We start from the raw sequence: 55,507 nt of genomic DNA, 5'->3' as shown, positions 1-55,507 counted from the left end.
GGTCCAGCCGCTGTGGAACTTCATCAACGCCTGCTTCTTCGAGTACGGCATCGCGGCGTACGACCTCGAGCTCGGCGCCAACATCAAGCGCAAGAAGACCAAGGACCCCGAGTTCAAGGCGCGCGTCAGCCAGGTGCTGAAGAAGATCCGCAAGCAGGCCACGAAGGACTACGTCGTGCACCCGGCGCTGTCGCTGCCCACGGGCTCGTTCCTGCCGACCCTGGCCGCGAACTTCACCGCCAACGTGGTCCGCAACCTGTGGAGCCACTCGATCATCATGTGCGGCCACTTCCCCGAGGGCGTCGAGACCTTCGAGAAGCGCTCGATCGAGGGCGAGACCCGCGGTGAGTGGTACGTCCGCCAGATGCTCGGCTCGGCCAACATCTCCGGCTCCAGGGCGATGCACATCATGAGCGGCAACCTGTCGCACCAGATCGAGCACCACCTCTTCCCGGACCTGCCGAGCAACCGGTACGCCGAGATCGCGCCGAAGGTGAAGGACCTCTTCGACAAGTACGACCTGAACTACCACGCCGCGCCGTTCCCGAAGCAGGTCGCGAGCGCCTGGCACAAGGTGGTCCGGCTGTCGCTGCCCAACGGCTGGCTGGCGACCACCAACGCCAAGAACGCCGTGCCGCAGCTGAAGATGCTCTACAAGATGACGACCGGCGGCCCCAAGCTCCGCCGTGCCGCCCAGGCCCGGCTCAACCAGCAGGCGCGCCGGGCCGAGGCCGCCTGACGCTCGTTGAGTTGGGCCTGATTCGGCCTCGAGCTGGGCTGGATTCTCTGAATCCGGCCCAGCTCGACGCTGATTTCGGCCCAACTCAACGGAACAGGTCCAGCAGGGCGCGCAGGTCGGGGAGCACCTCGTGGGCGCCGGCGTCGATGAGGTCGGTGGCCGACCAGGTGGTGGTCACCCCGACCACGCGTCCGACGCCCGCGGCGACCGCGGCGCGGATGCCTGCCGGGGAGTCCTCGGCGGCCAGGCAGGCCGGTGCGTCGACGCCGAGCCGCTCGCAGGCGAGCAGGAAGCCCGCCGGGTCGGGCTTGCCCTCGGCCACGTCGTGGGCGGTGACGACGACCTCGACGTGGTGGAGGACTCCCAGCCCCTCACCGACGGCCAGTGCGACCCACTCCGGGCGGGCCGAGGTGACGATCGCGACCTGGATGCCGGCGCCGGCGGCGGCCCGCACCAGCTCCGGCGCCCCCGGGACCGGCTCGGGCGTCGCGTCGTCCGGGATCTGGCCGCGCACCTCGGCGGCCAAGTCGCGGGGGTCGTGCTCGGCCCAGGGGCCGGGCTCGACGGCGAAGACGTCCTCGGCCCGGCGACCGGTGAAGATGCCCAGGTCCGGCACCTCCCAGCCGCGGTCGGCCAGGAACGCGTCGTACGCCGCACGGTGCACCGGCTCGGAGTCGACCAGGGTGCCGTCGAGGTCGAGCAGCAGGGCGGCCGGCCTCACGGGGTGACGGTGAAGAGCACGTCGCCGACCTTCGCGACGGCGTCCGCGGCGGGTGCCGGCACCGAGCCCTTGGGCCGGTCCATCGCCACCACGGGCACGACGGTCGAGATGCCCTCACCGCCGATGGTGGCCGGGTCCCAGCGCACCATCGGGTCGCCGGCGGCGACCGTGGACCCCTGCTCGGCCAGGACCTCGAAGCCCCGGCCCTCCAGGCGCACGGTGTTGATGCCGAGGTGGACCAGGACGCCGACCCCGTCGGCGCCGAGCACGACGAAGGCGTGCGGGTGCACCTTGACGACCTTGCCGGCGATCGGCGACACGACGGTCACCTCGCCCGGGTCGGGGTCGATCGCGACCCCGGGCCCGACCATCTCGGAGGCGAAGACCGGGTCGGGGACCTCCGACATCGGCACCAGCCGCCCCGGGCAGGGCACCAGCACCTCGACCGGGCCCCGTGGCTCGGATCCGGTCACATCAGGTCCTCGATGTCCTCGGCCAGGTTGTCGGCCTCGGGGCCGACGACGACCTGCACCACGTTTCCGGACTTCACCACGCCGTGGGCGCCGGCGGCCTTGAGGGCCTTCTCGTCCACGAGCGAGCCGTCGTTGACCTCGGTGCGCAGGCGGGTGATGCACGGCTCGATCTCGACGACGTTGCCGGCGCCGCCGAGTCCGGCGAGGATCTGCTCGGCCTTGCTGCTCATGGGTTCTCCTTGGGTTGGGGTGGGTCGGTGGCGGTCACCTTGGCCAGGCCACGGGGGTTGTCGGGGTCGAGCCCGAGCTCGCGCGCGAGCCCCTCGACGATCAGCTGGGCCGGGACGATCGCCCCCAGCGGTGCGAGCGCCTCGGGCAGCTCCGGGCCGGGCACGTGGACGGCGCAGGCGTCGGCGAACGCCGGGTCCCCGCCGATCCCGACCACGGTCGCGCCGCGGGCGGCGAGGTCGTCGGCGAGCTCGGCCATCGGGGCCAGCAGCGGGCCGTCCGGCGCGGCCACGAGCACCGCGGTCATGCCGCTCGTCACGACCGAGATCGGCCCGTGTCGCAGGTCGGCGTACGAGTAGCCCCGGACCGGGCGCAGGCAGGTCTCCTCCAGCTTGAGGGCCGTCTCGAGCGCGGTGCCCATCATCAGGCCACGCCCCGACACCACGGCGTACGCCGCGTCGCGCAGCGCCCCGACGGCCGCGTCGACGCCGTGCGGCTCGCGGACCAGCCGCTCCACCTCACCCGGGACCCGGGCCAGCTCGGCGTCGAGCACGGTCGGGTCGGGGGCCAGGGCGGTGCCGAGGACGGCCATCGCCACCAGCTGGGTGAGGTAGGTCTTGGTCGCCGGGACCGCGAGCTCCGGCCCGGCCCGGGTGACCAGGGCGAGGTCGGCGTACTCCGCCAGGGGTGAGCCCTCGACGTTGGTGATCGCCAGTGTCGCGGCGCCGTTGGCGCCGGCCCAGGACTGGGTGTCGACGATCTCGCTGGTCGCGCCGGACTGCGACACGCACACGACCAGCGCGTCGGAGAGGTCGAGACTCGCGCGGTAGTGGGTGGCGACGCTGGGGGAGAGCAGGCTGCCCAGCACCCCGGCGCGCGTCTCCAGCAGGTACCGCCCGTAGACCGCGGCGTTGTCGCTCGAGCCGCGCGCCGCGAACAGCACCCGGCGCCTGCCCTGGGCCAGCTCGCTCACCGCGCCGCGGAGCGGCAGCAGCGCGTCCAGGGTGCGCTGCACGGCGAGCGGCTGCTCGGCCACCTCGGCGGCCATCCGGCTGCCTGCGCCGCTGTCGCCCGATCTGTCCTGGGTCTTGACATCCATCGAAACCGTGACCATCCTCACAACTGGTACGGACCAGACCGTACCAGCGACACCGATAGTCGTCGAGAGGTCGAGTCCCTTGTCCCGTACCCGTCCCGCCCGGGTCATCACCGATGGCCCCCGGCCCAAGCACGCGCAGCTGAGCGACGTGCTGGCCGACCTCGCGGTGCACGAGCTGGGGCCCGACGTGGCGATCCCCTCCGAGCGCGAGCTGATGACGACGTACGACGTGTCGCGGGCCACGGTGCGCAAGGCGATCGACAGCCTGGTCGCCGACGGCCTGCTGCACCGGATCCACGGCAAGGGCACCTTCGTCGCCCGGCCCCGGCTGGAGAGCCGGCTCCATCTCGCGTCGTTCAGCCAGGACATGCGGCGCCGGGGGCTGACCCCCTCCACGCGGCTGCTCGACGTCGAGCTCGACGAGCCGCCGGCCGACGTCGCCAAGGCGCTCGACCTCAGCGCCGACGGCCGCGCCTGGCGGCTGGACCGGGTCCGGCTCGCCGACGGGCAGCCGATCGCGCTGGAGAACGGCTGGTACCCGCGCTCGCTCCTGCCCGGCCTCGACCGGCACGACCTGGGCGGCTCGCTCTACGAGCTGCTCGCCGACGTCTACGACCTGTCCATCGACAGCGCCGAGCAGACGCTGTGGGGAGAGACCGCCGACGCCGCGACGGCGCGCCGCCTGGACGCTCCGGTCAACACCCCGCTGCTCGTCTTCCGCCGCGTCTCGTACGCCGCGGGCCGCCCGCTGGAGTACGTCGTCTCGCGCTACCGCGGCGACCGCTACCAGCTCCACATGTCCCTGGGCCGGGACGACCTCGGCCCAGCCACTCAACAGAAGAAGCAGGGCACTTCCGAAGGGAACCGACAGTGACCACCACAGACGCGTCCGCGGACGCCACCCCCACCGAGGGGCGCAGGTTCAACCTCGCGCCCGTCCAGAAGTTCGGCCGGAGCCTGATGCTGCCGATCGCGAGCCTGCCGGCCGCGGCGCTGCTGCTCCGCCTCGGCGCGCCCGACCTGCTCGGCGCCGACGGCCTCGGCTGGGACCACGTGGCGGCGGTGCTCGGGGCTGCGGGCGGTGCGCTGTTCGCCAACCTGCCGCTGATCTTCGCGGTCGGCGTGGCCATCGGCATGGCGAAGAAGGCCGACGGGTCGACGGCGATGGCGGCCGTGGTGGGCTACCTGGTCTTCAAGGCCGTGGGTGACGCGATGAGCCCCGACATCGTGGACGGGTCCACGACCGACCAGGCCAAGCTGCTCACCGGGGGGATCAACTACGGCGTCCTCGGCGGCATCGTGATGGGCCTGATCGCGGCGTTCCTGTGGCAGAAGTACCACCGGATCAAGCTGCCGCCCTACCTCGCCTTCTTCGGTGGGCGCCGCTTCGTGCCGATCATCACCGCGTTCGTGGCGATCGTCGTGTCGGTGCTCATGAACTTCGTCTACCCGGCCTTCGACTCCGGCCTGACCAACCTCGGCACCTGGGTGACCAACAACGAGGTGGTCGGCGGCTTCGTCTACGGCACGCTCAACCGGCTGCTGATCCCGCTCGGCCTGCACCACATCCTCAACAACCCGCCGTGGTTCGTGTTCGGCAGCTACCACGGCCCGGACGGCGTGGTGCATGGCGACATCGCCCGCTTCCTCGCCGGCGACCCGACCGCGGGCGCGTTCATGACCGGCTTCTTCCCGATCATGATGTTCGCGCTGCCCGCCGCTGCGCTGGCGATCTGGCACGAGGCCCGGCCGAGCACAAGAAGGCCGTCGGCGGCATCATGCTCTCGGCCGCGCTGACGTCGTTCCTCACCGGCGTGACCGAGCCGCTGGAGTTCGCGTTCATGTTCGTGGCCTGGCCGCTCTACATCATCCACGCGGTGCTCACCGGCACCTCGCTGGCGCTGGTGAACGCGCTTGGCATCAAGGACGGCTTCGGCTTCTCCGCGGGCCTGTTCGACTTCGCGCTGAACTGGAACATCGCCACCAAGCCCGCGCTGCTCATCCTCATCGGCCTCGGCTACGCGGTCATCTACTACTTCCTCTTCCGCGCCGTCATCCGCAGGTGGAACCTGCGGACGCCGGGCCGCGAGGAGGAGGGCGCCGAGTCCGTCGCCGAGGCCGACACGAGCGTCTGAGGATGCTCCTGTCAGCTGGTCGGGTCGTCACCCCGGCGCGGGTCTTCGCGCCGGGGTGGCTCCAGGTCGAGGGGCAGCGGATCGCCGAGGTCGGTCCCGGGGCGCCGCCGCGTCCCGCCGACCTCGAGCTGCCCGCCGCCACGGTCGTGCCGGGGTTCGTCGACACCCACGTCCACGGGGGCGGGGGAGCGTCGTTCGACGGTGGCGACCCGGAGGCGTGCGCGACCGCGGTCCGCGCCCACCTCGCCCACGGCACGACCACGATGATGGCGAGCCTGGTGACGGCGAGCGCCGAGTCGTTGCGGGCGTCGGTGGGCCTGATCGCCGACCTCGCCGACGACCGGCTGCTCGCCGGCATCCATCTCGAGGGGCCGTGGCTGAGCAGGAGGTACGCCGGGGCGCACGACCCCGAGCTGCTCACCGACCCCAAGCCCGCCCACGTAGACGCCCTGCTCGAGGCGGGTCGCGGGCACGTCCGGATGGTGACGCTGGCGCCCGAGCTCACCGGGGCTCGACGCGATCCGGCAGCTCACCGCTGCCGGCGTCGTGGCCGCGATAGGGCACACCGACGCGACGTACGACGTGGCGCGCGCGGCGCTCGACGCGGGCGCCGGCGTCGGCACCCACCTCTTCAACGCGATGCGCGGCCTGCACCACCGCGAGCCTGGGCCGGTCGCCGCACTGCTCGAGCACCCGGACACCTACGTGGAGCTCGTGGCCGACGGTGTCCACGTGCACCCCGCCGCGCTGCGGCTCGCGGCCCGGGCCAAGCCGCACCTGACCGTGCTCGTCACCGACGCGATGGCGGCGGCTGCCGCGGCCGACGGGGACTACCACCTCGGCCGGCTCACGGTCACGGTCCGCGACGGCGTCGCCCGACTGGCCGACACCGGCGCCAACGCCGGCTCCACGCTGACCATGGCCGCGGCGGTGCGGTACGCCGTCCAGGTCGCCGGCCTGCCGATCGAGGACGTCGTCCGCGCGGCCACCGCCTCGCCCGCGACGCTGCTCGGCCTGGACCGGGTGGGCGCGCTGCGTCCCGGCTTCGACGCCGACCTCGTGGTCCTCGACGACGACCTCGTGGTGCAGCGGGTGCTGCGCAAGGGCGCGTGGGTGGCGGGCACCTGAGCGACCTGCACGGGTCAGTGCGGCAACGACGCCAGCCCGAGGACGGCGCCGTTGGGGAACTCCTCTCTCACGACGCCCACGTCGCGGACGTACCACAGCCGGATCTCGTTGCCGGGTGACAGTCGCGAGTCGACCTTGGTGAGCAGCGCGTCGTCCCAGCTGCCCGCGGGCCCGGACACCTCGGCGGCGACGTCGACGACGGTGGTGCGGTCCTCGGCGACGCCCGGCACCGACTGCTGCTCGTAGTCGTCGCCGACGCGGGGCCGGCCCGGCATCGCGACGCCGGCCCTGGCCCCGGACCGTCCCGCCTGCCACACGCCCCCGGACCCGCCGGCGCCGAGCACCCACACGTTCCCGTCCCGGTCCTGCGCGTAGAAGGTGCGGTCGGTCGCGACCACCCGACCGCGGGCGTCGGTGGTGGTGGCCTCGACGATCGTCGTGGTGACGCCGTCGACCGTGCGGGGCCGGTCAGCCACGGAGACGACGACGCGCACCGCGTCGGGAGTGCCGGAGATGCGGAAGGTGTGGGTGCTGCCGGGCGCCAGCCCCAGCCACGGGTTGTCGACACGGTCGACGAAGTCGGCCGGGTCGGGCGACGGGGTGGGGATGACCAGTGCGTCGACCCCCTTCGGCGGGTCGGCGGCGGGCGTCGAGCCACAGGCGGCGAGGCCGAGGCCGAGCACCCCGGTGAGGATCCCGACCAGCACACCTGTCGGTCTCGTCGGAGCGAGATCCGGGCGCACCCGGCCTACTCGTCCCCGGTGAGGTTGAACGCGCGCAGCCGGCGGCCGGTCAGCCAGACCCCGAGCACGATGACGACGGCGGTCGCGACCACGGCGTACCCTGCCCCCAGCTTGTCCACCAGGGACACCTGGGCGACCGGCTCGGCGATCGCGGCCGACCAGCGGCTGACGCTGAGCCACCGGACCCCGTCGAGCAGGCCGCCGAGCAGGCTCTCCCAGATCAGCAGGTAGATCAGGCCGACCACCACTGCGTGGCGGGTCAGCACCGAGAGCAGCGCGAAGAGGGCGCAGTAGGCGAGGCCGCCGGCGAGCGCGCCGAGGGCGAAGCCCAGCCCGAACCGCGGGTCACTGGTGCGCAGGAGCAGCCCGGCTGCCAGGACGGGGACGACGGCGAAGGCCACCACGCAGGCCGACGCGACGGCCAGCTTGCTCAGCACGATGGTGTAGCGCGAGATGGGCTTGGCCAGCAGGTAGGCGATCGACCCGTCGTCGATCTCCGGCGCCAGCAGACCGGTCGTCGCCAGGAGTGCGACGAGCGGCACGACCACGACCAGCCCGAGGCCGTAGAGGGTGTGCCGGGCGGCCATCTCGTCCTCGCCGACGAGCAGCCGCACCAGCAGCGCCAGCCCGAGCAGCACGACGGGCAGCACGAAGAGCAGCACCCCGCGCCGGCGGCCGAAGACGCTGTGCATGCCGATCCGGGCGACGGTCGTCGAGAAGGCGACGCTCATGCCGACACCAGGTAGGCGAAGACGCTCTCCAGCGACTCGTCGGTGGGCGTGACCTCGAGCAGCCGGATCGCGTGGTCGCGGGCCAGCCGCGGCAGCACCTCGCTGAAACGGCCGAAGTCGACGCCTCGATCTCGATGCCGCCCTCGGGCCGCAGCCGGCGCCCCGTACTGAGCCGTCGGCCAACAGAGTCGACGCCATCGTCCGGTCGTCGCTGGTGCGCAGGACGAAGCGGTTGGGCCGGTCGGTCATCAGCCGTCGGATGGCCCCGAAGTCGCCGGAGGCGGCGTGCCGGCCCGCGACGACCACCTCGATCTGGCGGGCCACCTGCTCGACCTCCTCGAGGATGTGGGAGCTGAACAGCACGGTGCGGCCCTCGGCACCCATGGTGCGCAGCAGCTCCATGAGGTGCATCCGCTGCCGCGGGTCCATGCCGTTGAAGGGCTCGTCGAGCAGCAGCACGCCGGGATCGTGGACCAGCGAGGACGCCATCTTGATCCGCTGTCGCATGCCCTTCGAGTACGTCGAGATGGTGCGGTCCTGCGCGTCGGTCATCTCGACCAGGGCGATCGACGCCTGCGCGGCCGCACCCGGGTCGGTCAGCCCGTGCAGCTCGGCGTTCGCGACCACGAACTGCCGCCCGGTGAGGTAGTCGAACAGCGCCTCGCGCTCGGGGACCAGGCCGATCTTCCGGTAGACCGACTCGTTGCGCCACAGGGGCTCGCCGTCCAGGGTGACCGTGCCGGTCGACGGCGCCAGGAAGCCGGACATCATCGCGATCAGGGTGGACTTGCCGGCGCCGTTCGGGCCGAGCAGCCCGGTCACGCCGGGCCCGATCGTCATCGAGACGTCGTTGACGGCGACGACGTTGCGGTACCACCGCGACACGTGCTCGAGCAGGATCGTGCTCATGCGGCCACCTTCCGGTAGCGGGCCAGCATCGCGCCGACCGAGCCGAGCACCACGAGCGCGGTGGTGGCCAGGTAGAGCGCGCCCTGGGCGGCCCCGGAGGGCGGCGTGGGGGTGGCCTCCGGCGCGTTGAAGAGGATCACCTGCACGCCGTTGACCAGCGTGTACGCGAGAACAGCCGGCCACCTGGCCGACCGTCTCGTGCCCGGAGTCGAACGAGATCCCCTGGATGGTGGCGACGACGGTGTAGCTGACCAGCAGCACCACGATCACCGCGGCCACGGCGAGGCCGCGGCGGATCGTCAGCGCCGAGACCAGGGCGGCCAGGCCGGACAGGCAGGCCGCCAGCAGCGCCGCCCCGACCAGCGCGCCCAGGATCCGCCCGGTCTCCCGGCCCAGCGGGAGCCCGGCGAGCAGGCCGCCGACGTACATCAGCAGCAGCGGGGCGGCGACCAGCACGAACGTCGCCGCGGTCAGCGACGCCAGCCGCACCAGGACGTACGTCGTGCGCCGCATCGGGCGAGCCAGGTAGAGCGTGATCGTGCGGAACCGCAGGTCACGGGAGACGAGCGCCGGCGCCTGCGAGGCGACGAAGACCGAGATCAGCAGCTGGGTCGTCAGCGGGTAGGTCGAGTAGGGGACGATCTGGTCGTCGAGGCCGAGGAGGGTCTTGGCCTGCACCAGGACGCCCACGAGGATGAGGGCCGGCAGCAGCATCAGGCCGAGCAGGATCATCGGCAGCACCTTGGAGCGCCCTGATCGGCCCAGCCCGTAGCAGTTGCGCAGCCCGGTCCCGAAGAACGCGCGGGCGACCGCCGGCTCGCCGAGGCGCGGCCCGGTGTAGGAGCGGTAGCCCAGGTCATGGATGACGCGCGGTGTGGACCGGCGGGTCCACCGTGGTCTGGGGTTCAGACGGGCTGGACACTGCCGGCTCCTCCCTCGCGGAAGACGTCCTCGATGCGGTGGTGCCGCTCCTGCATCCGGACCAGGCCGAGCCCGAGGTCGACGGTCAGGTCGCGTACGACGTCGCGCGTGGTCTCGTCGCGGACCTCCACCTCCACCATCCGGCCCTCGGCCGGCCGGCGACCAGGCCGGCGTCGACCAGGGCCTGCCCGAGCAGCCGGTCGGCGTCCGTGCGGCCCTGAACCTCGACCAGCAGGGTGCCGGTCGTGTGCAGGAACTCGGTCGTGGCCGAGGAGCGAAGCAGGCGTCCGCTGTCGAGCACGACGACGTGGTCGCTGACCCGCTCGAGCTCGCCGAGCAGGTGCGAGGTGACCAGCACGGCGATGCCGAACTCGGTGCCGATCCGGCGGACCAGCGCGAGCATGTCGTCGCGCGACGACGGGTCGAGGCCGTTGGTCGGCTCGTCCAGCAGCACCAGCCGTGGGTCGTGGACGAGCGCCTGGGCGAGCTTCGCGCGCTGCTTCATGCCGGTCGAGTAGCCGCCGATGGGCCGGTAGCGCTCCTCGGCCAGGCCGACGTGGCGCAGCACGTCGGAGGCGCGCTCGCGGGCCGCGGCGTACGGCAGCCCGGACATCTGCCCGAGGTGACGACCAGGTCGCTCGCCGACACGTCGGCGGCAGGCAGTCGTGCTCGGGCATGTAGCCCACCACCGCGCGGATCTCCCCGCCCTCGGTGCGACGTCGTGCCCCAGGACGGTCGCGCTGCCGCTGGTGGCCGGCAGCAGGCCGAGCAGGATCTTGATCAGCGTCGACTTGCCCGCGCCGTTGGCGCCGACAAGCCCGGTGACCCCGCCGCCGATGCTCACGTCGAGCCCGTCGAGGGCGGTGACGCGCGGGTACCGCATCGTCAGACCCGCCGTCTCGATGACCCCCACGTCACCAACGTAGCCGTGCGGTGGACGTGGTTCCCCTGCGACGCTCCGGGCACACCGGCCCGGGGACGCCACCCTGTCGGCGTAGCGTCGGACCGTGTTCGGGTCTGTTGCTGCCACCGCGGAAGAGGCCGGGCGGCACTGCCCGGTGACGACCTGGTGCCCGACGCGGACGTCGTGATGGACCGTGCCTTCACGCTGAATGCGACCGCGGACGACGTGTGGCCGTGGTTCGTGCAGCTCGGCAAGCGACGTGCGGGCTGGTACCTGCCGCGCGTCGTCGAGCGCCTGATCCCGCAGGGTCGGCGGGGGATCCGCCACCTCGACCCGGCGCTCCAGTCGCTCGCGGTCTCCGACGTCATCCCGGACTGGGGCGGCCGAGACGCGACGTTCACCGTCGCCCGGCTCGAGCCGCCGCACGTGCTCGTGCACACGTCGCGACGTGGACGGACCCTGCTGTCGTGGGCGATCGTGCTCCGCGACGTGCCCGACGGCACGCGCCTCCAGCTCCGGCTCCGGATGGCACCGGTGAAGCGTCCCTGGCTGGCCGCCACGTTCGGTGATCTCATCGACGCCGCGACGGTGGCCGGGCTGGCCGCCGGCCTGCGCGAGCGGGTCAGCCGAGAGCGGCGCTGACCACCTCGCGGGCCTCGTCCTGCACCTGGGCGAGATGGTCGGGGCCCTTGAACGACTCGGCGTAGATCTTGTAGACGTCCTCGGTGCCCGACGGGCGCGCGGCGAACCACGCCGACTCGGTGACCACCTTGAGCCCGCCGATCTTGGCGCCGTTCCCGGGCGCCTCGGTGAGCTTGGCGGTGATCTCCTCGCCCGCGAGCGAGGTCGCCTTGACGTCGTCCGGGGAGAGGGCGGCGAGCTTGGCCTTCTGCGCGCGGTCGGCCGGGGCGTCGATGCGGGCGTACGCCGGGTCGCCGTGCTCGGCGACCAGGGCGGCGTAGTGCTCGGACGGGGTCTTCCCGGTGGTCGCGAGGATCTCGGACGCCAGCAGGGCCAGCAGGATCCCGTCCTTGTCGGTGGTCCACGTGGAGCCGTCCGTTCGCAGGAACGACGCGCCCGCGGACTCCTCGCCCCCGAAGCCGAACGACCCGTCGATCAGCCCGGGCACGAACCACTTGAAGCCGACCGGCACCTCCACCATCGGCTTGCCGAGCGAGGCGGCGACCCGGTCGATCATCGAGGAGGAGACCAGCGTCTTGCCGATCCGGGCGGTGTCGGGCCAGCCGGGCGGGCGCCGCCGAAGAGGTAGCCGATCGCCACCGCGAGGAAGTGGTTGGGGTTCATCAGCCCCGCGTCCGGGGTCACGATGCCGTGCCGGTCGGAGTCGGCGTCGTTGCCGGTGGCGATGTCGTACTCGTCCTTGCGCCGGATCAGCGACGCCATCGCGTTGGGGAGGAGCAGTCCATCCGGATCTTGCCGTCCCAGTCGAGCGTCATGAAGCGCCACGTCGGGTCGACCAGCGGGTTCACCACCGTGAGGTCGAGCCCGTGCCGCTCGCCGATCTCGCCCCAGTAGGCGACGCTCGCGCCGCCGAGGGGGTCGGCCCCGATCCGCACGCCGGCGTTCCGGATGGCGTCGATGTCGAGGACGTTGGGCAGGTCGTCGACGTAGGTGCCGAGGAAGTCGTACGACGACGCGGCGGCGCGGGCGCGCGCGAAGGGGATCCGCTTCACGTCGGACAGCCCGCCCTTGATCAGCTCGTTGGCCCGCTTCGCGATCACCGAGGTGGCGTCGGTGTCGGCGGGGCCGCCGTGGGGCGGGTTGTACTTGAAGCCGCCGTCGCTCGGTGGGTTGTGCGACGGCGTCACGACGATGCCGTCGGCCAGCCCCCTTCCGCTGGTCGAGCCTGTCGAGACCCCCCGGTTGGCGCGCAGGATCGCGTGGGACACCGCCGGGGTGGGTGTGTAGCCGTCGCGGTCGTCGACCAGCACGGTCACGTCGTTGGCGGCCAGCACCTCCAGGGCGGTCGCCCACGCCGGCTCCGAGAGCCCGTGGGTGTCGCGCCCGATGAACAGCGGCCCGTCGTACCCCTGCTCGCGGCGGTAGTCGCAGATGGCCTGCGTGGTCGCGAGGATGTGCGTCTCGTTGAAGGCCGTCCGCAGCGACGAGCCCCGGTGCCCGCTGGTGCCGAACGCGACCTGCTGGTCGACGTCGTCGGGGTCGGGCACGCCGGTGTAGTACGCCGTCACCAGGTGGGAGACGTCGACGAGGTCCGAGGGTTCGGCGGGCTGTCCTGCGCGGGGGTCGGCCATGTGGTCATCATGCCGTCCCGGGCAACGAGCGTCACTGCCCTGCGATCGCGCACCGGGCGCCGGCGGGGAGCGAAGCGTCGGGGCAGTGCTTCCGCGTCAGCCAGCGATGTTGAAGAGGAAGTTGTCGTGCTCCCACGCGAGCTCCCGGCTCTCGGCGGCGCTCCGGTCGCGGTGGCTTCGGATCTCGCCGAGGACCGCGAGAAATTCAGTCGCCGAGAACTGGACCTCAGGGAGGTCGGGCCACCTCTCGTCGACCGGCTTGGCGGGCGGAGCCACCGCGTGGGCGAAGCCGGCGGCGGTGCGCAGGCGGAAGGAACCGTCGGCAGCCTGTTCGACGGCGAACCCGGGCGCGTGCTTGGTGGTGTGCCCGCGCTTGCAGGCGGGCCAGAGGTTGGCTGGCTCGGTGGCACCCCGAGGCCAGGGGACCCGATGGTCGTGCTCGGCCTCGGTGGCGGGCGCGTCACAGGCCGGCTCGAAGCAGGAGCTCCACTCGGCGACGACGTGCCGCCAGATGGGATCGGTGGGCCGGTAGGAGGTCGTCGAGAGCTCGACCATCCGGCCGGCCGGGTCGGTGAGCATGCGGTGCCAGGTGGCGTCCGGGTGGGAGGCGATGGCGCGAGCCAGGCCGGCAGGGACGACGGTGCCTCCGGCCAGCACGCCGGGGTCGTCGGCCAGGCCCATCACGGTCTGGACGGGCACGGTGAGGTTGACGATCGGCCGGGAGTACGACGGGGCCGGCACTCCCTCCTCCCTGCCGGTCAGCAGGTCGATCGCGAGGTCCGACTTCAGCTGGGCGATGGTCCGCTGGTCGCCCTCGCGGCGCCGCTGCCGTGCGGCGTGGGTCAGCCTGTGGTCGGCCAGCCGGACCTGGTCGACGGTGGCACTGATGCCCAGCTGGGCCATCCCGTCCGGCAGCTCGACCTTGCGCACGTGCCGGTCGGCGACCGCCTTGCGATGCAGCTCCTCGCTGTGGGCGGCGCGGAGCCGGTTGAGCTCGTAGGTGAGCTTGTTGCGCAGCTGCTTGGGCGTGCAGGTCACCAGGGGTGGAATCCCCGGCAGTCCGTGGGCGTCGGAGAGGTGTCGCTCGAGGAAGGCCTGCACCCGCCGGGCCAGGACGTGCAGCAGGACCGGGTCGTCGAGGGCGTGGCGGGCGTTGTCGGCGATCAGCCCCGCGCGGTAGCAGTCGAGCTGGCCGTTGCGGGACAGCTCCCAGACCTCGGGGAAGTACTGCTCGAGGAAGAGCGCGACGTTGAGCTCGTGGCGCACGCGCGACTCGCTCAGGCCCCACAGTGCCGAGACCTCGCTGACCGTCTGCGCGCGCGGGGTCAGCGTGAAGCTGGGCGAGATCTCGTGCCGGAGCCGGCAGTCGGCCTCCCGGCGGCGGTGGAACTCCACCAGCCGCGCCCACCGCTGCCAGCCCGCCCGGGCCTCGGCCACCCCGTCGGCCACGCCTCCGGCCAGCAGGTCGTGGTCGTCCATCTGCATCAGGTCTGCTTCCATCGCGACACCCCTCGAGAAAGGTCGACCCCTCGAGGAAGACGCTAGACGCGACCACCGACACCGCGGACCGCCGGGCACAGAGGCGGGAGAAGCCGCTGGCGTCATTCGGTGACGGTGTCGGCATGTCGGTGAGCGACCTTCCATGCGCCGTCCTCTCGTCGATACACCTGTGTGACGCGCAAGGTGTAGCTCCGCGGCTGCCCGTCCATGGAGGCCGACGTGTGCTCTCTGCCGGTTGTGTAGGCCATGTCGCCCACCACGTCGAAGGCCTGCAGTTCGAACCTGAAGGTCGAGCATTCGGAGAAACCGCTCTCCAGGAGCTGGAAGACGTCCTCCACCTCCTGCAGCCCACAGGCGTCGCGCAAGGCGCCCTGGATGCTCACCGGCTCGTTGCGAGACCAGAGTGCCCGGCGGGGATTCGCGTCGCCGTTGTGTAGAGCCACCTCCGCCTCGTACAACGCGGACTTGACCCATGCCAGGAAGTCGTCTCGATCGGTCATGCCCCGAGAATGCGCCTCAGCTGGGCCGTTTGCACCCCCGCGACAGCCACCCTTCGTCTGCTGGCGCTGCCAAGCGACCGCTCGTGCCGCCTAGCGCGCCTGGATCCAACCCAGCGCTCGGCGCGGCCATCGGGGCCGGTGCCAGGGGCGACCTTCGGCGGATGGTCGCGGCCCATCGTTGCAGGCCTGGGCGTCGCTCTGGGCTACGTCGTACTGATCCAGAAGCGGCGCTGATCGAACTTCGGTCCCGTCCAGGCACGGGCCGACACCACTGGTCGCGACACACGGGCCGACGACGTACCAACGGCATCCGCCGGACGTATCGGGAGTCCACGACTCCCAACGGTCCTCGCCGCGGCGTCAGCCGTGATGGTCGCGTGCTCGTGACAGCTCGGCTCGCCACCAAGCGCCGTTCTCGATCCGCTCGAGCTGGTCCATGACGAGGTCTCCGTTCGAGAACTCCTCGACCTCGGCACGGGTCAGCGGCCAGGGTGGGCCCTTCACCGCGGAGTCTTCCTCCCGGGTGGTCGCCAAGACCAGCAGCGTGCCTCCTGGTGCGACCAACGCTGCGATGTTCCGTACCGCGACCGAGTGCTGCTCAGGTGGCATCGACTGCACGGTGAGGCTCTCGACAACCAGGTCGAAGTTCCCCTGCCACTCGCGAGGAAGGTCCGTGACGTCGGCAACGAGGTAGTTCACCTCGCTGGCCGGATACCTACGCCGCGCGCCAGCAATCGCCGTCGGCGCGAAGTCGAACGCCGTGGTCCGAAATCCGAGCGACACGAGAAACTCGGCGTCAGCTCCGTAGCCACACCCGACCACCAGCGCCTCGCGGCCACCTCCCGCGAGGTTCCGCGCCTCAGCCCACTCCACGAGCTGGGGACGAGGGGCGCCATGGTCCCAGGGCGGCTTGGACCCACCCGCCTCCGCGCCCGCGTACATCGCCTCGAACATGCTCGATGGCTCGCTCGTCACGCCTCGAGACTACCGACCACGGTGCATCGCGGAACCCGTCGAGACCACCGGAGGGCGGCGAGCCTCAGGCTCCCACGATGCGGAACTCGTTGCCGTCCGGGTCGGCGAGCTCGACGCCCTCGTCGACGTCCGCGAGGCGGGCCGCCCCCAGCGACGTCAGCCTCGCGATCTCGGAGTCGAGGTCGTCTGCTGCCAGGTCGAACCGTTGGCGGTTGCGCACCCGCTTGGGAGCCACAGGCGGCCCGCCCCACGCCAGCTTGGTGCCGCCGGCCGGTGACTGGATCGCGGTCTCCTCGCCCTGGTCCCACACCAGCGGCCACTCGAGAACCTGCTGCCAGAAGACCCCGACCGCTCGAGAACCGTCGCAGGCGACCTCGCCGAGTGGACCGCAGCCGGCGAGGAAGCCGTTGCCGGCCTCGATGATGCAGAACTCGTTGTCCTCCGGATCGCTCAGCACGACGTGTCCCTCCTCGGGCAGCTGGCCGACATCGAGGTGGCATCCGCCGATGCTCAGGGCCTTCTCGACAGTGGCCCGCTGCCCCTCCGGAGAGGCGCTGGTGAGGTGCAGGTGCAGTCGGCCGAGCCCGACCTTCTGGGTGGACGCCGCCACGAAGCGCAGCCCGACCTGTCTCTCGTCCCCCCGGAGCAGCACGCCGTCGTCCTCGTCGACGACCTCTCGTCCGAGCAGCTCGGCCCAGAACCGGGCCACCGCTGTCGGCTCCTGAGCGTCGAAGGCCACTGCTACGAGACGTGTGGGCACCTTCTGCACGCTAGACGCGACTCGGCGCGCCGGGCACCTGGTTTCTCGCGTGCAGCTCGCACATGGCGTTGCTCATTCGCGGTCGGCCGATCGTCCCGTTGGTCTGCAGCTATCGCTGCAGAGCAATCCACGCTTGGAACCCGCCGACGAGGTCCGTCGCTCGCGTGAGGCCAAGACGCTGCAGGGTGTGCGCGGCGAGGCTGGAGCTGAAGCCCTCGTTGCAGACGAGCACGACTCGCCTCTCCGGGTCGTCGGCGATCGGCAGGCGATACGGACTGGACGGATCCAGGCGCCACTCGAGGACGTTGCGATCGATGACCACTGCGCCAGGAAGGTCACCGTCTCGTTGACGCTGCTCGACCGGCCGGATGTCGACCACGAGGGCGCCGGCCGCCACCTCACGCTCCAGGGCAGCCGGCTCGACGCGTTCGAGCCCGACGCGGCACTCGTGCAGCAAGCGGTCGATCGCGGAGCCATCCGTCTCGGTCATCACGCACAACCTACGGACCCGGCCGAGGTGCGCACTGTGCGCGGGCACCTGGCTGCGGAGCCCGGAGGTCCGCGAGCCGCACCCTGGCACCCGGACAGTCCTGGCGATGGTTCATACTACGAACGTGTCAGGCTCGTCAGAGGCTGGCTACGCGGACGTGGTGTAGTTGCAGCACGCTTCCCTTCCAGGGAAGGAGTCGAGGTTCAAATCCTCGCGTCCGCTCCAGTTGCCGAAGTCGGAGCCCAGCAGCATCCCGGCCGTGAGCAGGCAATGTCGTTCCCTCTACGACCCGCGGTCTTGGACGTTCAGGTGAGCGCCGCGTCTGACCCGTCTGCCATCACAACCCGTCGGTCAGGTCGGAGAAGGCACCGGTGAGGACCGAGGGCCAAAGAAGCGCCGGCACGACGACCACGATGATGGCGAACACTGCGAGCCCGAGCCACGGCCGCCCCTTCCACACATGGAGGATCCCGCCACCGAGTACGGCTCCCGGGACGACGAACGGGACGGTGTCGGGCAACTGGTAGGCACACCAGGCGACGGCGGCACCGTAGAGGAGCAGCCCGGATATCCGGACCTGCAGTGCTCTGATGACCGTGCTGGCACGGGACGCAGGGGTCGTGCTGGCGTGCCGCAGGACATCACTCATGGGCAGGTGGCAGGAGAGACATCCTGACGACCTCAGTGACACCTCGCCCCTGCAGAGCGGACATACCAGAGCTTGCGTCACCGAGACCCTCGCATTCGTGGTTGCGGGTGGCGTCCGGACGCGCCCCCCGGACAAACCTCGGTGATGCGGCACCCACTCTTGAGGGCCGACCATCCAGGCCTCCGGCGATCCCCGGCCATTGGCGGACCCTCATGTTCCGAGCGCGTGGATACGCAGAAAGCGCCGATTCCCAACCCGCGCCGGACCTGGACCGCTCGGCCGCGCGCGAGCGCCGCTCGGCTACGCCGCGATCGGCCTCACTCGCCCGTCAGTTGATGATCTCGCCGCGTTCGTCCGCGCGAACCACCGCGAGCCGGTCGCGCCAGGCACGGAGTGCTCCGGGGGTCTGCCGCGTCCAGTCAGTCACCTCGCCGACGATCCTGAGTGGCTCTGCGCTGCGGTAGGACCGGGTGGGATTCCCGGGGAACTTCTTGTCGGTCACGTTCGGGTCGTTCTCGAAGGCGCCCGTCGGCTCGACGACGTACACGCGCGGAGCACCCTCGCCCACCGCAAGCTCCGCGGCGAGCCCGGCACCGTCACGCAGTGCGGTGAAGTAGATGTGGTTCATCACCACTTCCGGCCGGTAGTTCGACCGGAAGCCAGCGGTCAGGAGATCTCCCACTCGCAGGTCGGCCTTCGTGCCGTGGAAGAACGGCCCCACGTCGAGCGCGTCACTCACCGGCACGACCCACGCAACGGAAGCATGGTCTTCGGCCCGCGCAGGAGCGCGACCGACGAGGGACTCATCCCGACTCCGACACGCGCGTCAGGTTCAGCTCGGCCCGACGGTGCAGGACTGCGCGCTCGCTCTCGTTCCTGGTGCGCGCTGCCGCCTCGTTGAACGCCTCGCTCGCCCGTACGTGGAGCCCGGCCCGCTCGAGCAGGTCTCCACGCACGCTCGGCACGAGTGGCGAGTCGCCGAGCTCACCCGCATCCAGCTCGTCGAGCACGGCGAGGCCCGCATCCGGGCCGAACGCCCGCCCGTGCGCGACGGCCCGGTTCACCTCGACGACGGGTCCCGGCGCGGCATCGGCCAGGACGTCGTAGAGTGCCGCGATCCGGCGCCAGTTGGTGTCCTCGGCACGCTCCGCACGGGCGTGCTGGGCGGCGATCAAGGCCTGCAGGAAGTACTTCCCGACCGGCTTCCCGCGCGCGGCAAGCAGCTCGGCCTGCTGCAGGGCGGCCAGCCCGCGCCGGATCAGCAGCTGGTCCCACCGGCTCCGGTCCTGCGCCTCCAGCAGGACGGCCACGCCGTGCTCGTCGAGCCGGGCGGTCATCCGCGAGCCCTGGATCTCCAGCAGCGCCTGCAGCCCCAGCACCTCGGGCTCGTCCGGAGCGAGTTCGGCGAGCATGCGCGCGAGGCGCATGGCCTCGTTCGCCAGGTCGGGGCGCATCCAGCTGTCGCCGGCGGTGGCGGTGTAGCCCTCGTTGAAGATCAGGTAGATCACGGCCATGACGTCGTCGAGGCGCTGCGTCCGCTCCGCGCCGGTGGGCAGCTCGAACTCGGCGTGTGCCGCAGACAGCGTCTTCTTCGCTCGCGAGATGCGCTGCCCCATCGTGGCCTCGCTGGCCAGGAACCCACGGGCGATCTCGGCGGTGGTGAGCCCTCCCACCAGGCGCAGCGTCAGCGCTGCCCGGGACTCGGCGGTCAAGGAAGGGTGGCAGGTCAGGAAGATGAGCCGCAGGACGTCGTCCTCGATGTGGTCGACCTGGGCGTCGAGGTCGGGCATCTCCACCTCCTCTCCCTCGCTGGCGCGCTCGAGCTCCGCGACCTTGCGGCGCAGGTTCTCGACGCGCCGGAAGTGGTCGATGCCCCGCCGCTTCGCGGTGGTCATCAGCCACGCGGCCGGGTTCGCCGGTACGCCGGTGGCGGGCCACTGCTCGAGCGCGGCCACGAGCGCGTCCTGCGCGAGGTCCTCGGCGAGGTCCACGTCACGGGTCATCCGGGTGAGTGCGCCGACGAGGCGGGCCGACTCGGCCCGCCACGCGGCGACGATGGCCCCGGTGGGGTCATCCGTACTCGTCTCTGCCGGCACGCGGCCAGCGTAGTGAGACCGTCGAGCCTCGATCCACCAGAGGCTCGAGGCTCACTCGCCGGGCGCCTCCGGGCCCTCGGAGATCTGGCGCAGGGTCGCGACGACGGTGACCTCCGGCCAGTGCTTGGCGTGCAGCTCGGCGAACTCCCGCTGGTCGGCCACGGCCTCCTCGAGGGTGTCGTACTTCATGAGGGCCCAGCCGCCGACGACCTCCTTGGCCTCGGCGTACGGTCCGTCGACCCGGGTGACCTCGCCCTTGCGGACCACGAAGTTCACGGCGTCCTCGGTGCCGTAGAGCCCGCCCCCGTCGAGGAACACGCCCTTGGCGGCCTGCTCACCGATGTAGACGTCCATCGCGTCGAAGAGCGACTGCGGCGGGGTGCCGATGCCCTCCTCCATCCTCACGAATCCCATGAAACGCGGCATCTTGATCACTCCTAGTGATTGCTGGTGGGTTGCTTCTCGCACGTACGTCGAACGGCCGGCATGCCCTTCGACATCGCCCTCCGAAGTTTTCTCCACCCTCGCAGACACTCGGCCAGCGCGTGCGCATCGGCCGCCGACAGGGCGACCGTGGAGTCAGAGGAGCTCGCGCAGCCTGCGCGCGGCGTGCTCGACGAGTTCCGGGCCCGGTGTGGTCTCCCCGCCACTGGCTTCCTCCCAGCCGCTCCAGATGTCGTCGAGGACGTCCTGGAGGGTGTTGAAGCCGGCCGGCGGCCGCAGCACCCAGATCCTTCCGCCAGGACGCGGGGGCACGAGGAGGCCGTCGAGGAACCGGTTGTAGTCGTTCTCGGTCTCGGAGTAGTCGGCCGCCGTCCACGGCAGTCGCTCGACTGGCTTGCCGGTCCGTTGCCTGCTCGCATGTCGGACGCGGCGGTCACGGATCCAGGCTCGGGCAGCGCGCGGCCACACGGCCGGGACGAAGCACCAGAGCGGTGCTTCGCCGAGCGGGAACCAGCCCTGTCGTCGGGCGGCCGCGACCTCTTCGAGGTCGTCCGCGTGGTCCGAGTCGACCGGGACCCACTGGAGTCCGCGGACCCCGAAGTCGTCCGGTTCCTCGTCGAAGCCCCAGTCCACGTCGACCACGCCACGAGGGTAGCCCTGACGTTCAGGAGCAATCCGAGTCTCGCCCACCGCAGATCGGCTTTCGTGCCGCGGAAGAACGGCCCCTCGTCCAGCACGCGACTCACCGCCACAGCCCATGTGGAGGCAACCGCGTCCTACTGCGATCCCGCGGCCCGGAGTCGGTCGGAGATGGGCTCGAGCAGGGCCACCAGCCGGTCGAGCTCGAACGGCTTCAGCCCGTCGTACGGAGTTTCCGCCAGGGCATCGGTCAGTGACTCGATCCGGCCCTTGGTCGCACACCCGACCTCGGTCAGGTGGCCCGAGGCATCGAGGAGGCCGCGATCGCGCAGGCCGTCCATGACCTCGGTCAGACGGGCTCGTGGCAGGTGGTGGATGCGGCCGAACGACTCCGCCGGGTAGATGCCCATCGCGAGCGCACTGAGCACGTGGGCCTCGGTCCCGCCGATCCGCTCGGAGACGAGCGCGACGACGTGCCCGTCCCCGCGGTGCTCGCGCAGCATGTTGGCCGCGTGCCAGAGCCGGGCCACGGGCTCCTCGGGCACCGGGAGCGCGCGGAGCGCGGCGTACATGATCCGTCCCTCGACCGGGGCGCTGACCGAGGCCTTGGCGAGGAGCTCGGCGGCGCACGCGAACGCCGGAGCCTCGACGAGGTCGCCGAGGATCCGCCGCAGCGCCGCGACGCAGCCCCGTTCACGCGCGGCGTGGGCCGCCTCCGGTGTCGTCGTGTCCCAGACCTTGGGGATGTGGCGGGCCACCTCGCCGTCGGCGAAGCTGTAGAAGGCCGCGTCGACCACGGTGGCCGGGACCCGGCCGAGCGGCGCAGAGCGTCCCGCGAAGTAGCCGTCCCAGTAGTCGGGGAAGCCGAGCTCCGCCATCGACTGGTTCGGCTCCTCGGAGAAGAAGTTGACCAGCGAGATCGGCTCGGTCAGGTCGTACAGGCGGCGCGCGACCGGCTCCTGGTGCTGCATCTGTGACGTCCTCTGCTCGCGACCGCGCCCCTCGCGGGGCGGTCTCTCACCAGTGCAACGAGCAGGGCGACCGCGAAACGACAACGTCGCAACGATCCGGCCCGGCCTGCGGTCAGGTCACCTTCGCGAGGGCGTCGGCGATCACCCTCGCAGTCTCTCCGGGAGCCTCGTCCGGGAGGAGGAACACCGAGCCCGGGAGGGTCACCAGGGTCACGTTGTCCGCCGCCTCGAGGGTGGCGCGCTCCTGGTCGGTGAGGCCGCCGTCGCCCTTCTCGGCGTGGACGACCCACACCGGGCTGCCCGTTGCCGCGAGCTCGGCCGCGTAGTCCCGGCCGGCGTCGATGTAGTCGAGGTACGCGCCGCTGACCTTGACCGAGTCGCCCGCCCTGTTCTGCTTGAGGTCCTCGATCAGGTCCCGCTTGTGCGGGGCGGGTGTCTTGGCGGACTTTGCCATCTGGGGCAGGAACCGGAGCAGGATCGCGAACGGCCAGCTTCCCACCCGCTGCGACACCCGTACGGCGGCGCGGAAGAACCCGGCCTCGTCCTCCGTGGTCAGGCTGATGCCCAGCAGCACGACCGGGCCATGGAAGTGACCTGACAGGAGCATCTCCAGAGCAACCGTGGCGCCGTGGGAGAAGCCCACGAGCACGTCGCACCTGTGTTCCTTGGCCAGCTCTCCCGCGGTCCGGGCCAGTGCCGGGACGGACACGTCGGCGCTCAGCGGGGCGCCTGCCATGCCCGGCAGCGTCGTGGCCACCAGGCGCACTCCGGACAGCGCCGGATCCGCCATCACCAAGTCGAAGGATCGGGCCGCGTTGGCTCCTCCCGGCAGGAGCAGGACCGATCGGGCCGCGTCCTCGGGGCCGGCGACCAGGACCTCCCAGGCACTCCTCATGGCAACCTCCGAACCACGACCTCCCTCGAGATTCGAGAGTGGGCTGACTGTGGTGAGGCGCCGCAGCTCGAATCTGGCACGGTGCGCGGGCCGGTGTCATGCCCTCGAGTAGTCATCCGCGGACCAGCGTCCGCAGCTCACCGCTCCGCGAGGTAGGGATCGGCCCAGGCGCTGATGATGCGGGCCGCCCGCTGGGCCTGGTCACGGCCGGTGAGCAGGTGGTCGGCGCCCTCGAGCGACACGAAGCTGCGCGGATGTCGCGCCGCGCGGAAGATCTCGCTCGCGTTGGCGATGCCCACGGTGTTGTCGGTCGGGGAGTGCATGACCAGCAGCGCTCGGTGCAGGGTGCGGATCTGCTCGCGCAGGTCGGCGACGCGCACGTCCTCGATGAAGTCGCGCCGCAGGGTGAGGGCCTTGCCGCCGACCAGGAAGGGAGCCTCGCCATCGGCGAGGATCCGCTCCACGAGGGCGTCGTAGTTGTGCTCGACGTGGCTCGGCTCGTACGGCGCCCCGACGCTCGCCACCGCGCGCACCGAGTCGACCTCGTGGGCCGCGGCGATCACCGCAGCACCGCCGAAGGAGTGGCCCACCAGCAGGCGCACCTCGCGGCCGGAGTCGTTCATGAACCTCGCCGCCTGCGCGGTGTCGGCGACCTTGTGGGAGAACGACCCGTCGCCCCAGTCGCCCTCGGAGTCGCCGAGGCCGAGGTTGTCGAAGCGCAGCATCCCGATGCCCTCCGCGGCCAACTGCTTGCAGATCCGGCTGGCGGCCGGGCAGTCCTTGCCCAGCGTGAAGCCGTGGGAGAACACGCCCCACCCGCGAGCCGGTCCCTCGGGATGGTCGATCAGGCCACCGAGCCTGGGTCCGCTCGTGCTGGAGAAGAACACCCGCTCGGCCACGGCGCCCATCCTCACAGAATCCGACGGGTCGCCGTGACCCGTCTCGTGGGGGCCGGGGCCGTCCAGCAGCGTGGCGGCCCCGGCACCTCGTGTCACCGGTCGAGGAAGCGCTCCAGGCCGGCCAGGTCGTCGGTGTTGATCTGGTCCACCCCGACCTCGACGAGCTTCGACCACACCCGGTCGCGAGCCGGACCCGCCTGGTCGGGGGTGGCCCAGAAGCGCAGCCGGTACCCCTGCTGGTGCGCCCGCGCCACGATGTCGCGCAGCCTCTGCTCCTCGGCCGCGGGCATCGGGCCGTTGCCGTCCCAGGTGAAGGTGTTCGTCCAGTTGTCGCTGACCAGCGGCATGAACGACGCCGGCGTCCCGGAGGACAGGTCGCCGAGCCGGCCGTCGTACCCGGCGTACCTGGTGGGTTCGGCGAGCATCGCCGCGCGGTCCCGGTTGCCGCTGATGACCGCGGTGACCGCGCCCTTGTCGGAGCTGTCGGCCGTGAAGGTCGTCATCAGGCCGGGGTGCTCACGCAGCACCTCGTCGATGGCCGCCCAGGTCGGGCCGGCATCGGACTTCACGTCGATGAGGAGCTGGAAGTTGCCGTTCCACCCCGGGTACTCCGTGCCGCCGTCCATCTTCCGGCGGGCCTCCAGGGGCGAGAGGTAGAGGCTCTCGAGCGTGCGGCCGGCCACCACCTGGTCGCGGTCGTGGGCGACCAGCAGCTGGCCGTCCACGAGCCAGACGTCCGCCTCCACGCTGGCGAAGCCGTGGTCGAGCGCGTCCTGCAGCGGGTGCTGGTGCTCGTAGTCGTTGTGCGCGTGGGCCCGCTGCAGCGGCTCGGCCTGGGAGGCGGTGTCGTACGCCCTCGGGAGCGCGAAGCCACGGTCGGCGAGGACGCCGCGGAGCCGGTCCGGGTAGTCGGTGATCAGGCCGTCGACGCCGTCGTCGATGAGCTTGTTCATCGTCGGCTCGTCGTCGACCGTCCACGGGATGACCGTGATCCCGAGCCCGTGCGCCTCGTCGACCATCGACTTCGTGACGTAGGGCTTGTAGTCGGGGTCGGTGACCTTGCCGTTCTGCGGGAAGCCGTGGACGGGGGAGAACGACGAGGCGCCGAAGCTGTCGATCGCCTTGAGCGGGTCCCCGCCGAAGTCGTCGATGTCGAGGCCGCCGAGCCACGGGGACTTGCCGGGCTGGCCGGTCTGGAGGAAGTCGTAGTTCGTCAGGGCGACCAGCGGCAGCCGCGGGTCCACCTGCTTCATGCGCATCAGGGAGCCCCAGTCGAAGCTCTGGATCGTCACCTGACGGGCGATGTCGGCAGCCCGGATCTCGTGATCGATGACCTGCACGAACTGCTCGCGCGGCGCGGTCTCGCTGGGAGCGCCCGCCTCGACCTTGCTCTCCACGTTGAGCTTGACCGAGTCCGCGTCGTAGGCCTTCACCAGGTCGAACACCTCGCTCAGCAGCGGCATCCGCTCTCCGGGCGAGGCCTGCTGCTGCGGGAAGTCCGACAGCGTCTGGCTGCCGCAGTCGAGCGTGCGGACCTGGGCGAGGGTGAGGGTGTCGACGTACTTGCCGACGTAGGGGTACTCGGGGTCACCGGGGGTGGCCGGGTGGGTGTCCTGGCACTTGGAGCCGTTGACCTGGCGGTCGTGGGTGACCACGGCCTGGCCGTCCTGGGTGATCTGGACGTCGAGCTCGAGGGTGCTGACCCCCAGGCGGATCGCGCGGTCGAAGGACGCCAACGTGTTCTCGACCGTCAGGCCGATGCCGCCGCGGTGGGCCTGCAGGTCGAAGGTGGGTCGGGTCTGGGAGGTGGAGGCCGCCTGGGCGGGGGCCGGTTGGACGGGCACGGTCGCGACGACCGCGCCGAGGAGGAGGGCGAGGCCGCCCGTGATGTTCCGAGTCATCATGCGGCAGAGCCTGCGCAGCACGCCGTACGCCGCGGTGAACGGCGTACGGCGTGCGCGCGACCGGTGTGAGGCGGCTCGTTCCGGGTGCCCGGACAGCGGCCCGGGTGGTCAGGGCTGGATCAGCAGCGCGTCGCCGACCGGTCGTTCGCCGGTCGCGTCGGAGGGGTGGTTGATGACCTGCCCGTCCGCGACCATGGTGGTCGAGCCGCCCCCGTCGAGGTTGATCGCGTCGACGACGCCGAGCGATCGCGCCACGTCGGCGGCCTCGGGGATCGAGAGGCCGAGGTCCTGCGTGGAGCGGCCGTCGACGGTGACCAGCACCGTGCGCCCCTGCGCGTCGACGCCGGCGAGGGTGCGCGGGTTGCGCTTCACGAACCAGCCGTAGGCGAAGCTCGGGTCGCCCGGGTGCACGAAGCCGTCGCGGCGCTGGGTGATGTCGACCCGGCCGTCGCGGACCAGCTGCGGTCCGCCGTTGCTGACCGTGGTGCCCCTCGGCGTGGCGAGCGGGGAGCCGCCGGCCTCGAGGCGGGCGCGCACCGGGATCTCGTCGCCGACCTGGACCCCGTCGAGGAGCGCGGTGTCGTCACCCGTGGCCTGGAGAGACGTCTGCCCCGGGGCGAGCGTCGTGCCCCGGCTCTCGTGCACGGCGGTCACCACCCCGTGCTCGAGCACCACCTCACGCCCGTCGCCGGAGGGGGTGCCCTGCCCGTAGTCGGGCGTGAACGCCACCAGCTCGCTGCCGTCGGTGCAGGTGAGGTCGTGGAGCGGGAGGTCCGTGGGGCTGTCGGTCGCGTCGCCGCCGCAGTTGCGCACCAGGCCGGGGACCCGGTCGATGCCGTCGAGCCGGGTCGCCCGGCCGCCGATGGTGGCCACCCCGGCCCACGTCAGCCGGCGTACGGCGCTGCCCCGGGCGTTGTCGTGCAGCACCAGCGCGGGGCGACCGTTCGTCGACTCCGACAGAACGCGGCCGTCGTAGACGCCGGCGCCGGCCGGGTCACCGGGCGCCCCGGAGGCGGGGTCCAGCACGAAGAACCCGGCGTTCACCCCGGCCGTGGCTCCGGCTGCCTGGGCGAGCTGCGACGTGGTCTCCCGGCGGTAGAGGTCGGGGCCGAAGGAGCCGTCGAGCCGCCCGGTGAACGTCTTCGGATCGATGCGCAGCACGTCCACGTGCCAGGGGCCGCGGTCGGAGGAGTCGCCGTCCCAGCCGGTGTAGACGCTGCTCGCGGTCTCGCCCGCCCGGGCCAGGCGCTCCTTCCCGGCGTCGGCCGCGGCCTGGTTGGGGTAGTTGCCGACGCGGACCCGGTAGCCCAGGGTGCCGGCGGGGACGTCCGCCGTCTCGGGCTGTCGGACCGCCTCCACCCGGGCGGTGAAGCCCTCGGACTGCAGTCGATCGGCCTCAGCCTGGGCGCTGTCGTGGTCGGAGAGCGAGCGCGGCGGTGCATCGGGGTCGGGCGAGGTCGTGGTCGCGGGGATGGCGATCTCGTTGGTCCAGAACAGGCTCGGGTCCGCCTCCCCGCGGTCGATGCGGGTCAGCGTGACGCCGGGCTGCAGCGTGGTCGTACGCCGTGACTCGGGCAGGCCGGCGGGGCCCAGGTCCAGCGGTTGCGGGGAGCCGCTCGGACTCGCGGACGAGGCGACCTGGTCGGGCGCCGCGAGCGCCACGGGCGGGGCCGCCGTTGTCGCCGCGGCGGCGAGGCCGACCAGGGCGATCGAGAAGCGTCGTACTCGGGCAGGGACGGGTGAGGGAGCACTCATCCGACCGACCGTAGGGGCCGCGGCTACGTGCGCGGAACCCCCGGGCGTCCGCAGGGTGAACGGCTAGACGTAGAAGTTGTCGTGCTCCTCGAAGAACGCCTGCAGCTCCTCCCTGCCCGGTTGCCAACGACCCTCGGCGAGCTCGACGAGCCCCTCGAAGTACGCCTCCCGGGGCGCTCCCGGCGTGAACAGGATGAGCAACGAGGCCGGCTCCCCGGACTCGTTGCGGAAGCCGTGCAGGCCGCCCTCCGGCACGTAGGCGAAGTCGCCGGGGCGCGAGTCGACCCAGTCGGTGCCGTCGAACAGCCGCACCGTGCCTGACAGCACGAAGAACGACTCGCTGATCGTGCGGTGGAAGTGCGCGTTGGCGCCACCCGGCTCCGGCCCCATGTCCCAGCGGTAGAGCCCGAACCGGCCCCCGGTCGTGGCGCCGGTCGCGAGGTAGCTCGCCGCGCCGCCGCCGGGACGGGGCAGCTCGGGCGGGGTGTCGACCGGGCGGAAGCGCGCGGTGACCTCACCGCCACTGCCGAGGTACGACGGCTCGGGGTAGGACATGGCAGGACGCTACGCCCCGGGGCGGGACCGCTTCATCGCCCGAAACTGGGTACCTCAGGGCGCCGGACGGGCGGGCGAGTACGTCATCCGCCCGATGTGCCGGCCCCGTCTTACGACGACTCTCGAGGACATGAACCCCCTCACCGTGAACCCCGCCATCGCCCTCGACCACGCCCGCCGCGCCAACGCCGAGGCGGTCCGGACCGCCGAGCGGCACCGCCGTGAGCACGCGCTCCGCGAAGCAGATCCGCGGCGTACGGACCCGCGACCGCCGTGGTGGCGTCGGTGGACTCCCCGCCCGCCGGATCCCAGGCGAACCGGAACTACGGGTCCTGCGTCCCTTCCGGCATGACCATCCGCCCGGCATGATCTCCCCACCGAGACACAGCAGGGGGAGCAGATGACCACCGTCAACGGCTCGATGGCCACCGATCGACCCGAGCGCTACGCCAAGCAGCTCGTCAGCCACTGGTCCGAGCGCGGGCCCGTCTCGACCGAGGAAGGGGTGACCGTGCAGCGGTGGAACACCGGCCAGGTGCTGGTGCTCCGCCCCGTCGACGGCTCCCTCGAGGTCGAGGTCACGGTGCCCGAGGGGGACGACGCCGCGCGGTTCGCGCAGGTCGTCAAGGCCCACCTCGAGCGCTTCGGCCAGCGCGAGGAGCTGAACGTCGTCTGGCACCTGTGAGGGCGACGGGCACAATGCCACGGTGAGCACCGCCGTGGACTATGCCTGGTTCGTCGCCGGGCTGATGGCCATGACGGGCCTCACGCTGCTGCTCGGCCGCTGGGCCGGCGTCGGGCTCGGGCTCTTCCCGCTCTGGGCGATCGGACGCGCCGTCGTCCAGCTGACCGTCATCGCCCTGCTCCTGCGGGGCATCCTCAGCGTCCCGTGGACGGTGGCAGGCTTCATCCTGCTGATGCTGACCACCGCCTCCTGGACGGCGATGGGCCGCCTGCGCGAGCTGTGGCACGGACGGCGTACGGCGGTCCTCGGGGTGCTCGCCGGAGCGCTGCTGACGCTGGTGGTGATCTTCGGGCTGCGGCTCGTCGACCTCCAGGTGCGCTACCTGGTCGCGGTCGGCGGCATCATCATCGGCAACTCGATGTCGGCCGCCACCCTGGCCGGACGGAACTTCCTGCGTGGCTCCCGGGCCCGCAAGGACGAGATCGAGGCGTGGCTCTCGCTCGGGGCCACGCCGGCGCAGGCGCACGAGGCGATCGGCCGGGAGGCGGTCCGCGAGTCGCTGCTGCCCACGCTCGACCAGACCAAGTCCACCGGCCTGGTCACCCTGCCGGGCGCCTTCGTCGGCGCGCTGTTCGGTGGGGCCAGCCCCGCGACCGCGGCCCAGTTCCAGCTCGTCGTGCTGGCCGGCATCGCCCTGACCATGACCGTCACCGGCATCGTCGTCACCCGCCTGGCCGGGCGCACGCCGTACGTCGTCACTGGCGCCTAGGGTCGGTCCATGTCCGACGACGTGCAGAACCGCCTGGCCGAGCTCTGGCCGCCCTTCGGCCTGGTCGTGACCGCGGGACCGCTCGAGCTGCGCCCGATCCGGGACGTGGACATCCCGGACGTCGCCGAGCTGGCCGCAGCGGGCATCCACCCGCCCGAGCAGATGCCGTTCTCGGTCCCGTGGACGGACGTTCCCGCCGCCGAGCTGGGGCGCGCCTGTGCCCTCTACTACTGGCGAACCCGCGCGGACCTCACCCCGGCTAGGTGGGAGCTGCAGTTCGTGGTGCGCCACGACGGGGAGCTCGTCGGTGTCCAAGGCATCAGCGCGATCGACTTCCCGGTCACCCGCAGCACCGAGAGCGGCTCGTGGCTCGGGCAGCGCCACCAGGGCCGAGGGATCGGGACGTTGATGCGGCAGACCGTGTGCGCGTTCGCCTTCGACCACCTCGGGGCCGCGGAGGTGACCTCCGGGGCCTGGTCGGACAACCCGGCGTCCCTCGCGGTCAGCCGGAAGGTCGGCTACGTCGCCAACGGCAGCCGTCGCCTCGAGCGCCGCGGCCGGCTCGCGACCATGCACGACCTCGTGCTGCGGCCCGACCGGTTCGTACGGCCCCCGCACCCGCTGACCGTGCACGGGCTCGACGGCGTGCGCCGCCTGCTGGGGCTGGACGGGTAGCCGCATCGACCCGGGAGGTCCGCTCCACAGCAAAGTGCGGCAGGGTGGGTGGGGTGACCCATGCGCAGGACCCCACCGACTGGCTGCTCACGCAGGCCGAGCGAGGCAATCCCAGGACCCGGCTCGACGACGTGCACCCGGGGGACCGGGCCTGGTCCGAGGGCAACCTGGTCCGCCCGCTGATCCACGGGGCGACGTACTTCGCCGAGCTCCACGAGCGCCTCGAGGCGACGCGCGCGGGCGATCTGGTCCTCTTCACCGACTGGCAGGGGGACTTCGACGAGCGGCTCACCGGCGAGCCCGGCAGCGAGGTCGGCGAGGTGCTCTGCCGCGCCGACGAGCGCGGCGTGGACGTCCGCGGCCTGGTCTGGCGCTCGCACTCGGAGGCCTTCGGCTTCACCTCGCAGGAGAACCGCCACCTCGGCGAGAAGCTCCAGGCCCGCGGGGCCGAGGCGCTGCTCGACATGCGGGTGCGGGCCGGCGGCTCCCACCACCAGAAGATGGTGGTGATCCGGCACCGCGACGACCCGACGCGCGACATCGCCTTCGTGGGCGGCATCGACCTGTGCCACTCGCGCCGAGACGACGCGGACCACCACGGCGACCCGCAGGCGATGGAGCTGGCGAAGGAGTACGGCGACACCCCGCCCTGGCACGACATCCAGGCCGCGATCACCGGGCCTGCCGTGCACGACGTGGAGACGGTCTTCCGCGAGCGCTGGGAGGACCCGACCCCGCTGAGCCGCAGTCCGCTGCGCTACCTCAAGGACCGGGTGGGAGGCCTCGACCTGAGCCCGGACCCGATGCCCGAGCAGGCACCCCCGCCCCCGGCGGTCGAGGGCGGCACGCACGCCGTCCAGCTACTGCGGACCTACCCGGACCTGCGCCTGGACCGCGACTACCCCTTCGCCAACGGAGGGGAGCGCAGCGTGGCCCGCGGCTACACCAAGGCCGTGGGCCGGGCCCGGAGGCTGGTCTACCTCGAGGACCAGTACCTCTGGGGACACCACATCGGCAACGTCTTCACCCAGGCGCTGCGCGACAACCCCGGCCTGCACGTGGTCGCGGTGGTCCCGCTCCACCCCGACCTCGACGGGGCCTTCTCCCGCACCCCGCAGCTGCTGGGCCGGCGCCGGGCGATGCTGGAGATGATGGGTGCCGCGCCGGACCGGGTGGCCGTCTTCGGGATCGAGAACCACGCCGGCACGCCCGTCTACGTGCACGCCAAGTGCTGCGTGGTCGACGACACCTGGGCCACCATCGGCTCCGACAACTTCAACCGGCGCTCGTGGACCCACGACTCCGAGCTGTCCGCCGTGGTGGTCGACCAGGGGCCGGACCCGCACGCCTACGCCCGCCGGCTGCGGCTCACGCTCGCCGCGGAGCACCTGGACCGGGTCGTCGACGACCCCGACTCCCTGCTGGACGTGATGGGCGACTGCATCGAGCCCGAGGGCCTCTTCGCGGCGTACGCCGACGCCGCGGCCGACCTCGACCGCTGGCACGACTCCGGCCGGGTCGGCCCCCGGCCCCCGGGGCGCCTGCGTCGGCTCCAGCCGCCGGAGCTGGGCTCCGTGGCCCGGACGCTCGCGCTCCCGGCGTACCTCACCCTGCACGACCCCGACGGCCGTCCCCGGAGCCTGCGGAAGACCGACCGCTTCTGACCATAGGCTTCTGCCATGGGCCAGGTGAGCTGCACGGTGGAGAACGGCGTCGCTCAGGTCCGGCTCGACCGGCCGGACAAGCTGAACGCGCTGACCCTGGAGATCCTCGACGAGCTGGTGGCCACGGCGCACCGGCTGCGGCGCGACCGGACGCTGCGTGCCGTGGTGGTCGCCGGCGAGGGTGACGCGTTCTGCGCGGGGCTCGACTTCGGGTCGGTGCTCCGGCAGCCGGCGAAGATCGTGACCAGCTTCGTGCCCCGGCCCTGGCGGGGGACCAACACGTTCCAGGAGGCCTGCTGGGCCTGGCGTCGGCTGCCGGTCCCGGTCGTCGCGGCGGTGCACGGGCACTGCCTCGGCGGTGGCCTGCAGATCGCGCTGGCCGCCGACTTCCGCTTCGCGACCCCGGACTCGCGCTGGTCGGTGCTCGAGGGCAGGTGGGGGATCATCCCCGACATGTCGGGCATCCGCAGCCTGGCGCAGCTGGTCGGCATCGACACCGCCAAGCGGCTCACGATGACCGCCGAGACCATCACCGGCGAGCGGGCGCACGAGCTGGGGCTCGTCACCGGGCTCGCCGACGACCCGTTGTCCGCGGCCGCCGAGCTCGTCGACCAGCTGCTGGTCCGCTCACCCGACCAGCTCGCCGCCGCGAAGCGGCTCTTCGACGACACCTGGACCGCGAGCGCGCGGCGTACGTTCGCCCGGGAGCGGATCGAGCAGGCGCGCCTGCTGGCCGCGCGCAACACCAAGGTCGCCCGGGAGGCGGCTTTCCGCAAGGTCGCCCCGGCGTTCGGGCCCCGGGGTCGATGAGGTTCCAGCGCTCGCTCACCCTGCTGGGGGTGGGCCTGCTCTGGCTCGCGCTCGGGCCGTGGGTGCTGCCGGCGGCGCTGGCGACGCTGCTCGTTCCCCGGGTGCGGGCGTGGATGCGGCCGACGTGGCGGGCGGTGGCCGCCGTGGCCGCCGCGGTGCTGGCGCTGGCAGGCCTCGTCTGGCTGGTCCCGGACGGCTGGCTGCCGATCCCGCCGGGTCCCGGCGCCCTGGTCACTCCCGGGTACGTCGGCCGGCCGGCCGCCGTGCGCCCGATCCGGATGGAGGTGCCGCAGCAGCCACACCTGGCCGCCAACGGCACCGGCTCGGTGCACGACGACGCCTGGGCGACCGACACCTACCCCTGGTCCGGCCCGCTGGGGGAGTCGCCCGGGGTGGACACGTCATGGTTCGGCCTGGAGGAGTGCGCGGGCCTCGCCGTCGACTCCCACGACCGGCTGGTCGGGCTCTGCGGGGACCTGCACGGTCGGTCCCTGCACGTGATCGACCCCGACTCGATGAACCCGGTCGCGACCAAGGAGCTCCCGGGTAGCGGCGACACCGGCACCGGGTCGAGCGAGGACCTGTGCGCCGGCGGCTACTTCTTCCTCGACGACCGGGACCGCGCGGTCGTCGCCACCACTGACCGGCGGGTGCTCGTCGTCGCCACGTCCGACGCCGACGGCGACCCCGACCTGACGACCGAGGCGAGCTACGACCTCACCTCGCAGGTGCCCGACCACGACTGCCTGGTCGCGCTGATGCCGGACCGGGACGGTCGCATCTGGTGGACCACGCAGCAGGGCCGGGTCGGGACCATCGACCAGTCGTCGGGGCGGGTGCGCGTGCTCGACCTCGGCGAGGAGATCGCGAACTCCTTCGCCGTCGACGGGAACGATGCCTACGTCGTCACGACCCACGCCCTCTACCGACTCGACGTGGGCCCCTCCGGCCGACCGGCGGTGACCTGGCGGACGGCGTACGACCGGGGCAGCGAGCAGAAGTCCGGCCAGCTCAGCCGGGGCAGCGGCACCACGCCGACCCTGCTGCCCGGCGGCCTGGTCGCGATCACCGACAACGCCGACCCGCGGATGGACGTGGTGTTCTACCGGACCGACAGCGGCGACGAGGTCTGCCGGTCGGCCGTGTTCGGCGACGACGAGAGCGCCACCGAGAGCTCCCTGGTCTCGGTCGGCACCGGCGTCATCGTGGAGAACAACCACGGCTACGGCGGCCCGCTCAGCACGGCGTTCGGGATGACCGCCGACGGCGGCCTGGCGCGGGTGGACGTGGCCGACGGGGACTGCTCGGTGCGGTGGACCTCCGACGAGGTGGCCCCCTCCTCGGTGCCCAAGCTGTCACGGGCCAACGGACTGCTCTACACCTACACCAAGCCGCACAGCTGGTGGGGCGCCAACGCGTGGTACCTCACCGCGATCGACGCACGCACCGGCCGGAGCGTCTTCAAGGTCCGCACCGGCCTCGGCGCGTTGATGAACAACCACCACTCCGCCGTCACCCTGACCCGCGACGGCTCGGCCTACGTCGGCACCGTGGGCGGGCTGGTGCGGGTGCGCGACCGCTCCACTCAGGGGTAGCGGACCCCGGTGGTGTCCTCGCTGATCTCCCAGAGCCGCCGCTGGGCGGCCTCGTCGTGGGAGAGCCGGGTGCTGGAGACGACGGCGGGGAGGCCGCGCTGCTCGGCCCAGCCGCTCGGGCCGCAGTACGTCGAGCCGGGCAGGTCGGCGGTCGCGGCCATCAGGGTGGGCCAGGCGCCCATGTCCGCCGGCTGCGAGATCGCCTTGATCCCGGCGTCGAGGATCGAGGCGAGGCCGCCGCTGGCCCGGCCGTACCGCCCGTTCGCGGCCAGGTGGGTGCCGGCGAAGCCGGGGTGCGCGGCGAGCGCCTTGACGGGCAGCTCCGCGCGCCGTGCGCGCCGGTCGAGCTCGTGGGTGAAGAGCAGGTTGGCGAGCTTGGAGCGCGCGTAGGTGGGCCAGCGCCGGTAGTGGCCCTCCGGTGCTCGCGGGTCGCCCAGCGGGGCCGACCTGGCCACCCGGTGCATCAGCGAGCTGACGGTGACCACGGTGGCGGCGTTGCTCGCGACCAGCTGCGGCAGCAGCAGCCCCGTCAGCAGGAACGGCCCGAAGTGGTTGGTGGCCATCTGCAGCTCGAGCCCGTCGACGGTGCGCTCGTAGGGCGTGCCCATCACGCCGGCGTTGTTGACCAGCACGTCGATCGGCCCGTACGCCGCGGCCTCCATCGCCGCGCGCCGGATCGACCCCTGGTCGGCCAGGTCGACGACCAGCAGCTCCAGCTCGGCCTTCGGCACCTCGTCGAGGATCGTCCGCTCGGTGTCGGCGAGGCGCCCGGGCGTGCGCCCGGCCAGCACCACGCGCGCGCCACGACGGGCGAGCTCGAGCGCGGTGTGGTGGCCCAGGCCGCCCAGCGTCGTGCCGGTGACCAGGACGGTGCGGCCGGCCTGGTCCGGGATGTCCTCGAGCCGCCAGGGGTCGGTGTGCGGGGTCATCAGGGCGTGACCGCGAGGGCGCCGAGGATCTGGCGGCCGAGCTCGTCGTCCCCGCTGACCTCGACCGACCCGGCTTCCGGCTCGCGTCGCCCGCCGGCGAGCACCACGAACGCCTCGCGCTCCAGCCGCAGGCACACGGTCGGGTCGTCCGGCAGGGTCGGCAGCGGCACGCCCCGGCCCGCGTCGGACACCGCGAAGGCCACCGGCGGCTGGCCGCCGACCTCGAGGACCGCGCTGGTGCCGGCCGGTGCGCCGACCCGCTTGGCGAGCACGACGCCGAGGCTCTCGGCCAGGTAGGCCGCGGTGTGGCGGGCACCGGCGGAGTCCATGCCGCCCGGCAGGTCGACGGCACGGCGGATGTCCTGCTCGTGCATCCACACGTCCAGCGGGCGGTTGCGCAGCAGCCGCTCCCAGTCCCACGGCACGCCGCCGAAGATCCGCTCCGGCTTGGCGGACCCGTCCGTGGGCGGGTCGGCCAGCAGCGCCGTGTGGCGGGCGGTGGCGGCCTCACGGATCTCGTTGATCAGCTCGTCGGGGATGCGCCCGCGCCGGGCGACCACGCCCTGCTCGGTGTAGAGGCCCATCAGGCCGGTCACGTGCTCGGGCTCGCCGACCTCGACGGTCTCCTCCGGGCTGCCGGCCAGCACCGACTCGAGGTGCGCGATGTGCGCGGCCACGGCGTGCACGTCCCAGCCGGGCAGGTCGGTCGGGGTGTCCCACTGGTCGGCGGGCACCTGCTCGAGCAGGTCGAGGAAGTCGTTGACCGACTGCCACCAGATGTCGACGTACTCCGCCAGCCGTTCCCGATCGGTCATGGGCGGCAGCCTAAGGGGGCCCCTCGCGGCCGTCAGCCCCCGGTCCGCGGACCGGCCTCGATGCGACGGCGGACCACGTCCAGGTCGTCGCGATGCGGGTCGAACGCCTCGACCCACCAGGTGGCGCCGACCTCGGCGTACGCCGCCAGCCGGTCGTCGTCGGGGACGTCCGGGCGCGACCAGACGAGCGCGTCGAAGGGCTCGTCTCCCCGGCCGTTCTCGAGACGCTCCTCCCGGACCACCTCGAGGCACGCGGCGTACTCCTTCGGCGTCGGCAGCGCGAAGCCCGGCCACAGCGGCACCACCCCGTCGTACCTCGCCGCCCGCCGCAGCGGGCGCCGGTGCGGCCAGCGTCCCGCGACCCAGACCGGCACGTGCGGCTGGACGGTGCCGGCGTGCAGCTCGACGTCGGTGACGCGGTACGCCGCCCCGGCGTGGCTGACCGGCCCGCCCTCCTCGAGCAGCCGCTGCAGCAGCCCCAGGGACTCGTCCAGCACGGCGGCGCGGTCGCGGGCCGGCGTGGGGTCGCCGACCGGCGCGAAGTCGATGTCGTCGCCGTTGCCTACGCCGAGCGTGAACCGGCCTCCGGAGAGCCGGTCGAGGCTGGCCACCTCGCGGGCGACCTTCCACGGTCGGCGCCGGGCCAGCGGCGTCACCAGCGGCCCGAACCGCACCCGACTGGTCGCGAGCGCGATCGCCGCCAGCGCCACGGTGGTGTCCGCCACCCCGCGGCCGACGGGGTCCCACAGGACGTGGTCCCAGCAGAAGAAGCCGTCCCACCCCGCGTCCTCCGCCGCCCGCGCCAGCTCGCCCAGGGTGCGGGCGTCGAAGTCGCCGAACGTCGGCACGCTGACGGCGGTCCTCAGGGTGTCGGGCACCGACGCAGCATAGGGCTCGCTCTGGCTGGTGGGACCTCGTCGGCCGCCTTGGCGGTACCCCGGACAATGGACAGGTGCGTGTACGTGCCCCCGAGCTCGCCGGCCGCGGCTGGCTGAACACCGACGGACCCCTCTCCCTGAAGGACCTGCGTGGTCGCGCGGTGCTGCTGGACTTCTGGACCTTCTGCTGCGTCAACTGCCTGCACGTCCTCGACGAGCTGCGCCCCGTCGAGGAGAAGTACTCCGACGAGCTGGTCGTCATCGGCGTCCACTCCCCGAAGTTCGTGCACGAGGCCGACCCGGTCGCGCTGGCGGCCGCGGTCGAGCGCTACTCGGTGCACCACGCGGTGCTCGACGACCCCGAGCTGGTGACGTGGCAGGCCTACACCGCGCGGGCCTGGCCGACGCTCGTGCTCATCGACCCGAGGGGTACGTCGTCGCGCAGTACGCCGGCGAGGGCCACGCCCACGCGATCGACGCGCTGCTCGGCGACCTGCTCGAGGAGCACCGGGCGAAGGGGACCCTCCAGCCCGGGGACTCGCCGTACGTCCCGCCCACGGTCGAGCCCACCGACCTCCGTTTCCCGGCCAAGGCGGTCCGCCTCGACGACGGGCACGTCCTCGTCGCGGACGCGGGCCACGACGAGGTGGTCGAGCTCGACGGAGACGACCGGGTGGTCCGCCGCTTCGGCGGCTTCAAGGAGCCCAACGGCCTCTGCCTGCTGCCGTCCGAGGTCGCGGCCGAGGTGGGGTACGACGTCGTGGTCGCCGACACCGTCCACCAGCTGCAGCTGCGCGGCATCGCGCTCGGCTCCGGTGAGGTCAGCGTGCTCGCCGGGGACGGCCACCAGTGGATGCAGGGCGAGGGGACCGACCGGCTGTCGAGCCCCTGGGACGTGACCTGGTGGCAGGACCGGGTGTGGGTCGCCATGGCCGGCATCCACCAGCTATGGACCTTCGACCCGCGCACCCGCACGGTCGAGGTGGCCGCCGGCACCACCAACGAGGGGCTGCTCGACGGCCCGGCGGCCGAGGCGTGGTTCGCCCAGACGTCCGGTCTGGCGCCCGCCGGTGACCGTCTCTGGATCGCCGACAGCGAGACGTCGTCGCTGCGCTGGGTCGACGGCGACGGCGTGCACACGGCGGTCGGCTCCGGGCTCTTCGAGTTCGGCTTCCGCGACGGGCCCGCCGACCGGGCCCTGCTCCAGCACCCGCTCGGCGTGACGGTGCTGCCCGACGGCAGCGTCGCGGTGTGCGACACCTACAACGGGGCGGTCCGGCGCTTCGACCCCGTCATCGGGGAGATGTCCACGCTGGCCACCGGGCTCGCCGAGCCGAGCGGTGCGTTCGTGGACACCGGCGCGGGGGAGACGGCGTACCTCGTCGTGGTCGAGTCCGGCGCCCACCGGCTGGCCCGGGTGCCGCTCGGGCCGCGGCCACCACCACCGACGGCTTCGCGCACACGACCCAGCGGCCGGTCACCGAGGTCGCGGCGGGTCTCGAGCTGGTGGTCGCCTTCCAGCCGCCGCCGGGCCAGAAGGTCGACGACAGGTTCGGCCCGCCCTCGCAGCTGGTCGTCGAGGCCACCCCGCCCGCCCTGATCCGCGACGGCGGTGGCCGTGGCACCGACCTGACCCGCACGATCACGCTCGACCCGGGTGTCGGCGAGGGCGTGCTGCACATCGCCGCCCGGGCCGCCTCGTGCGACGAGGACGGCGGCGAGGGCGCAGCCTGCCGGATGCACCAGCAGGACTGGGGCGTCCCGGTGCGCATCACCGAGGGCGGCGACCCGGAGCTCGTGCTGCCGCTCGGCGGCGCCGGCTGAGGCCGGCTCACCCCGTGGCGAGCCGCACCGCGACCGCCAGCATCACCACGCCGATCAGCACGTCGAGCACCTGCCACGCGCGCGGCGTGGCCAGCACCCGGCTGGCCGATCGGGCGCCGTAGCCGAGGCCGGTGAACCACAGCGCGCTGCCCAGGCACGCGCCGAGCGCGAACCACCACCGCCCGGTGCTGCCCTGGTGGTTGGCGACCGTGCCCAGCAGCAGCACCGTGTCGAGGTAGACGTGGGGGTTCAGCCAGGTCAGCGCGACGGCGCGCCCCACCACGGCCCGCGACGAGGTGGGCCCGCCGGCGGCGACCCGGAGCGACTCGGTCCGCCGGGCCCGCAGCAGCGAGCTCACGCCGTACCACCCGAGGAACGCGACGCCGAGCCAGCGCACCACGGTGAGCGCCCACGGGGCGTTCTCGACGACCGTGCCGATCCCCGCGACCCCGGCCACGATGAGCACCACGTCGGAGAGCGTGCACACGAGCACGACGGCGCCCACGTGGTCGCGCGCGAGGCCCTGGCGCAGCACGTAGGCGTTCTGCGCCCCGATCGCGACGATCAGGGACAGGCCGGTGACCAGTCCGGTCAGGGAGGCGTCGAGCACGGGGACACGCTAGGGCGTGCCCCGCCCGACGGCGTCAGTTGTAGTGGTGCTCCTCGACCCGCGTCCGCGAGCGCCGGCTCAGGGCCAGCGGCAGCAGCAGGGCGAGGACACCGACGACGACGCAGATCCAGCCGACGGTGTTGGTGGCGATGGCGTCGTCGACGGCCTGCGGCAGGTCCACCGCTCCCGTCACGAGGACGAGCCCGACGACGAGCAGGATGATGCCGGCTCCGAAACCCATGAGTGGCTCCTTGGTGGTCAGCGGCCGGAACGGCCGTCCCGGGGACACTGCCCCCGAACGCCGCCCCCGAAACTCGAGGGACCTGCCGGGGACGCTGACCTTCGCCCCGGACATGACTCGACCCGCCCGGTCCGTGGGACGCGAGCGGGTCGAGGCGTGAGGAGTCAGGTCAGAACGCCGACTCGTCGAGGTCCATCAGCGAGAGGTCGACCGCCGAGGCGATCGCCCGCTCGGCGGTGAGCCGCGGCAGGTTGGTGTGGGCGAAGAACTGCGCCGCCGCGACCTTGCCCTCGTAGAACGCCTTGTCCTTGCCGGAGATCGACGCAGTGTCGCCGTCCAACTTTGCCAGCGCGACCTCGGCCTGGCGCAGCAGCAGCCACGCGCAGACGACGTCGCCGAGCACCATCAGCAGGCGGGTGGTGTTGAGCCCGACCTTGTAGATGTTGCGCAGGTCGCCGCCCTCGGCGCTGGCGTCGGCCGACATCAGGTCGTTGATCATCGCACCGACGATGGCGTTGGCGTCGTCGAGGGCGGTGGCGAGCAGCTCGCGCTCGACCTTGAGGCGGCCGTTGCCGGCCTCGCTCTCGATGAACGCCGAGATCTCGCCGGCGAGGTGGCCCAGCGCCTTGCCCTGGTCCTTGACGATCTTGCGGAAGAAGAAGTCCTGGCCCTGGATCGCGGTGGTGCCCTCGTAGAGGGTGTCGATCTTGGCGTCGCGGACGTACTGCTCGAGCGGGTACTCCTGCAGGAAGCCGGAGCCGCCGAAGGTCTGCAGCGACTCGGTGCCCAGCAGCACCCAGGAGCGTTCGGAGCCGTAGCCCTTGACGATCGGCAGGAGCAGGTCGTTGACCTTCTCGGCCAGCTCGTCCCGCTCGCCCGCGTGCTCGGCCAGCATCACGCGGTCCTGCCAGGACGCGGTGTAGAGGACCAGGGCGCGCATGGCCTCGGCGAACGACTTCTGCACCATCAGCGAGCGACGTACGTCGGGGTGGTGGGTGATGGTGACGCGCGGTGCGGTCTTGTCCGCGGCCTGGCTGAGGTCGGCGCCCTGCACCCGCTCCTTGGCGAAGTCGAGCGCGTTGAGGTAGCCGGTCGACAGGGTCGCGATGGCCTTGGTGCCGACCATCATCCGCGCGTTCTCGATGACCTGGAACATCTGGGCGATGCCGTCGTGGACCTCGCCCAGCAGCCAGCCCTTGGCGGGCTCGCCGCCGCCGACGGCGGAGTCGCCGAAGGTCAGCTCGCAGGTGTTGGAGACCTTGATGCCCATCTTGTGCTCGACGTTGGTGACGTAGACGCCGTTGCGCTCCCCGGTCGGCTCGCCGGTCTCGTGGTCGAAGTGGATCTTCGGCACGATGAACAGCGAGAGGCCCTTGGTGCCGGGGCCGCCGGCGCCCTCGACGCCCACCGGGCGGGAGAGGACGAGGTGGATGATGTTCTCGCACAGGTCGGACTCGGCCGAGGTGATGAATCGCTTGACGCCCTCGATGTTCCACGAGCCGTCGTCGTTCGGGGTGGCCTTGGTGCGGCCGGCGCCGACGTCGGAGCCGGCGTCGGGCTCGGTGAGCACCATCGAGGTGTTCCAGCCGCGGTCGACGATGTGCTGTGCGATGCGCTTGTCACGGTCGTTGCCGTTGCGGTGCACGACACCGGCGAAGGCCGGGCCCGCGCGTACATCCAGATCGGCGCGTTGGCGCCGAGCACCATCTCGCCGATCGCCCAGACGAGGCTGGAGGGGGCCGGCGTGCCGCCGAGCTCCTCGGAGATCTGCAGGCGCCAGAACTCGGCGTCCATCCAGGCCTGGTAGCTCTTCTTGAACGACTCGGGGATCGGCGCCTCGTGGGTCTTCGGGTCGAAGACCGGCGGGTTGCGGTCGCCGTCCTCGTACGACGCGGCCAGGTCCTCGCGCGAGAGTCGGTCGACCTCGGCCAGCACCTCGCGGGCCGTCTCGCTGTCGACCTCCGCGAAGGGGCCGGTGCCCAGGACGTCGTCGCGACCGAGCACCTCGAACAGGTTGAACTCGATGTCACGCAGGTTGCTCTTGTAGTGGCTCACTGCTCCACCTTTTCCGGGATCGTGGCTTTGGCTCGGGGCCGGTCAGCCTCGTGCTACTGGCCGGTAACAAAATCATAGGAGTCACGACAGGGGCACGCAAGGCACGGTGACCTGCGTCTCGTCGCGGGCTTCCGCTCCGGCGCTGGGAGATGGCCCGTTGACAGGCGGCGCGAATTGTCCATTAATTGAGTGGAGATATTCGCAATTCGCGGAGGTGGGTCGTGCGCAAGCTCCTGGTCCTCGCGATGGCAGGCCTGGTCGCCCAGCTCGTCGACGGCGCCCTCGGCATGGGGTACGGCGTGACCTCCTCGACCCTGCTCCTCGCGGGCGGGCTGGGACCGGCCGCGGCCTCGGCCGCCGTCCACTTCTCCGAGATCGGCACCTCGCTGGTCTCGGGCATCTCCCACCACACGCTCGGCAACACCGACTGGCGGGTGGTCGGTGTCCTGGCGGTGCCCGGCTTCGTCGGGGCCTTCGCGGGCGCGACGTTCCTGGTGAGCCTCGATGCCGAGGTGGCGGTGCCGGTCGTCGCCGGCCTGCTGCTGGTGCTCGGTGGCTACGTGACCTGGCGGTTCCTGGCGGCCGGGCCGCGCCGCCTGCAGTTCCGCCCCCGGCCGGGGGCGCGCTTCCTCGTGCCGATGGGGCTCTTCGCCGGCGCGCTCGACGCCGTCGGCGGGGGCGGCTGGGGCCCGGTCGGCACCACCACGCTGCTGTCCTCCGGTCGTCTCGAGCCCCGCAAGGTCATCGGGTCGGTCGACACCGCGGAGTTCGTGGTGTCGGTCGGCGGCTCCCTCGGCTTCCTGGTGGCACTGGGGAGCCAGGGCGTGAACTGGGCCTTCGTCGGGGCGCTCATGGTCGGCGGTGGCCTCGCGGCGCCGATCGCAGCGCTGGTGGTGCGCCACCTGCCGGCGCGCGTGCTCGGTGTGAGCGCGGGCGGCCTCATCGTGCTGACCAACCTGAACACCCTGGCCCACTACCTCGGCGCCTCGGGGGTCACGGTCGGGCTGCTGGCCTCGGTGGTCTTCACGACCTGGGTCCTGTGGGTCGCCTGGGCCGTGAAGCTGGAGCAGGAGGTCGCCGCGTCGGTGTCGACGCCGAGCCCGGCGGCGGACAGGAGTCACGCCACTGCCTGATGGTCGAGTGTCTGGATCGACAATCTGACAGACTGGCCCCATGCGGGTATCTGCGAAGTCCGACTACGCCCTGCGGGCCCTCATCGAGATGGCCGCGCGGCAGGACGGCCGTGCGGTGAGTGCCGAGGAGCTGGGGCGCGTGCAGGAGATCCCGCACGGCTTCCTCCAGGCGATCCTCGCCGACCTCCGCAAGTCCGGGATCGTGATCTCCCAGCGTGGCCAGTCCGGCGGCTGGCGGATGGGCCGCGACCCCGAGACGGTGTCCGTGGCCGACGTGATCCGCGCCGTGGACGGCCCGCTGGTGTCCGTCTACGGGCTGCGTCCCGAGGCGGTCAACTACAACGGCTCCGCCGAGGTGCTGCAGCACGTGTGGATCGCGGCGCGCCGCTCCCTGCGCGACGTCTTCGAGCAGGTGTCGATCCAGCAGCTCGCCGACGGCAAGCTGCCCAAGGCGGTCACCTCGCGCACCGCCGACGAGGACGCCTGGCAGCCCCACTGAGGAACGCCCGGGGGAGAGAAGGCACGGGGGTGCGTGTGACGGACCGACGCCGGGCTGCGTCGTACTGGGTGACGCCAACCCAGGAGTGACATGACGACGGCAGGAAAACTCGGGGACTTCGAGGAGTTCGCACGTGTGCGCACCCCTCACCTCCACCGCAGCGCCTGGCTCCTGTGCGGGGACCGGCACCAAGCCGAGGACCTCGTCCAGGAGACGCTCGCGAAGGTCTACGTCCGCTGGCACCGACGCCTCGGTGCCCGGATCGACAACCCCGCGGCGTACGCCCAGACCACGCTCGTGCGGACCTACCTCAGCGCCCGTCGCCGGCGCAGCAGCCACGAGCTGCCGTACGGCGACGTGCCGGAGCAGGTGCGTCCCGACGACGCGGCCACCAGCGACCTGCGGCTCTCGCTGCAGCAGGCACTGGACGGGCTGAGCCCGCTGGACCGGGCGGTGCTGGTGCTCCGCTACCTCGAGGACCTCGCGGTCTCCGAGGTCGCGGAGCGGCTGGAGGTCTCCCCCGGGTGCGGTGCGCAACCGCAGCATGCGGGCGCTGGACCGGATCCGGCCGTTGCTCGACTCGTCACTCGTCGGCACCCGGAAGGAAGCACGATGAACGACCACCAGCAAGCCACCCACCTCCTCGACGCCGCGACGGACGGCCTCGCGCCCGACGTCGACCGCATCGTCGCCGGCTCCGTCGGCCGCGGCCGCGCCCTGCGCCGTCGGGCACGGGTGGGGACGACCTTCGCCGCGGCGGCCGTCATCGGCGTCACCGGCCTCGCGGCGAGCCTTCTTCCCGGAGGGAGCGGCGGAGCCGGGCACCAGCGCGACGCGGCTGCTGCCTCCCAGCCGGCGACCCACGGGACCCCGGTCGCGAGCACCCTGGCCTCGCTGCTGCCGCACGGCAGGGTGAAGGCCCTCGCCGACGACGACGGCCCGGACTATGACCGAGGTGGCCTGCGCTATCGGGGCACCCGGGTCTACGTCTACGTCTACCGGGCCGAGTCCTGCGACGCGGCGCCCTTGCTCGAGGACGTGGGGTGCTACGACCTCAATGCGAAGGACACGCACCCCGCCTCGTCTGCAGGGACCTTGACCAGCGGCGACGCAAGTCCACGACGGCGCATCTCGGAGGCCGACTTCACGCGCCCCGACGGCTGGCGGGTGTCGGTGGTGGCCACCAACGACCGCGCGGCGGACGGGCCTGTGGTCCGACGGCTGCCGGCCCTGAGCTGGGATCAGCTGCTGCGGATCGCCCGGGCCGACGTCTGGCTCGAGAACCGGTAGCGCTCAGCGGTCGGTGCGCGCTGCGACCCACTCCACGAGCGGGCGCAGCGCGCGCCAGTCGTCGCGGACCACGTCGAGCAGCTCGGGGGTGTGGATCACCGGCTCGAAGCCGTGCGAGCGGCCGGCGGTGAGCGACTTGTGCCGGAGCAGCTCGATGCGCGGGTGGTCCGCGGCGTACCCGCGCGGGCTGGTCTTGAGGCGGTCGCCGCCGACGTCCCAGCCGTCGGCGCGCAACGAGTCGAGGATCCGCTCCAGCTCCTGGCCGGTGAGCTCCTCGTCGATGGCCGCACGCACCGCCGCGAGCCCGGCCGACGACGCCTCGTAGAACCCGGCGCCGGTGCGCACGCCCTGGGCGGAGACCTGGACGTACCACCCGGTCGACGGGCCGCAGGGCACGAACGCGCCCTGGTGGGTCTTGTACGGCGTCTTGTCCTTCGCGAAGCGCACGTCGCGGTAGGGGCGGAACACCTTCGCGCTGCCGAACTCCGGCTCGAGCGCGGCGCAGAGGGCGGTCATCGGGGCCTTCACGGCCTCGTCGTAGACCGCCTTGTGCTTCTCCCAGAAGGACTTGGTGTTGTCGACCTCGAGATCGTCGTAGAAGTCGAGGGCCGCGACCGGGATGCCGGTGAAGGGCTCGGGTGCGGAGGAGGGGCTCACGCGGCCACCCTACGGTCGCGGTGGAGCGGGATCAGCCCAGCGCGGCGCTGACCTGCTCGTCGCCGGACTGGGCCAGCGCGGTGACGGTGATCGTGTCCCCGCCGCAGCGCGGCGGCGTCAGGAACGCGTGGCCGCCGTGGGACCGGTAGACGACCTCCAGACCGTCACCCGGTGTCCAGCGCATCAGCTCCGCGGGGTCGCTGTCGCGCTGCGGGTCGCGGGCGAAGTACGCCGCGCCACCGCACCAGGTGAGCGTGCCGGACACCGAGGGGCCCAGGTCGTAGTAGCCGTGACCGGTGCGGGCGAAGGCGTGCGCGGCCTCGATCTGGCGCTCCTTGGGGATCACCGACCACACGGCGCCGTCCTGGGTGACCAGCCCGTCCCAGCCGGTGCAGTCGGGCACGCCCTCGAAGGGGGTCACCTGGTCGCCGCTGAGCTTCACGACCGTGCGGCAGGCCGGGTGGGAGTCGTCGAAGGTCAGCAGCGACTCGCCGGCGGGCGTGATCGCGGCGCTGTTGAAGCCGTGCCGTGCGGGTGCGCACCAGCCCAGGGTGGACTTCCGGGTGGCGAGGTCGACCGAGGCCACGCAGTAGGAGCCCTGGTGCACCGTGGCGTGGAGCAGCTGGCCCTCGCCGAGGGCCCAGGTGCCGCCGTTGGTCGTCGGCACGTCGGAGCCGCCGTCGACGGTGAAGGTGTCGCCCGAGCGCAGATCGACCACCGTGGCGCTGCTGGGTCGGGTCTCCTGCTTGTCCTGCAGCACCACGACGGCGTGGTCACCGTCGATGAGCGCGTCGGAGATCCGTTGGCGCGGGTCGGCCCGGATGCCGCTCCCCGAGCCCGGCCCCTCGATCCGAGCCTCGGTCTCGGCCTGGTTGACCGTGAGCGTCCAGGCGCCGCTGCGGGTGACGGTGTCGTCGACCGACCCGGGCACCTGCTTCCAGTCCAGCAGCCGGGTCGTCGTCGAGAGCACCGTCGGCTTGTCGGCGGTGCCGCCCGGCGCCGGAGCCGCGGCGGAGCCGTGGGTGGCGCTCGACGAGTCAGTGCCGGACGGCGTGTCGCTGCCGGTCGGGGAGCCGGTGGCCGAGGGGCTCGACGTCGGCTCCTCGGCTTTCCCGTCCCCGCCGTCCGAGCAGCCCGCCAGGGTCAGCAGCGGGACGAGGAGCAGGGCCGCGGCAGGTACGGCGTACCGGCGCGAGGGTGCGGGCATCAGACGCCGATGTTGTGCTGGAAGTGTGCCTCGTTCGCGCGGTAGCTCTTGTACGCCGAGCGCCACTGCACGCGGGCGATGTAGGGCTCGGAGGGGTCGAACCGCTGCTGGTTCCAGGGCTCGAAGTAGCCGATCAGGTTGGACTTGTCGCCCCGGCGGTCGTAGCCGCGGCCGGCCTGGAAGTGACCGGAGGCGTCGTCGTCGAGGTAGGGGTAGTACTTCTTCAGCAGGATCGGGTGCAGCACGACCGGCGCCCGGTAGTCGGTGACGTGGCGCATCAGCAGCTTCTCCCACTTCTTGAAGCCGTAGTCGCTGATGTCGAGCACGATGTAGGCCCCGGCATGGTCCTTGCGGTCCCAGCCGGTGTTGTCGTTGATGACCCGGACCATGTCGCTGATCCCGGTGCCCTGGCTGGTGGTGTGGAGCTTGTCGGCCCAGTGCGCCTGGCCGAGGTCCTTGTGCTTCCAGCCCCAGGTGATCATCTGCATCGTGGTCGGGCCGCACCAGTAGGTGCGCTGCTGCTCGGCGACCTGCTTGGGGTTGAGCACGGTGTCGCGCTGCGGGTAGTCCTTGAACCGCTTCGGCCGGCTCTTCGTCGGCGTGGCGGTGGCCGTCGCCGACGGGGACGGCGTGCTCGACGAAGAGGACGTCGTCCGGGCCGAGGACGTGTCGGCCAGGGCCTCGGGGTGCTCGTCGAGGACCGACTGGGGGATGTCGACGCCCTCGATGTCGTGCCGGAGCAGCCACACCTTGGCGACCGAGCGGGCCGCTTGCGTGAGCTCCTCGCGCTCCTCGGCTGCGCGGGCGGTGGGACTCATCCGCGCCAGCTGCCGCAGGGTCGCCAGCTCGTCGAGGTCGCCGGTGGTGGTCCGGCCGCTCGGGCGCGCGGCGACGGCACGGGCCGCGGTCGCCATCCGGGCCTGGACCTCGGACTGGGTGCTCTCGGTCCAGCCGGTGTGCAGGCAGTAGCGCTGCCCGTCGAAGTCCGCGCAGCGGATCAGCCGCGCGGCCAGCGTGTCCGGGCTCTGGGTCACCGGCACCCGGCCGGCCGCCTCGCCCTGGGCCAGCACCCGGTCGATCTCGGCCTGCAGCTCCGGGGTCACCTTCCCCAGGGGTGCGGTGTCCGCGGGCACGAGCGCGCCGTACCGCTGGTCACCGGAGGGGCGCATCGCCCCGTTGTCGTCGCCGCCGTGCGGGATGAACGGGCTGGCGGCGAGGAGCACCGCGAGGGCGCCGATCGCGATGGTGCGGGGGCGGGGCCGGGACATGGGGATCCTCGAGACAAGTCGGTGAAGTTGCGTACCACTGTCCCCAATGGTCCCGCAAGACGTCAAGTGACCCATGAGTCACAGCAGTCACCCGAGCGCGGCGGGGCAACGTCATGCGAATCGTGGCCCCGGGGCCACGGAACGCATGACGTCCCGGGATGGGGGTGAGGAGAGGGCCGCGAGGGCCGGGGAAGGAAGTGGAGCGGATGACGAGACTCGAACTCGCGACATCGACCTTGGGAAGGTCGCGCTCTACCAACTGAGCTACATCCGCACGACCGGCGGACCGGTCGGCGCACATGCTAGTTCATCAGTCGCCGCCGGGTGACACGGGTCGCGAGGAGAGCGGTACGGCGAGTCGCGCCAGGGTCGGGTAGCGCGGACTCACCGTGTCGCCCGAGGAGCGGCCGGTCAGACGGCGGTGCACCCAGGGCAGCGCGGCGCCCCGCACCCAGTCGAGGTTCTCGCGGAGCTGGTCGCGCCGGCTGTGGACGGGCAGGTCGCGCAGCGGCAGCGGCGCCAGGTCGTGCGCGACGCCGAGGGTGTCGAGCACCTCGATCGCCATCCGCTGGTGGCCGGGCGGCCCCATGTGCATCCGGTCCTCGTCCCAGTAGCGCCAGTCGCGGTACTCCCGCAGCCGCCAGAAGTCGACGACGGAGGCGCCGTGCCGGTGGGCGCTCTCGCGGACCAGCTCGTTGTAGAGCGCGAAGCGGCCGCGCACCGGGCGGTAGATGGCCGAGCCGCCGGGGTCGAAGGCCGTCCACACCAGGACCCGGGCGCCCGTCGCCGAGAGCCGGCCCAGGGCCTTGTCGTAGTCAGCGGCGAGGGCGTCGAGGTCGACGCGCGGGCGCAGGATGTCGTTGGCGCCGGCGTAGATCGTGACCAGGTCGGGCTCGAGCGCGACCGCGGCGTCGAGCTGCTCGGCGATGATCGCGTGCAGCTTGCGCCCGCGGATCGCCAGGTTGGCGTAGCCGAACCCGGACGCCCCGGCCCGGTCGTCGAGCACCTCGGCGACCCGGTCGGCCCAGCCGCGCAGCCCGTTGGGACGCGACGGGTCGGGGTCGCCGACGCCCTCGGTGAAGGAGTCGCCGATGGCGACGTACCGCTGGAAGGACATGAGCACATCTTCGCCGGGAGGCGGACGGTCGCCCGTGGCGGGGTCGGCGCCGGTAGGGTGCCCACGTGCTGCTGTCAGACCGCGACATCATGGCCGAGATCGACGCCGGGCGCGTCCGGCTTGACCCGTTCGACCCCGGCATGATGCAGCCGTCCTCCATCGACGTGCGGCTCGACCGGTTCTTCCGGGTCTTCGAGAACCACCGCTACCCCCACATCGACCCCGCGGCGGACCAGTCGGACCTGACCCGCCAGGTCGAGCCCGAGGGGGACGAGGCGTTCATCCTGCACCCGGGGGAGTTCGTGCTCGGCTCGACGTTCGAGGTGGTCTCCCTGCCGGACGACATCGCGGCGCGGGTGGAGGGGAAGTCCTCGCTTGGCCGTCTCGGTCTCCTCACGCACGCGACGGCCGGCTTCGTCGACCCGGGCTTCTCCGGGCACGTGACCCTCGAGCTTGCCAACGTGGCCACCCTGCCGATCAAGCTCTACCCGGGCATGAAGATCGGGCAGTTCTGCTTCTTCCGGCTCTCCTCGCCGTCGGAGCACCCGTACGGCTCCGAGCGCTACGGCTCGCGCTACCAGGGGCAGCGCGGGCCGACGCCGTCCCGGTCGTACGCCAACTTCCACCGCACCCGCATCTGAACGACCCGGGCTCCTAGCTGTCGACGCGGTCCGCGATCCGGCGGAGCCGCTGGGCGACCCGGTGTCGCGACGTCGTCGAGTCGACCCGGGGCGATGAGGCGCGGGCCACCCGCTCGGCGATCTGCTGCCGGGCGACCATCTGGTTGAGGGTGTTGTTCATCGTGCTCTCCTCCCGTGGGGTGGTGGCTGGTCAGACCTCGGTCAGGACGACGTCGCCGCTGACCGTCTTGGCCCGGACCTCGACGTGGTCGGCACCCGCCTGGGGCTGACCGGCGCCGGTGAGGTTGCTGTGGATGGCGCCGGACACCGTCGAGATGTCCGTCCAGACGGGGACGCCGGCCGGGATGCCGAGCCGGATGTCCCCCGACGCGCCCTTGGCGGTGATGCGCCCGCGCTGGGCCGAGCGGACGACGAGGTCGCCGCTGCCGGTCGTGAGCGAGACGTCGGAGAGGGCGTCCACGACCTTCAGGTCGCCGGACCCGGTCTTGACGACGGTCGGGCCGCTGCTGGTGCCGATCTCGACGTCTCCGGACCCGGTCGACACGGCCACGGTGGCGCCGGCCGCGCCGATGTTGACGTTGCCCGAGCCGCTCTTGATGCGCAGCTCGGCGCGGGCGTCGTCGATCCGGATGTCGCCCGAGCCGGTCTCGACCACGGCCGGTCCGCCGAAGGCCTCGACCTGCACGTCGCCGGACCCGCTCCTGATCTGGCTGGTCCCGACCGTGCCGTCGACGGTGATGTCGGCGCTGCCGGTGCGAACGGCCAGGCCGCTGTCGGTCGGGACGGTCACGGTGACGTCGAGGCGCGAGTCGCCGGCCAGGAATCCCGAGCGCAGCTTGGGGGCCACGACGCTGATCCGGTCGCCGGCGTGGTCGACGCGCACCGACTCGGCGTCGCGTCCACGCACCTCGACCGTGGACTCGGTGGTGTCGGTCGCGAGGACCGTCACGCTGCCCTTGCCGATCTCGACGAGGAGGTCGACCGGGCGGAGGGTCTCGAACTGGTAGTCGGACATGTGAGCTCCTGCTTCTGGGTGTGTTCGTCCGCAGGACCAGCCCGTTGCTGGTCCCGTCGGGATGTTGGGGGAACTAGGTGTGCCGGCCCTCGGTCCGGCTGGTCCTCAGATCCAGCCGGTCATCCGGCGGTGCCCGCGTCCGGGGCCCTGCCCGCCGAACGGGTCGTTGCCGAGGAACGGGATGCTGGAGAGGTCGATGTCGACGTTGACCGCGCCGTCACGGGTGGCTGCACGCACGACGTTGACCAGCCAGGTGTTGAGCGAGTGGCCCGTGCGGGCCGCCAGCTCCTCGGCCCGGGCCTTGACCGACTCCGGCATCCGCAGGGTGATCCGGGCGGTCCCGCCCTCCTCCTCGGGCTCCTCGGCGTTGGGCGTCGGTGCGGCCGGCTGGTCGGGACCGATGGGCGGCGGGGTGTGGACGACGAAGTCGAGGTCCCGCCCGTCGAGCCGGACGTCGACGCCGCCGGACGGGAGCTCCGCGGTGATCTCCGCGGCGGCCTGGGAGATGGCCTCCATCATCGCGAGGCGCGCGGCCGGGTCGAGGGCGAAGGTGAGGCGCTCGGCGGCGGCCCGGGTCTCGGGTCCGGCTGCCTCGGCGGCTGCGACGAGGTCCCGACGCAGGCTGTCGATGTACGGCGTGATGTCCATGCGCACCACGATGACACCACGATGACGTCACGTCAAGCATTCATGACGTCAAATGTGGTGTCGCGTGACGTCATTGGGGGTGACGGCCCGGGAAGAGGGAGGTGTCAGGGCCGGAAATACGGGGTACCGGTGAGAGACGGGTCACCTCTCTCGGGCCACCGGCGTGGGGCGCGTCAGTCCCCCGCAACACGTGAACACGGAAGGGCAGCTCATGGCTGGCTCGGGAATCACGGTCCTGGCGACCGACACCCTCATCAACGCGACCGCCGCCGACTACCTGATGCTCGTCATCTACTTCGGCTTCGTCGTCGGCATCGGCCTGATGGCCGGCCGACAGGTCTCCGGCTCGCTCGACTTCTTCCTGTCGGGCCGCTCGATGCCGGCCTGGGTGACCGGCCTCGCCTTCATCTCCGCCAACCTCGGCGCGGTGGAGATCATGGGCATGTCGGCCTCGGGAGCGGAGTTCGGCATCCCGACGGTCCACTACTTCTGGATCGGCGCGATCCCGGCGATGCTCTTCCTCGGCGTCGTGATGATGCCGTTCTACTACGGCTCCAAGGTTCGCTCCGTGCCGGAGTTCATGCTCCGCCGGTTCGGTCCGGGCGCCCACCTGGTCAACTCGCTGTCCTTCGCGATCGCCCAGCTGCTGATCGCCGGCATCAACCTCTACCTGCTCGGCAGCATCGTGCACGCCATGCTCGGCTGGCCGCTCTGGGTCGCGCTGATCGTGGCGGCCGCGGTGGTGCTCTCCTACATCACCCTCGGCGGACTGAAGGCGGCCATCTACAACGAGGTGCTGCAGTTCTTCGTCATCGTGGCCGCGCTGCTGCCGCTCACCCTCCTGGGCCTGCACAAGGTCGGCGGCTGGAACGGCCTCAAGGACCAGCTGACCGCCGCGGCCGGTAAGGGCGGCGCCGCCCCGGCCGCCGAGCAGCTCAACTCCTGGCCCGGTCAGGCCCTGTCGGGGATCGACTCCTCGGTGCTGTCGGTCGTCGGCATCGTCTTCGGCCTCGGCTTCGTGCTCTCCTTCGGCTACTGGACCACGAACTTCGTCGAGGTCCAGCGGGCGATGGCCTCGGACTCGATCTCCTCGGCCCGCAAGACCCCGATCATCGGCGCCTTCCCGAAGATGTTCATCCCGTTCATCACCATCCTGCCCGGCATGCTGGCCGCGGTGCTGGTCACCGAGATCGCCAAGGTCAAGGCGGGCGGCACCGTCCCGGGCGGATCGTCGGGAAGCGGGGTCACCTACAACGACTCGCTGCTCCTGCTGATGCGCGACCTGCTGCCCAACGGCTTGCTGGGGCTCGCGATCGCGGGCCTGCTCGCGGCGTTCATGGCGGGCATGGCGGCCAACATCTCGGCGTTCAACACCGTCCTGAGCTATGACCTGGTGGGCGACTACCTGGTCAAGGGCCGCGACGACGCCTACTACCTGCGGGTGGGCCGGATCGCGACCGTCGGCGCCACCGTGATCGCGATCTTCACCGCGGGGCTGGCCGCCAACTTCAGCAACATCATGACCTACCTGCAGACGCTCTTCGGGTTCTTCAACGCGCCGCTGTTCGCGACGTTCATCCTCGGCATGTTCTGGAAGCGGATGAGCGCGACGGCCGGTTGGGTGGGCCTGGTGTCCGGCACGCTCTCGGCGGTGGCCGTGGCGTTCCTGAGCCAGGACGCGTTCGGCTCGCTGAGCACCGGCACGATCCCCGTCGGCGGGCAGGGGGCGGCGTTCCTGGCCGCCTCCACCGCCTTCGTCGTCGACCTCGTGCTGAGCGTCGTCGTGTCGCTGGTGACCAAGCCGAAGCCCGCGGCGGAGCTCAAGGGCCTCGTCTACTCCGAGACCCCCCGGGAGGACCTGGTGGACGCCCACGAGGCGTCGTACCCGTGGTACCGCCGGACCCTGCCCCTGGCCGGAGTGGCCCTGGTCATGGTCATCGCCCTGAACGCAGCCTTCTGAGGAGCACGACATGTCGACCACCACGAACACCAACGGCGGGCACACCAAGAGCGGGCACACCGCCGGCATCTTCGACATCCGCAACATCATCGGCGGGCTGCTCGGGATCTACGGCGTCATCCTGACGCTGCTCGGCGTCTTCGCAGACCCCCAGGAAGACAAGACCGGGGGCGTGAACGCCAACCTCTGGGCGGGCATCGCCCTCCTCGTGGCGGGCGCGATCTTCATCGCCTGGGCCAAGCTCCGCCCGGTCGTCGTCCCGGACGAGGTCGAGCACGAGGACGAGCCTGCCCACATGGACGCTCACTGACGGAGCGCGGCCTGTCCGCGACAGTGCCGGCGGGTGCCCGAACCGAGGGCAGTTGGCCGCTCGCGCGCGTCGGCTGAGCGTGGCCGGAGCAGGATTCGGGCGAACTTTCCCTCGCTCCGCAGCAGGAGGCGGTGCCGGGTCGTGCTGGCCGGCCGTGAAGGGACCCGGAGCAGAACGATGGCGGTGATCCCCGGTCACCAGGTGACTGGGGATCACCGCCATCGCGGGACCCTGCGGGTCAGAGGTCGAAGAGCGAGCCCGACTCGTTGATGTCGACGTCGGTCTTCGGCTGGTGGGCCGCTCCGTTGCTGGAGGGAGCCTGCTCCTTCTGCTGAGCGGGCTCCTCCGGGGTGTCGGCCTCGTCCACGGCGGGCTCGGGGGTGGCGGCGGCCTCCGGCTCGGAGGTCGCCGGCTCGTCGGATGCCGAGCCGGCCGCGGCGGTGGCGGCGGCGCTGACCGCCGCACCCCCGCTCAGGCCGTCGGTCGACGACTCCTGGTCCGTGGCCTCGTCCGCCGACTCCGACTCCGACTCAGACTCCGACTCAGACTCAGACTCGGGCTCCGACTTCGCCTCGGGCTCCCGCTTCGCCTCGGGCGCCGCGGGGGCGGCCGGCTCCGGTGCCGCGGGGGCCTCGATGTCGAAGAGGGAACCGCTCTCGGGGATCTCCTGCGCCGGCGCGGCGGCCTTGGCAGCCGGCTTCGGGTCAGCCGCGACCGGCTCGGCCTCGGGCTCGGGCTGCGCCTCGGGCTCGGGCTCGGCGGCCGGGGCCGCTTCCTGCTTCGTCGGCTCGGCCTTCGCCTCGGGCTCCGGGGCGGCGATGTCGAAGAGCGAGCCGTTGGACGGGATCTCCGACGCCGGGGCGTTCGCGGCGGCGGGTGCCTCCGCCTTCTCCGCGGTCTCCGGCTCGGTCTCCGCCACGGGCTCGGGCTCGGCGGCGGGGGCCGCTTCCTGCTTCGCGGGCTCGGCCTTCGCCTCGGGCTCCGGGGCGGCGATGTCGAAGAGCGAGCCGGAGGAGGGGATCTCCTCGGCGGGGGCGGCCGCCCCGGCAGGCTCCGTCTTCGCAGGCCCCGTCTTCGCAGCCGCCTTCGCGGTCTCCGGCTTCGAGGGCTCGGCCTCGGCGGCCGGCTCGGCCTTCACCGCGGGCTTCTCGGGCTCGTCGCCACCGAGGTCGAAGAGCGACCCGCCCGTCCCCAGGTCGGGCTCTGCCTTGGTCTCGGCCGGCTCCGACGCCGTCTCGGCTTCGGGCTCAGCGGGCTCGGCCTTCGCCGCGGGCGCCTCGGGCTCGTCCCCACCGAGGTCGAACAACGAACCACCGGACTGCTCCGCGGCCTTCGCCTCCTGCTGCACGGACGCGTCGGCGTCCGCCGTCGCGGCCGGCTCCTGGGCCTCGGGCTCGTCGAAGAGCGAGGAGCCCCCGGAGGCCTTGGCGGCCGAGCCGGCGTCCTCGGTCGCGGTGACGGTTTCCTCGGTCTGCGTCCGGTCGCCGTCCTCGGGCTCGGCCTTGGTGGCCTCGTCCTCGGCCCGGGCCGGAGCGGCCTCGGCAGGAGCGGCAGCCGCGGCGGCCGCGCCGGCTCCCGGCTGCAGCTTGGTCGCGCTCTCGCCCTTCACCGACGCCAGCAGCATCTGTGCGACGTCGAGGACCTCGACCTCCTCGCGAGCCTCACCCTTGGCCTGCTGGGCCGTGAGCCCGTCGGAGAGCATCACCCGGCAGAACGGGCAGCCAACGGCGATCTGGTCCGCTCCGGTGCCGACCGCCTCCTGGGTGCGGTTGACGTTGATCCGCTCGCCGAGGTTCTCCTCCATCCACATACGCGCGCCACCGGCGCCGCAGCAGAACGAGCGCTCGGAGTTGCGCTCCATCTCCACGAAGTCCGCCCCGGGAAGCACCTGCAGCAGCTCGCGCGGAGGTGAGTAGACGCCGTTGTGGCGGCCGATGTAGCAGGGGTCGTGGTAGGTGATCGAGCGCTTCGCGGCGCCGGCGCCGTCCTTGACCGGGGTGAGCCTGCCCTCGCGCACCAGGCGGTTGAGGAGCTGGGTGTGGTGGACGACCTCGAGCTCGATGCCGAAGTCCTTGTACTCGTTCTTGAGGGTGTTGAAGCAGTGGGCGCAGGTCGAGACGACCTTCTTGACCTTCGCCTCCTTCAGGGTCTCGACGTTCTGCTGGGCCAGGCCCTG

At 72.1% G+C, this 55,507-nt stretch carries 55 protein-coding genes, 2 tRNA genes and 5 pseudogenes (2 of these 62 running past the window's edge); 22 read left to right on the top strand and 40 right to left on the bottom strand.

The genetic code is table 11. The features are described from left to right. On the top strand, nt 1-739 hold the 3' portion of the coding sequence (locus H0S67_RS21780; RefSeq protein WP_180934748.1) for a fatty acid desaturase family protein. The gene continues 488 nt to the left of window position 1, outside the view; only the last 739 of its 1,227 coding nucleotides appear in the window; its start codon lies beyond the left edge, outside the window; it ends in the stop codon at nt 737-739. Between the two features lie 85 nt (nt 740-824). On the opposite strand, the gene H0S67_RS21775 is transcribed toward H0S67_RS21780, so the two are convergent. Genes H0S67_RS21775 through H0S67_RS21760 form a run of 4 tightly spaced genes read right to left on the bottom strand, consistent with a single transcriptional unit; the run spans nt 825 to nt 3,260 of the window. Next, nucleotides 825-1,460 carry an HAD family hydrolase gene (locus tag H0S67_RS21775; RefSeq protein ID WP_180934747.1) on the bottom strand — a complete coding sequence of 212 codons (636 nt, stop codon included), beginning with the start codon at nt 1,458-1,460 and terminating at the stop codon, nt 825-827. Then, nucleotides 1,457-1,933 (bottom strand): PTS sugar transporter subunit IIA, encoded by a 477-nt coding sequence (locus H0S67_RS21770; protein WP_219635383.1) that lies wholly within the window; start codon nt 1,931-1,933, stop codon nt 1,457-1,459. The genes H0S67_RS21775 and H0S67_RS21770 overlap by 4 nt, the downstream gene beginning before the upstream one ends. After that, nucleotides 1,930-2,163: a PTS sugar transporter subunit IIB gene (locus H0S67_RS21765; RefSeq protein ID WP_180934746.1), complete on the bottom strand. Its 234-nt coding sequence runs from the start codon at nt 2,161-2,163 to the stop codon at nt 1,930-1,932. Before H0S67_RS21765 ends, H0S67_RS21770 begins: the two co-directional genes overlap by 4 nt. Continuing rightward, complete coding sequence (locus H0S67_RS21760) at nt 2,160-3,260, bottom strand: SIS domain-containing protein (protein ID WP_246354953.1); 1,101 nt, start codon at nt 3,258-3,260, stop codon at nt 2,160-2,162. Before H0S67_RS21760 ends, H0S67_RS21765 begins: the two co-directional genes overlap by 4 nt. A 79-nt stretch (nt 3,261-3,339) precedes the next feature. Between H0S67_RS21760 and H0S67_RS21755 the strand changes: the two genes are divergently transcribed. The 4 genes and pseudogenes from H0S67_RS21755 (at nt 3,340) to H0S67_RS27045 (ending at nt 6,523) form a co-directional block, all read left to right on the top strand. Then, nucleotides 3,340-4,134, top strand: coding sequence for a GntR family transcriptional regulator (locus tag H0S67_RS21755; protein ID WP_180934745.1), 795 nt, complete (start codon nt 3,340-3,342; stop codon nt 4,132-4,134). Then, a pseudogene (locus H0S67_RS21750) lies at nt 4,131-5,380 on the top strand (PTS transporter subunit EIIC); the annotation flags it as partial. The gene H0S67_RS21755 and the pseudogene H0S67_RS21750, both read left to right, overlap by 4 nt. A gap of 17 nt (nt 5,381-5,397) precedes the next feature. Beyond that, nucleotides 5,398-5,850, top strand: a pseudogene (locus H0S67_RS27050) (amidohydrolase family protein); the annotation flags it as partial. A gap of 91 nt (nt 5,851-5,941) precedes the next feature. Continuing rightward, complete coding sequence (locus H0S67_RS27045; protein WP_281368917.1) at nt 5,942-6,523, top strand: amidohydrolase family protein; 582 nt, start codon at nt 5,942-5,944, stop codon at nt 6,521-6,523. A gap of 14 nt (nt 6,524-6,537) precedes the next feature. Here H0S67_RS27045 and H0S67_RS21740 read toward each other — a convergent pair whose 3' ends face one another. The 4 genes from H0S67_RS21740 to H0S67_RS21725 form a co-directional block, all read right to left on the bottom strand. Beyond that, on the bottom strand, nt 6,538-7,230 hold the full coding sequence (locus tag H0S67_RS21740; protein WP_180934744.1) for a hypothetical protein: 693 nt from the start codon (nt 7,228-7,230) through the stop codon (nt 6,538-6,540). A 41-nt stretch (nt 7,231-7,271) separates the two neighbouring features. Continuing rightward, entirely contained in the window at nt 7,272-9,638 is a 2,367-nt protein-coding gene (locus tag H0S67_RS26205; protein ID WP_246354952.1) for an ATP-binding cassette domain-containing protein, read from the bottom strand. A gap of 173 nt (nt 9,639-9,811) precedes the next feature. Further along, nucleotides 9,812-9,958 carry a hypothetical protein gene (locus tag H0S67_RS23980; RefSeq protein ID WP_219635382.1) on the bottom strand — a complete coding sequence of 49 codons (147 nt, stop codon included), beginning with the start codon at nt 9,956-9,958 and terminating at the stop codon, nt 9,812-9,814. Beyond that, nucleotides 9,913-10,740, bottom strand: coding sequence for an ABC transporter ATP-binding protein (locus H0S67_RS21725; protein WP_219635381.1), 828 nt, complete (start codon nt 10,738-10,740; stop codon nt 9,913-9,915). Before H0S67_RS21725 ends, H0S67_RS23980 begins: the two co-directional genes overlap by 46 nt. A 156-nt stretch (nt 10,741-10,896) precedes the next feature. On the opposite strand from H0S67_RS21725, the gene H0S67_RS23975 reads away from it, so the two are divergent. After that, nucleotides 10,897-11,373, top strand: a complete 477-nt coding sequence (locus tag H0S67_RS23975; RefSeq protein ID WP_219635380.1) for a hypothetical protein — start codon at nt 10,897-10,899, stop codon at nt 11,371-11,373. Here the strand turns inward: H0S67_RS23975 and pgm are convergent. From pgm to H0S67_RS21690, 6 genes and pseudogenes are all read right to left on the bottom strand, one after another. Then, nucleotides 11,354-13,004 (bottom strand): annotated as a pseudogene (gene pgm, locus H0S67_RS21715) (phosphoglucomutase (alpha-D-glucose-1,6-bisphosphate-dependent)). The gene H0S67_RS23975 and the pseudogene pgm sit on opposite strands and share 20 nt — an antisense overlap. 96 nt (nt 13,005-13,100) lie before the next feature. Then, nucleotides 13,101-14,504, bottom strand: coding sequence for an HNH endonuclease signature motif containing protein (locus tag H0S67_RS21710; protein WP_180934742.1), 1,404 nt, complete (start codon nt 14,502-14,504; stop codon nt 13,101-13,103). 101 nt (nt 14,505-14,605) lie between these two features. After that, nucleotides 14,606-15,004 (bottom strand): nuclear transport factor 2 family protein, encoded by a 399-nt coding sequence (locus H0S67_RS21705; RefSeq protein ID WP_180934741.1) that lies wholly within the window; start codon nt 15,002-15,004, stop codon nt 14,606-14,608. Between the two features lie 360 nt (nt 15,005-15,364). Then, nucleotides 15,365-15,958, bottom strand: coding sequence for a class I SAM-dependent methyltransferase (locus H0S67_RS21700; protein ID WP_180934740.1), 594 nt, complete (start codon nt 15,956-15,958; stop codon nt 15,365-15,367). An 85-nt stretch (nt 15,959-16,043) separates the two neighbouring features. Beyond that, entirely contained in the window at nt 16,044-16,739 is a 696-nt protein-coding gene (locus H0S67_RS21695) for a VOC family protein (protein ID WP_180934739.1), read from the bottom strand. A gap of 109 nt (nt 16,740-16,848) precedes the next feature. Beyond that, nucleotides 16,849-17,229, bottom strand: a complete 381-nt coding sequence (locus H0S67_RS21690) for a rhodanese-like domain-containing protein (RefSeq protein WP_180934738.1) — start codon at nt 17,227-17,229, stop codon at nt 16,849-16,851. A 151-nt stretch (nt 17,230-17,380) separates the two neighbouring features. On the opposite strand from H0S67_RS21690, the gene H0S67_RS21685 reads away from it, so the two are divergent. After that, nucleotides 17,381-17,454: transfer RNA gene (locus tag H0S67_RS21685), tRNA-Gly, on the top strand. A 112-nt stretch (nt 17,455-17,566) separates the two neighbouring features. On the opposite strand, the gene H0S67_RS21680 is transcribed toward H0S67_RS21685, so the two are convergent. From H0S67_RS21680 to H0S67_RS21630, 11 genes are all read right to left on the bottom strand, one after another. Continuing rightward, nucleotides 17,567-17,878 (bottom strand): hypothetical protein, encoded by a 312-nt coding sequence (locus H0S67_RS21680; protein ID WP_180934737.1) that lies wholly within the window; start codon nt 17,876-17,878, stop codon nt 17,567-17,569. 328 nt (nt 17,879-18,206) lie between these two features. After that, nucleotides 18,207-18,623 (bottom strand): NAD(+)--rifampin ADP-ribosyltransferase, encoded by a 417-nt coding sequence (gene arr / locus H0S67_RS21675; RefSeq protein ID WP_281368916.1) that lies wholly within the window; start codon nt 18,621-18,623, stop codon nt 18,207-18,209. A gap of 58 nt (nt 18,624-18,681) precedes the next feature. Further along, nucleotides 18,682-19,974: an RNA polymerase sigma factor gene (locus H0S67_RS21670; protein ID WP_180934735.1), complete on the bottom strand. Its 1,293-nt coding sequence runs from the start codon at nt 19,972-19,974 to the stop codon at nt 18,682-18,684. A gap of 51 nt (nt 19,975-20,025) precedes the next feature. Next, complete coding sequence (locus H0S67_RS21665) at nt 20,026-20,388, bottom strand: YciI family protein (protein ID WP_246354951.1); 363 nt, start codon at nt 20,386-20,388, stop codon at nt 20,026-20,028. A gap of 165 nt (nt 20,389-20,553) precedes the next feature. Continuing rightward, nucleotides 20,554-21,060: a DUF5956 family protein gene (locus H0S67_RS21660; RefSeq protein WP_180934733.1), complete on the bottom strand. Its 507-nt coding sequence runs from the start codon at nt 21,058-21,060 to the stop codon at nt 20,554-20,556. A 134-nt stretch (nt 21,061-21,194) separates the two neighbouring features. Next, the gene (locus H0S67_RS21655) at nt 21,195-22,028 is read right to left on the bottom strand and encodes an SCO6745 family protein (RefSeq protein ID WP_180934732.1); all 834 of its coding nucleotides are present in this window, start codon (nt 22,026-22,028) and stop codon (nt 21,195-21,197) included. A 112-nt stretch (nt 22,029-22,140) separates the two neighbouring features. Then, a complete protein-coding gene (locus H0S67_RS21650) occupies nt 22,141-22,923 on the bottom strand; it encodes an alpha/beta fold hydrolase (RefSeq protein WP_180934731.1) in 783 nt (260 codons plus the stop codon). A gap of 137 nt (nt 22,924-23,060) precedes the next feature. Next, nucleotides 23,061-23,822 carry an alpha/beta hydrolase family protein gene (locus H0S67_RS21645; protein WP_180934730.1) on the bottom strand — a complete coding sequence of 254 codons (762 nt, stop codon included), beginning with the start codon at nt 23,820-23,822 and terminating at the stop codon, nt 23,061-23,063. A gap of 92 nt (nt 23,823-23,914) precedes the next feature. Then, nucleotides 23,915-25,726, bottom strand: a complete 1,812-nt coding sequence (locus H0S67_RS21640) for a glycerophosphodiester phosphodiesterase family protein (protein WP_246354950.1) — start codon at nt 25,724-25,726, stop codon at nt 23,915-23,917. A 108-nt stretch (nt 25,727-25,834) separates the two neighbouring features. Next, nucleotides 25,835-27,481 carry a phosphodiester glycosidase family protein gene (locus H0S67_RS21635; protein WP_180934729.1) on the bottom strand — a complete coding sequence of 549 codons (1,647 nt, stop codon included), beginning with the start codon at nt 27,479-27,481 and terminating at the stop codon, nt 25,835-25,837. 63 nt (nt 27,482-27,544) lie between these two features. Beyond that, the gene (locus H0S67_RS21630) at nt 27,545-28,036 is read right to left on the bottom strand and encodes a cupin domain-containing protein (RefSeq protein WP_180934728.1); all 492 of its coding nucleotides are present in this window, start codon (nt 28,034-28,036) and stop codon (nt 27,545-27,547) included. A gap of 400 nt (nt 28,037-28,436) precedes the next feature. On the opposite strand from H0S67_RS21630, the gene H0S67_RS21625 reads away from it, so the two are divergent. From H0S67_RS21625 to H0S67_RS21600, 6 genes are read left to right on the top strand one after another with little or no spacing between them, the layout of a single operon-like run. Next, entirely contained in the window at nt 28,437-28,721 is a 285-nt protein-coding gene (locus tag H0S67_RS21625; RefSeq protein ID WP_180934727.1) for a DUF2218 domain-containing protein, read from the top strand. Between the two features lie 22 nt (nt 28,722-28,743). Continuing rightward, complete coding sequence (locus H0S67_RS21620) at nt 28,744-29,490, top strand: ABC transporter permease (RefSeq protein WP_246354949.1); 747 nt, start codon at nt 28,744-28,746, stop codon at nt 29,488-29,490. Between the two features lie 9 nt (nt 29,491-29,499). Continuing rightward, nucleotides 29,500-30,165: a GNAT family N-acetyltransferase gene (locus H0S67_RS21615; RefSeq protein WP_180934726.1), complete on the top strand. Its 666-nt coding sequence runs from the start codon at nt 29,500-29,502 to the stop codon at nt 30,163-30,165. Between the two features lie 53 nt (nt 30,166-30,218). Further along, nucleotides 30,219-31,829 (top strand): phospholipase D family protein, encoded by a 1,611-nt coding sequence (locus tag H0S67_RS27040; protein ID WP_180934725.1) that lies wholly within the window; start codon nt 30,219-30,221, stop codon nt 31,827-31,829. Nucleotides 31,830-31,844: 15 nt separating this feature from the next. After that, a complete protein-coding gene (locus tag H0S67_RS21605) occupies nt 31,845-32,639 on the top strand; it encodes a crotonase/enoyl-CoA hydratase family protein (protein WP_180934724.1) in 795 nt (264 codons plus the stop codon). Beyond that, nucleotides 32,636-34,234, top strand: a complete 1,599-nt coding sequence (locus H0S67_RS21600) for an SMP-30/gluconolactonase/LRE family protein (RefSeq protein ID WP_180934723.1) — start codon at nt 32,636-32,638, stop codon at nt 34,232-34,234. The genes H0S67_RS21605 and H0S67_RS21600 overlap by 4 nt, the downstream gene beginning before the upstream one ends. On the opposite strand, the gene H0S67_RS21595 is transcribed toward H0S67_RS21600, so the two are convergent. From H0S67_RS21595 to H0S67_RS21585, 3 genes are read right to left on the bottom strand one after another with little or no spacing between them, the layout of a single operon-like run. Next, nucleotides 34,225-35,163, bottom strand: a complete 939-nt coding sequence (locus H0S67_RS21595; protein WP_180934722.1) for an oxidoreductase — start codon at nt 35,161-35,163, stop codon at nt 34,225-34,227. The two genes, H0S67_RS21600 and H0S67_RS21595, sit on opposite strands and share 10 nt — an antisense overlap. After that, nucleotides 35,163-35,978, bottom strand: coding sequence for a maleylpyruvate isomerase family mycothiol-dependent enzyme (locus H0S67_RS21590; RefSeq protein WP_180934721.1), 816 nt, complete (start codon nt 35,976-35,978; stop codon nt 35,163-35,165). Before H0S67_RS21590 ends, H0S67_RS21595 begins: the two co-directional genes overlap by 1 nt. A 32-nt stretch (nt 35,979-36,010) precedes the next feature. Beyond that, nucleotides 36,011-36,856: an LLM class flavin-dependent oxidoreductase gene (locus H0S67_RS21585; protein ID WP_219635379.1), complete on the bottom strand. Its 846-nt coding sequence runs from the start codon at nt 36,854-36,856 to the stop codon at nt 36,011-36,013. Between the two features lie 74 nt (nt 36,857-36,930). Between H0S67_RS21585 and H0S67_RS26190 the strand changes: the two are divergent. The 3 genes and pseudogenes from H0S67_RS26190 to H0S67_RS26185 all read left to right on the top strand — a co-directional run. Beyond that, nucleotides 36,931-37,230, top strand: a pseudogene (locus tag H0S67_RS26190) (thioredoxin domain-containing protein); the annotation flags it as partial. After that, nucleotides 37,230-38,456, top strand: a complete 1,227-nt coding sequence (locus tag H0S67_RS21580; protein WP_246354948.1) for an NHL repeat-containing protein — start codon at nt 37,230-37,232, stop codon at nt 38,454-38,456. The pseudogene H0S67_RS26190 and the gene H0S67_RS21580, both read left to right, overlap by 1 nt. Further along, a complete protein-coding gene (locus H0S67_RS26185) occupies nt 38,363-38,680 on the top strand; it encodes a hypothetical protein (protein WP_246354947.1) in 318 nt (105 codons plus the stop codon). The genes H0S67_RS21580 and H0S67_RS26185 overlap by 94 nt, the downstream gene beginning before the upstream one ends. Nucleotides 38,681-38,687: 7 nt before the next feature. Here the strand turns inward: H0S67_RS26185 and H0S67_RS21575 are convergent, their stop codons facing one another. The 3 genes and pseudogenes from H0S67_RS21575 to H0S67_RS21565 all read right to left on the bottom strand — a co-directional run bounded on the left by H0S67_RS21575 (nt 38,688) and on the right by H0S67_RS21565 (nt 41,586). Then, on the bottom strand, nt 38,688-39,290 hold the full coding sequence (locus H0S67_RS21575) for a LysE/ArgO family amino acid transporter (protein ID WP_180934720.1): 603 nt from the start codon (nt 39,288-39,290) through the stop codon (nt 38,688-38,690). Between the two features lie 34 nt (nt 39,291-39,324). Continuing rightward, nucleotides 39,325-39,531: a DUF6458 family protein gene (locus H0S67_RS21570; RefSeq protein ID WP_180934719.1), complete on the bottom strand. Its 207-nt coding sequence runs from the start codon at nt 39,529-39,531 to the stop codon at nt 39,325-39,327. Between the two features lie 169 nt (nt 39,532-39,700). Beyond that, nucleotides 39,701-41,586, bottom strand: a pseudogene (locus H0S67_RS21565) (acyl-CoA dehydrogenase). Between the two features lie 221 nt (nt 41,587-41,807). Between H0S67_RS21565 and H0S67_RS21560 the strand changes: the two are divergent. The 3 genes from H0S67_RS21560 to H0S67_RS26180 all read left to right on the top strand — a co-directional run bounded on the left by H0S67_RS21560 (nt 41,808) and on the right by H0S67_RS26180 (nt 44,508). Next, entirely contained in the window at nt 41,808-42,719 is a 912-nt protein-coding gene (locus tag H0S67_RS21560) for a sulfite exporter TauE/SafE family protein (protein ID WP_180934718.1), read from the top strand. Between the two features lie 40 nt (nt 42,720-42,759). Beyond that, nucleotides 42,760-43,218, top strand: a complete 459-nt coding sequence (locus H0S67_RS21555) for an RrF2 family transcriptional regulator (protein WP_180934717.1) — start codon at nt 42,760-42,762, stop codon at nt 43,216-43,218. Nucleotides 43,219-43,308: 90 nt separating this feature from the next. Further along, on the top strand, nt 43,309-44,508 hold the full coding sequence (locus H0S67_RS26180) for a SigE family RNA polymerase sigma factor (protein WP_246354946.1): 1,200 nt from the start codon (nt 43,309-43,311) through the stop codon (nt 44,506-44,508). 3 nt (nt 44,509-44,511) lie between these two features. Here the strand turns inward: H0S67_RS26180 and H0S67_RS21540 are convergent, their stop codons facing one another. From H0S67_RS21540 to H0S67_RS21520, 5 genes are all read right to left on the bottom strand, one after another. Beyond that, nucleotides 44,512-45,165: a DUF2461 domain-containing protein gene (locus H0S67_RS21540; RefSeq protein ID WP_180934715.1), complete on the bottom strand. Its 654-nt coding sequence runs from the start codon at nt 45,163-45,165 to the stop codon at nt 44,512-44,514. A 31-nt stretch (nt 45,166-45,196) separates the two neighbouring features. Then, nucleotides 45,197-46,372: a hypothetical protein gene (locus tag H0S67_RS21535; protein WP_180934714.1), complete on the bottom strand. Its 1,176-nt coding sequence runs from the start codon at nt 46,370-46,372 to the stop codon at nt 45,197-45,199. Next, a complete protein-coding gene (locus H0S67_RS21530; protein ID WP_180934713.1) occupies nt 46,372-47,640 on the bottom strand; it encodes a C39 family peptidase in 1,269 nt (422 codons plus the stop codon). The genes H0S67_RS21535 and H0S67_RS21530 overlap by 1 nt, the downstream gene beginning before the upstream one ends. A gap of 198 nt (nt 47,641-47,838) precedes the next feature. Continuing rightward, nucleotides 47,839-47,914, bottom strand: a tRNA-Gly gene (locus H0S67_RS21525). A 36-nt stretch (nt 47,915-47,950) separates the two neighbouring features. Beyond that, entirely contained in the window at nt 47,951-48,757 is an 807-nt protein-coding gene (locus tag H0S67_RS21520) for an SGNH/GDSL hydrolase family protein (RefSeq protein ID WP_180934712.1), read from the bottom strand. A gap of 65 nt (nt 48,758-48,822) precedes the next feature. Here H0S67_RS21520 and dcd point away from each other — a divergent pair, with 65 nt between their 5' ends. Next, nucleotides 48,823-49,398 carry a dCTP deaminase gene (dcd, locus tag H0S67_RS21515; RefSeq protein ID WP_180934711.1) on the top strand — a complete coding sequence of 192 codons (576 nt, stop codon included), beginning with the start codon at nt 48,823-48,825 and terminating at the stop codon, nt 49,396-49,398. 13 nt (nt 49,399-49,411) lie between these two features. Here dcd and H0S67_RS21510 read toward each other — a convergent pair whose 3' ends face one another. From H0S67_RS21510 to H0S67_RS21500, 3 genes are all read right to left on the bottom strand, one after another. Continuing rightward, the gene (locus H0S67_RS21510) at nt 49,412-49,558 is read right to left on the bottom strand and encodes a hypothetical protein (protein ID WP_180934710.1); all 147 of its coding nucleotides are present in this window, start codon (nt 49,556-49,558) and stop codon (nt 49,412-49,414) included. A 30-nt stretch (nt 49,559-49,588) separates the two neighbouring features. Further along, on the bottom strand, nt 49,589-50,413 hold the full coding sequence (locus H0S67_RS21505) for a DUF4097 family beta strand repeat-containing protein (RefSeq protein ID WP_180934709.1): 825 nt from the start codon (nt 50,411-50,413) through the stop codon (nt 49,589-49,591). Between the two features lie 105 nt (nt 50,414-50,518). Next, entirely contained in the window at nt 50,519-51,061 is a 543-nt protein-coding gene (locus H0S67_RS21500) for a toxin-antitoxin system HicB family antitoxin (protein WP_180934708.1), read from the bottom strand. Nucleotides 51,062-51,296: 235 nt separating this feature from the next. Here H0S67_RS21500 and H0S67_RS21495 point away from each other — a divergent pair, with 235 nt between their 5' ends. Further along, nucleotides 51,297-53,021 carry a sodium:solute symporter family protein gene (locus H0S67_RS21495; RefSeq protein WP_180937047.1) on the top strand — a complete coding sequence of 575 codons (1,725 nt, stop codon included), beginning with the start codon at nt 51,297-51,299 and terminating at the stop codon, nt 53,019-53,021. 10 nt (nt 53,022-53,031) lie between these two features. Further along, a complete protein-coding gene (locus tag H0S67_RS21490) occupies nt 53,032-53,331 on the top strand; it encodes a hypothetical protein (RefSeq protein WP_180934707.1) in 300 nt (99 codons plus the stop codon). A gap of 238 nt (nt 53,332-53,569) precedes the next feature. Here the strand turns inward: H0S67_RS21490 and H0S67_RS21485 are convergent, their stop codons facing one another. Then, a protein-coding gene (locus H0S67_RS21485; protein WP_180934706.1) for a heterodisulfide reductase-related iron-sulfur binding cluster crosses the window boundary here: on the bottom strand, nt 53,570-55,507 show its 3' portion. It continues 1,599 nt past the right edge of the window; 1,938 of the gene's 3,537 nt are visible here — the last part of the coding sequence; the start codon falls outside the window, past its right edge; its stop codon occupies nt 53,570-53,572.

Origin of the sequence: Nocardioides ungokensis, assembly GCF_013466985.1 — a bacterium.
GTDB classification, from domain to species: Bacteria; Actinomycetota; Actinomycetes; order Propionibacteriales; family Nocardioidaceae; genus Nocardioides; species Nocardioides ungokensis.
The sequence above is the reverse complement of the archived record's forward strand: the minus strand, read 5'-3'. Positions and strand labels throughout refer to the sequence as shown.

Excerpts from the sequence above, each read along its gene's own strand:
- H0S67_RS21615 (WP_180934726.1), top strand. The coding sequence starts at position 29,500 with ATGTCCGACGACGTGCAGAACCGCCTGGCCGAGCTCTGGCCGCCCTTC.
- H0S67_RS21680 (WP_180934737.1), bottom strand. The coding sequence starts at position 17,878 with ATGAGTGATGTCCTGCGGCACGCCAGCACGACCCCTGCGTCCCGTGCC.
- H0S67_RS21655 (WP_180934732.1), bottom strand. The coding sequence starts at position 22,028 with ATGCAGCACCAGGAGCCGGTCGCGCGCCGCCTGTACGACCTGACCGAG.
- H0S67_RS21640 (WP_246354950.1), bottom strand. The coding sequence starts at position 25,726 with ATGATGACTCGGAACATCACGGGCGGCCTCGCCCTCCTCCTCGGCGCG.
- H0S67_RS21710 (WP_180934742.1), bottom strand. The coding sequence starts at position 14,504 with ATGGAAGCAGACCTGATGCAGATGGACGACCACGACCTGCTGGCCGGA.
- H0S67_RS21635 (WP_180934729.1), bottom strand. The coding sequence starts at position 27,481 with ATGAGTGCTCCCTCACCCGTCCCTGCCCGAGTACGACGCTTCTCGATC.
- H0S67_RS21625 (WP_180934727.1), top strand. The coding sequence starts at position 28,437 with ATGACCACCGTCAACGGCTCGATGGCCACCGATCGACCCGAGCGCTAC.
- H0S67_RS21595 (WP_180934722.1), bottom strand. The coding sequence starts at position 35,163 with ATGACCCCGCACACCGACCCCTGGCGGCTCGAGGACATCCCGGACCAG.
- H0S67_RS21665 (WP_246354951.1), bottom strand. The coding sequence starts at position 20,388 with ATGGGATTCGTGAGGATGGAGGAGGGCATCGGCACCCCGCCGCAGTCG.
- H0S67_RS21520 (WP_180934712.1), bottom strand. The coding sequence starts at position 48,757 with ATGTCCTTCCAGCGGTACGTCGCCATCGGCGACTCCTTCACCGAGGGC.
- H0S67_RS21505 (WP_180934709.1), bottom strand. The coding sequence starts at position 50,413 with ATGTCCGACTACCAGTTCGAGACCCTCCGCCCGGTCGACCTCCTCGTC.
- H0S67_RS21765 (WP_180934746.1), bottom strand. The coding sequence starts at position 2,163 with ATGAGCAGCAAGGCCGAGCAGATCCTCGCCGGACTCGGCGGCGCCGGC.
- H0S67_RS21555 (WP_180934717.1), top strand. The coding sequence starts at position 42,760 with ATGCGGGTATCTGCGAAGTCCGACTACGCCCTGCGGGCCCTCATCGAG.
- H0S67_RS21760 (WP_246354953.1), bottom strand. The coding sequence starts at position 3,260 with ATGGATGTCAAGACCCAGGACAGATCGGGCGACAGCGGCGCAGGCAGC.
- H0S67_RS21600 (WP_180934723.1), top strand. The coding sequence starts at position 32,636 with ATGAGGTTCCAGCGCTCGCTCACCCTGCTGGGGGTGGGCCTGCTCTGG.
- H0S67_RS21510 (WP_180934710.1), bottom strand. The coding sequence starts at position 49,558 with ATGAACAACACCCTCAACCAGATGGTCGCCCGGCAGCAGATCGCCGAG.
- H0S67_RS21535 (WP_180934714.1), bottom strand. The coding sequence starts at position 46,372 with ATGCCCGCACCCTCGCGCCGGTACGCCGTACCTGCCGCGGCCCTGCTC.
- H0S67_RS21700 (WP_180934740.1), bottom strand. The coding sequence starts at position 15,958 with ATGTTCGAGGCGATGTACGCGGGCGCGGAGGCGGGTGGGTCCAAGCCG.
- H0S67_RS26180 (WP_246354946.1), top strand. The coding sequence starts at position 43,309 with ATGACGACGGCAGGAAAACTCGGGGACTTCGAGGAGTTCGCACGTGTG.
- H0S67_RS21500 (WP_180934708.1), bottom strand. The coding sequence starts at position 51,061 with ATGGACATCACGCCGTACATCGACAGCCTGCGTCGGGACCTCGTCGCA.
- H0S67_RS21590 (WP_180934721.1), bottom strand. The coding sequence starts at position 35,978 with ATGACCGATCGGGAACGGCTGGCGGAGTACGTCGACATCTGGTGGCAG.
- H0S67_RS21690 (WP_180934738.1), bottom strand. The coding sequence starts at position 17,229 with ATGACCGAGACGGATGGCTCCGCGATCGACCGCTTGCTGCACGAGTGC.
- H0S67_RS21650 (WP_180934731.1), bottom strand. The coding sequence starts at position 22,923 with ATGAGGAGTGCCTGGGAGGTCCTGGTCGCCGGCCCCGAGGACGCGGCC.
- H0S67_RS21605 (WP_180934724.1), top strand. The coding sequence starts at position 31,845 with ATGGGCCAGGTGAGCTGCACGGTGGAGAACGGCGTCGCTCAGGTCCGG.
- H0S67_RS21490 (WP_180934707.1), top strand. The coding sequence starts at position 53,032 with ATGTCGACCACCACGAACACCAACGGCGGGCACACCAAGAGCGGGCAC.
- H0S67_RS21630 (WP_180934728.1), bottom strand. The coding sequence starts at position 28,036 with ATGTCCTACCCCGAGCCGTCGTACCTCGGCAGTGGCGGTGAGGTCACC.
- H0S67_RS26205 (WP_246354952.1), bottom strand. The coding sequence starts at position 9,638 with ATGATCCTGCTCGGCCTGATGCTGCTGCCGGCCCTCATCCTCGTGGGC.
- H0S67_RS21530 (WP_180934713.1), bottom strand. The coding sequence starts at position 47,640 with ATGTCCCGGCCCCGCCCCCGCACCATCGCGATCGGCGCCCTCGCGGTG.
- H0S67_RS21570 (WP_180934719.1), bottom strand. The coding sequence starts at position 39,531 with ATGGGTTTCGGAGCCGGCATCATCCTGCTCGTCGTCGGGCTCGTCCTC.
- H0S67_RS21705 (WP_180934741.1), bottom strand. The coding sequence starts at position 15,004 with ATGACCGATCGAGACGACTTCCTGGCATGGGTCAAGTCCGCGTTGTAC.